The following is a 57671-nucleotide window of genomic DNA, read 5'->3' as shown; positions in this document are numbered from 1 at the left end:
ACACACACCACTGCGGGGCGAATTGGGGTGCTAGGTAGGGTTAGGCGGGTGCGAGCAAACCTTTGGATCATCCCCGGATCGCCTGCGTTGGCGCTCTCGCCTCACGACGACGCCTCGCAGCGCCTCCTGGCCGTCACCCGTGCGTTGGCGGAAACTGCAGGTAGCCACCCGATCGATATCGTCTGCTCACTCGACAAGCAGTGGCATACGGCGCACACCGGATCGTTTCGTGCCTGGGGCGGCCCGGACATCACGGTGCGTAGTGGGAACCACTTAGGAGAGCTGGTCGCGAGGTTTGCGCTGGGGGACCCGGAGGTTCGTGGGGTGCGGTCGCGTATCGACGAGCCCGATCCAGACGCCATCACCGTCGTTGTGGTCGACGGGCCTGCGGGGCTCACACCGCGCGCACCACTCGCGTTGGTTCCCGGCGCGCCGGAGACGCACGAGGCCATTGTGCGGTGGCTGGACGGTGGTGAAGCTGTGCTCGTCGATACGCAGGTGCTCGAACCGGAACTGTGGCGTGAACTCGCAGGACTTGAGCGCAAGGATGCACGGTTGATCGATGCCGATGACACACTGGGTGTCGGACGGTATGTAGCGGAGTGGAGCGTATGAACCCCATAGCAGTTGTAGGGCCCACCGCCAGCGGCAAGTCCGCGCTTGGCATTGCGCTTGCGCACGAGTTCGGCGGGGAAGTGGTCAACGTGGATTCGATGCAGCTCTACCGGGGTATGGACATCGGCACCGCGAAGTTGCCGGTGGAGGAGCGCGAAGGCATCACGCACCACCTGCTGGATATCTGGGATGTGACCAAGACCGCCTCCGTCGCGGAGTATCAGGCGCTTGCCGTGGCCACGGTTGAGGAGATCATGGCGCGCGGAAAGGTGCCGGTGCTGGTGGGTGGCTCGATGCTCTATGTGCAGTCGCTTATCGACGCCTGGTCGTTCCCACCCACCGACCCCGCCGTGCGCGCCCGCTATGAAGCGCGCCTGCAGGAGATCGGCATTGATGCCCTGCACGCAGAACTCGCCGAGGTTGACCCGGAGGCAGCCAGCATCATCGAGGATAAAGACCCGCGCCGCACCGTGCGTGCCCTCGAAGTCATCGAATTGACCGGCAAACCGTTCAAAGCGTCCCAGCCACCGAAGAACGCGCCACCGCGTTGGGGCACGCGCATCCTTGGCCTGCGCACGAATGCCGAGTGGCTCAACCCCCGCATCGAGCTGCGCACCCGCATGATGTTCGAACAAGGGCTTATCGACGAAACCCGCGCCCTGGTCACAGACGGCCTCGTCCGCAATTCCACCGCCGGTCGCGCTATCGGCTACGCGCAGGTCCTCGCCATGTTCGACGGGGAACTCACCGAAGAACAAGCACTCGAACAGACCATCACTGGTACTCGCCGGTACGTGCGCCGGCAACGCTCCTGGTTTAACCGCGACCCGCGCACGGTGTGGCTCAACGCTGCCGATTCAAACGTGGTGGATCTCGCGTTAGACTCGCTGGCGTGAAGTTCCTGAAAGCACATGCCACCGAAAACGATTTCGTCGTCCTGATCGACGTCGACGACCAACTCGACATCACCCCTGAGCAGGTCGCCTTCCTCTGCGACCGTCGCGCTGGCGTCGGCGGCGACGGCCTGCTGCGTGTCGTCCGACGTGACGGTATGTGGTTCATGGACTACCGCAACGCCGACGGCTCCATCGCCGAGATGTGCGGCAACGGCATCCGTGCCTTCTCCCATGTGCTCGTCGCCGAAGGGCTTGAAGATGCCCGCGAGTTCGACGTGGACACCCGCGCCGGGGTGAAGCACATCCGCGTGCTTGAAGCTGATGACGCCAACGCCGTCGTCTCCGTCGGTATGGGCCCGGTGGAGGTCACCGGTGTATCCACCGCGGCAATGGGGGACAACCAGTTTGCTGGCATCGGCGTGGACGTGGGCAACCCGCACCTCGCCTGCGTGATTCCGGGTCTCACACCTGAAGGGCTTGCGGAGATGAACTTTGTTGCCCCGACCTTTGACCCGGAGTTCTTCCCTGAAGGTGTCAACGTCGAGGTGCTCACCGAACTTCGCGACGGCGAGGCCCACATGCGTGTCTGGGAGCGCGGCGTCGGGGAGACCCGCTCCTGTGGGACCGGCACGGTTGCTGCAGCGCAGGCAGTGCTTGCAGACGCCGGAATTGAAAACGGTGCCGTCACCATCAACGTCCCCGGTGGCGCCGTCAAGGTCGAGCTCAACGACGGTGTAGCCACCATGACCGGCCCGGCCACCATCGTGTTCCGAGGAGAGCTGGTCAGCACACTTTAGCGGAAAGTTTTTGTAAACCACGTGTGTGGGGGATTTTCCTGCCTTACAATGCACCTGTCATTGTGACCCCACCCCCCTGACAGGAGTTTCCTATGCAACGCAAAGTTATCGCCTCGGCCGTCGCGCTTGGCCTTTCGGCATCCCTGCTCACCGTCCCTGCTGCATACGCAGCTGAGATCGGACCTCGCACCACCAACAACACGTGTTCGGTCAAGTTGGACCAGGCGGAAAAGGACTACCTGGCAAAACTGAACAAAAACTATACCGAAAAGAAGGTTTTCGAAGTTTTTGAAAAGGGTATTGAAGGCGCCTACCCGGAAATCAAGGGGTGGGCAGACTCTACGCTGAAGTCCGCAACAGTGCAGTCAGCGCTAAAGAAGATTGAGGCCCAGCGCACGGACGATCTCACTGCTGCTGAGGAGGAAGCCTTTGAAGCAGCCTACGACAAGTTGATGTCCTATAACCAGGACAACTACGTCGGCTACTTTTATGGCTACGCACGGCTGATGGAGAGCTACCCACGCGTTGCAAAGGAGCTCGTGTACAACGGCGATATCCCCGCGACGTCACCGCTTTCATTCACTGAAGTGGTAGCAAGCAATGAGGCTTTGCCGACTACCGATGTTGCATCGTTTGCCGCAGAGCAGCTGGGTATTCCGACGGGTCGCATTGAGGCCTTCAAGAAGGCCGCCAACAAGACGGCGCACGTTAAGACCGGCAATGCAGTTCAGAAAGAATACAATCCTGCGGTTGAGAAGGCAATGGCTGCCTGCGCTCAGGGTGGCAACGCTACCGTTGCGTTCCCAACGAAGGGTTGGGCTTCGAACCCCTTCAATACTCCTGAGGAAAACGTTGGGGCAATCGTCGGCATCGTTCTCGGCACTCTCGCTGCCGTTGGCCTGCTGTTTGCGGGCGTAGTTGCGCTTGCTCCGCAGTTTGGCATCGCGCTGCCGTTTAACCTGCCGCAGTTGCCGTTCTAAAACCGCAACTTTAAACCGTTACGCCGGGCCGATCTCTTTTGCGGCCCGGCGTGCGTCGTCCCAGGCCTCCTGAAGTTCGAAGGCGCGCTCGTCAGCGACCATCAGGATGCGTTCCAACTGGGTTTTGTCGGTGCCGGGGGATTCGAGATAACCGTCAACGCGCTCGATGAAGCGACGCGCGGAGGAGGCCCGGAGCAGAAATTCGTTGATCTGGGGGACTGAGTTATCTGGGTTTGCCAGCGCGGGGTAGTGCAGTGTCCGGTCTGCGATATCGGCGGCTGATGCGCCGTTTTGGAGCTTCTCGTATGCATCGAGAATTTCGAGGATGTCGTCGCGCGCGTACTGCAGTGACGAGCGCATTGCTGCCACTTCGGGGTCAGGCTGCAGATGTCGGCTGATGAAGAATGCACAAACAATCAGTAGGGCAGACACGAGCAGACCGGGTAGTTTCAGCGTCAAGACAAGCACTACTGAGGCGGCGAGTACGAGCGCGCCGAGTAGTGCTCGCGAGAGGTCTTTGTCCGGTGAACTCATGGTTCAAGCCCTACGGGATTAATGGCCGCCGCAACCGCAGGATCCGCCGCAACCGCCGCAGCCGCCACCGGTCGGAGTGGGGATGGAGCCGGCCATCACTGCGGTGCCTGCGATGACGGAGTCGCGGGACGGCAGGTCGCCGTCGGGCAGGCATACGTCGAACGGGAACGCGGCGTCGACGGAGACGTGGATGAAGCGCTGGCCGGTCAGTTCGGAGGTGCGGTATTCCGCATCCAGTACGCGGCCGGAGAATTCGGCGCGTGCGTCCGGGGTAGCGGCGGCACCGGATGCGACTGCTTCGGCGCCCGGGGAGGTTACCGTGCCAACGACCGCTCCCGGGTGCAGGGCCAGGTAGGCATCGGTTGAGGTGTAGCGCTCCGTTGTCAGCGCGAGTGCGGTCACGGAGAGTTCTTGCCATTGGAGCGTGGGCTCGTCGACAAGCAGCGGCCCCTGGGCAAGATTCACGGTCAGGGATGCCATCGCGTTGCCGCGTGGGTCCACCACATCGGCGAGCGCAACTACGTCGTTGATTGGGGTGACGTGCGCGTAGGTGCGGGTCACGGAATCGAATCCTGCAAAGGTAGCGAACGGCTCAACTGCCAAAATGTTGAGCTGGGCGCCTGAGGGGTCGGCGTATTGGATCAGCTGGCCGCCGCGCACTTCACCAGTAACCGCGAGACGGTCGGTGGCAATGGCGGCTTCCACAGCGTCCTGCCACTTGTCAAAGTTCAGGCCGATTGCGGCGAGGTCGTTGCTGATTGCTGTGCTCATGACGCTCGATCCTAGTCGCAGACGCACTTGGGGAAGAATCTCGGGCCTATTGGCGTTTGATGGGGTAGATATGAATAGGACGTTTCAAGCTCCATTAAAGGATGTAATGACTGAACCCCACCTTGACCGTTTCGGCGGTAACCGTGAGCGCTTTTTGCGTGACGACGACACCACGCCCGAGCAGCGCGCCCACGACGAACTTCTCCGTGAGGCTTTTCGGCACAACACCGTTCCCGACGAATCCGCACCGACGGTAGGCGCGCTCGACCTGGAGGAGCGCAACGCGTTTCGTTCCGTGACCGGGTCGACCGAGATCCGTTCGCAGGACCAAAAAGACATCACCGAGGTGGAGTACCGCAAACTCCGCATCGAACAGGTCTTGCTCGTTGGCGCGTGGACCGAAGGCACCCTTGCGGAGATTGAGGCCCGCATGTGGGAGCTTTCAGCACTGGCAGAAACAGCCGGCGCTGAAGTCGTCGACATGCTGTACCAAAAGCGTGACAAGCCTGATCCGGGTACGTATATCGGCTCCGGCAAGGTTGCAGAGTTGCGTGAGATTGTGCTGTCTACCGGCGTTGATACGGTGATTTTTGACGGTGAACTCTCGCCGTCGCAAATGATCGCGCTGGAGGAAGCACTCAAGATCAAGGTGATCGACCGTACGATGCTGATTCTCGATATCTTCGCCCAGCACGCGAAGAGCAAAGAGGGTAAAGCACAGGTCAGCCTTGCACAGATGGAGTACCTCTACAGCCGTACGCGTGGTTGGGGCGGCAATCTGTCGCGTCAGGCGGGCGGTCGTGCCGGCTCCAACGGCGGTGTAGGCCTGCGTGGACCTGGTGAGACGCGTATTGAGGCCGACCGTCGCCGTCTGCGCACTGAGATGGCGAAGTTGCGCCACCAGCTGCGCGATATGGAGACTGCCCGCGAGGTCAAACGTGCGCAGCGCCAACGCTCCACGATTCCAAAGATTGCGATTGCGGGCTATACCAACGCCGGTAAGTCTTCGTTGATCAACGCGATGACAGGCGCGGGTGTGTTGGTGGAGGACGCACTGTTTGCAACGCTGGACCCATCGACGCGCAAGGCCAAGTTGGCCGATGGGCGCAACGTAGTGCTGACCGACACTGTCGGGTTTGTGCGCCACCTGCCTACCCAGCTGGTTGAAGCGTTTAAGTCCACGCTCGAAGAGGTCAGCGGCGCCGACCTTGTCCTGCACGTCGTGGACGGTTCGGATCCGTTCCCACTGAAGCAGATCGAAGCAGTCAATGCGGTCCTTGCAGAGGTCACACGCGACTCGGGCGAGGAGATGCCGCCGGAGATCGTTGTGGTGAACAAGATCGACGACGCTGACCCGATCGTGCTCGCCGAACTTCGCCACGCCTTTGAAAAAACCGGCCGCACCGCGGTGTTTGTGTCCGCGCTGACGGGGGAGGGAATCGACGAGCTAGAGGCGCGCATCGAGCAGCACCTCAACTCCATCGACGCGCACGTGACCATGGTCGTGCCCTACACCCGCGGTGATGTGGTAAGCCGCGTGCACGAGGAGGGCACAGTGCGCTCCGAGGAGTACGAGGCAGAGGGCACGCGTATCGACGTCCGCCTGCCACGTGTCCTCGCCGACCAGTATGCGGAGTTCGTCGTCTCCTAAGCCTGGCGGTTCGGGTTGGCGTTGACCCCGGTGTTAGCGCCAGTAAGGGTCGAACGCCTTGTAGGTTTCGGCCCCGGTGAGCATCTCGGCGGCGCTTTCGTCTACGACAACCTTCGCGGCGTTGTGCAGCTGCAGTGCCGATGCCGGGCACGATGCGGACAGAGGCCCCTCGACGAGTGCTTGTACCGCGTTAGCCTTCGCCGGGCCAGTGGCGATAAGCACCAGGTGGCGTGCCTCAAGGATGGTGCCGATGCCCTGTGTCAGGGCTTGGCGCGGGACCTCGTCGGCAGAATCGAAGAAGCGTGCATTGTCCTCGATCGTGCGTGGATGCAGGTCGATGAGACGGGTACGGGAGCGCAGCGAACTCGTCGGCTCGTTGAACGCAATGTGTCCGTTTGCGCCAATGCCGAGAATTTGGATATCTACACCGCCCGCGTGGCGGATGGCGTGGTCGTAGGAGGTAGCTGCTGCCTGGGGGTTGGCGGCCTCGCCGTCGGGAGACGCAACGGACGAATCCGGAATGTCGATAGAGCCGGTGAACTCGCGGCGGATCGTCGAGTAGTAAGACTGCTCGTGGTCACGAGGGATGCCGTAGTACTCGTCCAGCAAGAAGGCCTTGCAGTTGGCGAAGCTCAAGCCTTCTTCGCGGTGTCGGCGGATGAGCTCTTTATAGGTTGGGTTGGGTGAGGATCCGGTCGCAAGACCGATGGTGGCGCCTTGTCGTGCGAACGGCTCGATGCAATCGGCGGCGTATGTGCCGACTTCCTCGGGGGTGCGTCGAATGATGATGTCCATGAGGAGCAACTTACCCGCTCGAACTGCTGCGGCTGCGATTAGCTATGCAAAGCGCGCGAGGGCCATAATGAAGACTCGTGACGAACTCAATTGGTTGGACCCTGCATGGCGACGGACGCCATGTGAAACCCGGGGCGGTTGTCGCTCCCGACGAACGACTGTCGTGGTCGCGCACCATCGGCATCGGCATGCAGCATGTGGTGGCTATGTTTGGCGCAACACTGCTGGTGCCCACGCTCACTGGCTTCCCAGTAAACACCACGTTGCTGTTTTCCGGACTTGGCACGATTATCTTCCTGCTGATCACCCGGAACCAGTTGCCGAGCTACCTCGGCTCTTCTTTTGCCTTCATCGCCCCGCTGACCGCGTCTCAGCAGTATGGCATTGGATCGCAACTCGGTGGTGTGCTGCTGACGGGTGTGGCGCTCATCCTTGTCGGCGTGATAGTGCAAAAAGCCGGCAAACGCGTCATTGACGCCGTAATGCCCCCTGTAGTCACAGGTGCCATTGTGGCGCTAATCGGCTTTAACCTCGCACCGACTGCGGTCAGTAACGTACAAACCCAGCCTGCTGTTGCAGGCGTGACCTTGCTGACCATCGTGCTGGTCACGGTTGCAACGCGCGGGATGCTTTCTCGACTGTCCATCCTGATTGGTGTGCTGGTGGGTTGGCTCTTCGCAGCACTCACCGGCGGTTTGAGCGAGGACGCGCTGGCCACAATCGGTGACGCCGCCTGGGTTGGCCTGCCGCAGTTCCACACTCCGGAGTTCCACCTTTCTGCCGTGCTAGTGACACTTCCGGTGCTTGTTGTGCTCATTGCTGAAAACGTCGGACACGTCAAGGCGGTCGCCGAGATGACCCACCGCAACCTGGACCACATGCAGGGCCGGGCACTGATCGGCGATGGCATCGCCACGACCCTGGCGGGTGGCTTCGGCGGCTCCGGCACCACTACTTACGCCGAAAACATCGGAGTCATGGCCGCGACCAAGGTGTATTCCACCGCTGCGTACTGGGTGGCTGCCACCTTCGCGATCATCCTCGCGTTCATCCCGAAGTTCGGCGCCGTCATCTTCACCATTCCCGCCGGCGTGCTCGGTGGCGCGTGCTTGGTGCTCTACGGCCTGATCGGCATGCTTGGCGTGCGTATCTGGCAGGACAACAAGGTCGACTTCACTGACCCGGCGAACCTCACCGCAGCTGCCGTCGCGCTGATTGTCGGCATCGGCAACCTCACCTTCGAGGTCGGGCAGGTCACCCTGGAAGGCATCGCCCTCGGCTCCGTTGGCACCATCGTTATCTATCCGATGATGCGGTGGGCTTACGACCATATTGGTGAAGGCCAGTTCCGCTAACCTCACCCATCAAAAAGACTACGCCTGGGCAACCACAGTGGTTGCCCAGGCGTAGTCGTCGCTAAGCAAGAAGCTTTTACTCGTCGTCGAGATTTTTCGCGATCAGTGCGGCGATCTTCTCAACCGCCTCGGCATTATCAGAGGTGACGATGACCTCATCGCCGTGCTCTGCACCCATCGCCATGATCATGAGCGAGGACGCAGCATCAGTCTCATCGTCCTCGTCGCCGCCGACCAGGGTAAGCAGGATCTCGTCATCGTACTCACCAGCAGCGTCCGCAATCACCGTCGCCGGACGAGCGTGCAGACCAACCGTGGAACCGACCTTGACCGTCTTCGAAGCCATAATGCAACTTTCCTTTCACGCGGCTTTTCAAGAATGCGTTTTGCAGTCGAGTGTACGCCCTTGTGCTTAAGCCGACACGAGTTCTTCCTCGCGTTTCGCAGCCTCTCGGATCTCATCGTTAGGCCACCACTGTTTGAGCGCCACAACAGCGAGCGTCGCCACCGCGACACCGGCAGCCAACGCCACGAGCATGCCCCACCACGGGTGGTAGGCGATGATCACAAACACGCCACCGTGCGGTGCCTGTGCACCCACACCAAGGGCCATCGAGACCGCACCTGCGGTTGCACCGCCAAGCATCATCGAAGGGATCACACGGAACGGATCTGCAGCTGCGAACGGGATCGCACCTTCAGATACGAAGGACAGGCCCAGCAGCCAGGCAGATTTGCCGTTCTCCTGCTCAGCCGGGGTAAACAGCGAGGAACGCAGGAAGGTGGCGATAGACAGCGCGATCGGCGGCACCATGCCCGAGATCATCACCGCAGCCATGATTTCGTACGCACCCTGGGTACCCGCAGACAAGCCAGCGGTGCCGAACAGGTAAGCAGCCTTGTTCACCGGACCACCCAGGTCGAAGCACATCATCAAGCCGATAATCACGCCAAGCATCACGGCAGACGAACCGGACATGGACTCCAGCCACGCGGTGAGTCCTTCCATGACAGCGCCGAGCGGACGGCCCAGCAGCAGGAACATCAGTACGCCGATGAACAGCGATGTCAGCAGCGGGATGATCACCACCGGCATGAGCGAGCTCAGCCAGCGCGGAACCTTCCACGTCTGAATCCAGTGCGCAATCACACCTGCGAGCAAACCGGTGATCAGGCCACCGATGAAGCCAGCGCCGACCATCACGGAGATTGCGCCGCCGACGAAGCCAGGCGCGATACCCGGGCGCCCAGCGAGTCCGTAGCCGATGTAGCCGGACAGTGCCGGCACGACGAATTGCATAGCCATCTGCCCAGTGGCGAAGAGCACTGCGCCGAGGTAGAGCAACCAGCCGGAGCGGCTGAACGCAATGAGTTCGCCGTCCACAGTGATCTGATTGCCAGGCAGGTTGGTCGGGGAGTGCTCGGTGACCAGTGCCTGCCAGCCATTCGCCATGTCCGCGCCGCCGAAGAGGAATCCGAGGGCCAACAGCAGGCCACCGGCGGCGACGAACGGCACCATGTAGGAAACGCCGGTCATGATCGCTTGTTGGATGCGCTTGGGCCAGCTCTGTGTCGCGGCAGACGCGGTGTCGTCACTATCTGCCTTCGACGCTGCAGCTACTCGAGGTGCGTTTGGGTCCTTCGATGCGGCGATCGCCTCATCGATCATCGCGTCAGGTTCGTTGACACCACGCTTGACTGGACTGTCGACCACGGGCTTACCCGCGAAGCGACTCTTTCCGCGAACAGCGACATCATGGGCGAAAATCACCACATCAGCGGAATCGATAAACGCCTGGTCGAGCGGATCCCCACCGGAGGAGCCTTGCGGCTCGACACGAAGATCAACATTGTCGCGCTTGCTAGCTGCTTGCGTCAGTGCATCCGCTGCCATGTAGGTGTGCGCAATGCCGGTCGCACACGATGTGACCGCTGCAATACGAATTGGCGCATTGCTTTGCGACGACACCACCGCATCGGCCTTCTTCTTCGGTTCAGCCTTCTTCGGTTCAGCCTTCTTCGGTTCAGCATTGACCACGCCGTGCACAAGATCCACAATCTCCTGCTCAGACGCGGCGGAGCGGAGGTTATCAACGAAATCGCCGCGGACAAGTGCGCGGGCGAGCTTCGAGAGAATCTCTAAGTGTGCCTTGCCGCCGCCTTCAGGTGCTGCAATGAGAAACACCAGCTCGGCGTCACCGTCGGGGCCGTTGAAGTCAACAGGGTTGGACAGCCGGGCAAACGCAAGCGTGGGTTCGGTGACAGCGGCACTACGGCAGTGCGGGATAGCGACCCGTCCGTTCACGCCGGTACCGGCCTTAGCCTCGCGCGCGACGGCTGCCTCAGCCACCGCTGCGGCATCAGTCGCACGGCCAGAATCTGCGATACGTGCAGCGAGCTGGCCAATGACATCGGAGGGAGAAATGCCAAGGTCAGCATCAAGCGTGACAAGTTTTGGCGTGATGAGAGGTTGATTCACGTTGTCTTCTTTCATGCAGTTATACGGGGAACACGTGAGTGCGTTCAAGGTCGATATCGGAAGGAGAGGGGATGCCAGTGCCCGGCAGCGACGCCGCAGCCGAGCCGTACGCCACTGCACGGCGGAGGCACTCGGCTGGTTCATCCCCGGCGATCCGTGCCATCAGGTAGCCAGCCAACGAACTATCACCAGCGCCGACGGTTGAGAGCACCGTGACTGGAGGTGGGGTCGCCGCCCACGCACCAGCGCGAGTAACTAAGCATGCACCGGCGCCGCCTAAGGTGACCAGTACTTCGTTGACCCCGTGGTCAATCAGTTTCTGTGCTGCCGAAACGATGGCGGCGTAGTCGCCCTCGGAAGCGCTGCGCTCCAATGCGCTGCCGTCGCCACCGGTGAGCTGCGCGAGCTCAAACGCGTTTGGCTTCAACACGTCCGGCGCGCTCGTATCGAGTCGCTCACCAATTGCCTGCAGCGGTGCATCGGAAGTATCCACTGCGACCAGCGCGCCAGCATTAACCCGACGGATGCGCTCCACAAGATCTGCGTACCAGTCAGTTGGGACACCAGGGGGAAGCGATCCTGCAAGAACGACGGCTTCAGCGTCTGCGACGACTGAATCTATAGCTGATTCAACGGCCGCCTTTTCGTCGTCGCAAAGCCTCGCTCCTGGTTCGTTGATCTTTGTCGTTGTTGCGTCATCTTCAACGATCGCAGTATTGGTTCGCACCGATGCCGCGATAGCAACGGGGCGAAACTGCACCGGCAGTTCACGGATGACGTCCGCAAACGGATCGGAGGGGGCACAGGGGGCAATCGCGATGGTTCGAATGCCCGCTTTGGCACACGCGTGCGCGACATTGACCCCTTTTCCACCCGCCTCTTTTCGGGTCTGGGAAATCCGCGCAACCTCACCGCGTTTAAGCACGGGGACGTTTACCGTCACATCCATGCTGGGGTTTGGGGTGAGGGTGACTACCCGCACCGTGTTCTTTGTGCTGCTCACACAACCAGTGTGTCCGATTGTATCCGTTTTTGCAACGAATCCCACACAATCGGAATTAGTGTGTGCTGGATGTCACCGGCGCAAGAACGACCTCAATATCATTGCGCTCGAGATCTTCGAGGAATGTCTCAGGTGCACCACTATCGGTAATGACGATGTCGATGGCATCGAGGGGTGCGAAACTGACAAGGTAATCGTTGCCGATCTTCGATGAATCACACAAGACCACGACCTTCTGGGCATTTGTGACCATGGCCGATTTCACGGCTGCTTCCTGAGAATCGGCGGTAGATAGGCCGTGGTCAATCGTCAGTGCATTGGTACCAATGAATGCGACATCGGCGCGGAGCAATGCCAACGTTCGAAGTGCAGTCGCACCAACTACCGCTTGCGTAATTGCACGAACTGACCCTCCAAGAAGCTGTACGCCATCAAGGCCTGCGGAGGAAAGATCCAGGGCGATTGGCAGCGAATTTGTCACGATAGAGCAGTCTTGAGCGCGGGTGCCCTCGCAAAGCAACTGTGCAAAGTAACTGGTTGTAGAGCCAGAATCCAGAAAAATCGCGGCGTTGTCGTGGCGGGGGAGAAAATCCAGTGCAGCTTTCGCGATCGCGGTCTTCGCATCAGATGCCGCACGAGACCGGGCATCGAGCGGGAGTTCAGAGGTGAGAAAGGCTTGGTTTGCAACAGCACCACCATGTACGCGGTGCACAATCCCATCGGCGTGAAGTGCGGTGAGGTCGCGGCGGATCGTTTCGGCAGTGACATCGAACTTCTCCGCGAGTTCAGCGACGCTCACCCTGCCTTCCACAGCAGTAAGTGACGCAATCTGGCGTTTGCGCTCCTCGGCGTACATCGCACTCCTCAAACGTTTTGGTCGGAGTACTCAGTATTTCAGACATTCATGCCCGGATGTCTGTGATTGTGTTTGTTTTGCCCCTAAAGGAGGGCAAATTCCCGCTAAAGGGTGCGGAAAACGGAAATAACACGCCCCATGATCTCTGCGTTATCGCCCTTGATTGGGGCAAACGCATCATTGTGGGGAAGGAGCCACACACCGGTGGAATCGCGGTGGAACTCTTTGACTGTCGCCTCGCCGTCAAGCAATGCAGCGACGAACTCGCCTTCCTCGGCAACAGGCTGCGAACGTACAACAACCCAGTCGCCGTTGAGGATGCCGGCATCGCGCATGGACTCTCCAACAACCTGAAGCATAAAAACGTCGCCATCACCGAGTAGGTCGCTAGGAAGTGGGTAATAGGTGTCGACGTTTTCTTCGGCCAGGATAGGTGCACCAGCTGCTATTTGTCCCAAAACTGGAACGAAACGCGCGGGAGTCGCGTCCTCGGGTGTGTCCTGCTGGGGGGTTTTGCGCTTCGGTTTGGTTGTCTGTTGCAGGTGGCGCAGATCCACGGCACGCGGCTTATTGGGGTCGCGGCGCAGGAAGCCCTTCTTCTCCAGTTCCTTGAGCTGGTATGCCACGGATGAGGTTGATTGCAGCCCGGTAGCATCGCCGATCTCACGGATGCTTGGCGGGTAGCCGCGGAGCACAACGGCGTCTTGGATGACCTGAAGGATTCGACGTTGCCTGTCTGAAAGTGTGCTCATGTCGAGATTGCCTGCGTCAGATTTTTTCTTTGCCACCGCTCTTCCTCTTTCCGCGTGTCTCTGTTTCTAGGTCTGTAGGCATAGAACCTACCAGAGAGGGCAAGTTTGTTCGATATTTTCCACTTTGGGCTAGACAGTGTTTGCTCGCTTTGCTATAAATCGAACATGTAAGCGGAATCGAACATACAAACGATTACATATTCGAACATGTCGAGTGCATTCGTACAGTGGTGCACGAGATTGAAGGAGAGTGAAATGTCGGTAACGATTAATCCAGCAGTGAACAGTGGGTATGGGAGCGATTGCGGTGTATCTCGGACGCCTCGGTTAGCGCAGCCGGTCGAGGTGTGGGACCTTAATCCAGGACGAGATCGTAGCGGTGTTTATAGCGGTGTTCGAACGCTTGACGTTATTGATCGAAAAGGTGAGCGTACAGAGAACCTAGGTTATGGACGTCGGGAATATGTATCTGAGGGATTCGAATCTCACCGCGAGGGCAAGGAAGGTTTCGTCTTAGCAGCGTTGCTGACTGGAGCGCTTTTAGCCGGCTCTGCGTTTGGTGGAGTGTTTAGTGATGCAGACCAGGTGCCGGGATCGTCCCAGCCGGTTTTCATCGCAGACTCTGAGGCGGTCCGCTAGAGGGGTATTCTGAGCCCTATGTATTGCCCCTTCTGTCATAACGAACAGACCAGAGTCGCTGACTCCAGACTTGTCGAAGCAGGCTCTGCAATTCGCCGTCGCCGTGAATGTACAGAATGCGGTGGTCGATTCACCACTGTTGAAAACGCGGTACTCACCGTCGTCAAACGTAATGGAGTAAGTGAGCCGTTCGACCGCGACAAGCTCATCGTTGGTGTGCGGCGTGCATGTCAAGGTCGGGACGTTTCCGACGATGCACTGAAGCGCCTCGCACAAGAAGTCGAAGAAATCGTGCGTGCGCAGGGCAGCTCGCAGGTTCCTGCTCACGAGATTGGTTTGGCAGTACTCGAGCCACTTCGTGCGCTTGACGAGGTTGCATACCTGCGCTTCGCATCTGTGTATAAGTCGTTTGAAAGTGCCGACGATTTCGAGTCGGAAATCAGGCTTATGCGTCGGCGCGACCGCGAAGAATATCGCTAGCGCAGCGCATCAATTTTCTTCTCAATCCGGCGCTGGCTGACCGGTCGGGGAGTGCCAAGTCGCTGCGCGAACAAACTGACCCGCAACTCCTCAATGAGCCAAAGAATATCCTTGTAGGCCCGCGTCTTCGACCGTTGTGCGGGAAGTCGCTTCATATGATCAGCAAGGTAGCGTTTCACCCCATCGACAACTGCCTGGCGGTCAGCATCTCGGTCCGGGTCCAGACGCATATCCTCCAGCCGGATCCGCATCGCATCGATATAGCGCGGCAAATGCTGTAAGTGCTGCACCCCATGAACCGTTATTGCGTGACGGGGGAGGTAGAAGACGAGCTGCGAACGCATGTCATCAATCGCAGGCCCCTCCCACTGATCGAGCTCCACCGAAATGTCGGCGTACGCGGCAAGCGCTGGAGCAGTGTTGACCACAGCACGCCTTACACCACCCGAGACCTGTGGCTTAATCTCGGCGAGAAGGGCGTCGAACTCCTCCGGAGTGCGCACCGGGCCTCCGTGCGACATCATCAGATCACGAATCACTGCTACACGAGCATCCTCGACCAGGCCATTTGCTCCGCCGTGGGGATAGCGGTCAACAGCGACCTTGTGGCGCAGCGGTAGGCCCTTGGTCATCTGCTGCGCATTAACGCTGATTTCGCGCAACAGCAACGTCAGTGTCGCAGTGACCATCGACGCGTCGGCAGCAGCCTTCGTCGGGTGCACCGTGACCTTGACACCGTCTTTTGTAGCTTCGAGTGCTGGGTAAGCATCAACCTCGTTACCGTCGATTGTTGTGGTCACAGTCTCCGGTACAGCGCCGAGCGAGTCCGACGTCCACTTTTTTACAGACTCAGACTCCGATTGGCGTCCAGCTTTGGATACAGACGACTTAATCTTGCCCGCCTGACGGCGTTTTAACGCTGCGAGATCCTTGTCGTGGTCGACGATCTTGCCGCGGCGGTCGATTGCCGCATAGGTAACCTGCAAGTGCGGTGGCAACGCCTGGGGGTTGAAATCCGTGGCGTTAATACCGCGGCCACCAACGCTTCGAAGCGCATCGGCGAGCGCTTCAGTAAACGGGATGTCCGTGTTGACGTCCTCGGGCATTACCTCGAGTGCACGCTGCGCAAAGTCGGGGGCGGGGACGACGGTTTTACGTAACGCCTTCGGTAGGGTGCGGATCATCTCGGCAGCGAGTTCAGAGCGCAAGCCTGGGACGAGCCAATCGAAGCCGTCAGGGTCAAGGTTTGCCAGGAGTGGCACGGGTACCTCGACAGTGACTCCATCAAACGGGTCGCCCGGTTCGAACTTGTAGCGCAGTGCGTATTCCACGGAGCCCTGGCGCTTGGCCTCGGGAAAGGCGGTCGCAGAGGCGTCAACGTTGTCGTCGTCAAGCAATGCGTTCGGATCGAAGTCCAAATAATGCTTGTCTTTCGCACGCTGTTTCTTCCACCACGAATCAAAGTGGCGAGCGGTGGTGACATTGTCGGGCAGGCGAGCGTCGTAAAAGTCGAACAACGTATCTTCGTCGACGACAAGGCCGCGGCGGCGAACCTTTTCCTCGACCTCGGCTGCTTCCGCAAGCAACGCTTCATTGTGGTCGATGAACTTATGGTGACGGTTCCAATCGCCCTCCAGCAGCGCGTGGCGGATGAACATTGTGCGCGCAGCGGCAGGATCCACCCGGTGGTAGGGAACAAGCCGATCACGCACGATGGTCACGCCGTAAAGCATGGATTTTTCGTGGACCATCGCTGCGGAACGCTTACGCGACCACACAGGTTCCGAATAGGAGTGTTTGAGCAGGTCGCCGGCGGCACGCTCAACCCAAACAGGTTCGATCTTGGCTACGTCACGAGCCCAGAGCCGTGACGTTTCGACGAGTTCAGCGGCCATGAGAAACTCCGGAGGCCGCTTAGCCAGCGACGAGCCGGGAAAGACCATAAACCGTGTCCCGCGCGCTCCCTGAAACTCTTTGGAATTGCCGTCACGCGCGCCGATATTGGAGAGCAAACCAGTCAAGAGCGACTGGTGGACTGCAGCTGCATCGCGCTCACCTGCGACACTATCGGCGGGAGACCAGCCGAGCTGTCGCTCCACGTCGCGCAATTGGCGGACAAGATCGCGCCACTCACGGATGCGCATGTAGTGGAGGAACTCGCGCTTCATACGCTTACGGAATGCGTTGCCGGACAGCTCGTCGCGGGAATCACCGATGTAATCCCACAGTTTCAGCGATGACAGGAAGTCGGACTCTTTGTCCTTGAAGCGGGCGTGTGCTTGGTCGGCCTGGGCCTGGTACTCCAAGGGGCGTTCTCGAACATCCTGGATGGTCATGGCTGCGACGATGACAGTGACGTCATCAAGCACGCCGAGGCGATTGGACTCCACCAGCATGCGGGCCATCTTGGGGTCCACAGGAATGCGGGAAATATCGCGGCCAACGTTGGTGAGGGTCGGTGCGCCACCACGTTCTTTTTGCGAGATCGCCCCCAATTCGTGCAGCAGCATAAGTCCGTCGCGGACCGCCTTATGGTCAGGCGCCTGGATGAAGGGGAACTCATTGATATCCCCAAGCCGCAACGAGATCATCTGCAAGATGACTGACGCCAAGTTTGTGCGCAGAATCTCCGGGTCAGTGAACTCTGGGCGCGCTTCGAAGTTCTCCTCCGAATACAGGCGGATGGCAATGCCGTCGGCGGTACGGCCCGATCGGCCCGAACGCTGGTTCGCGGAAGCCTGGGAGATTTCCTCGATAGGCAGACGTTGGACCTTGGTGCGTGTCGAATACCTCGAGATACGCGCCAGGCCAGTGTCCACCACATAGTGGATGCCCGGCACGGTCAGAGACGTTTCGGCGATGTTTGTCGACAACACAATGCGACGACCCGAGTGTGGGGAGAACACACGGTGCTGCTCCGCGTTGGAGAGGCGACCGAACAGCGGAACAACCTCAACGCCACGCCAGTGCTGCTTCTCAATCGCCTCCATGCAGTCACGGATGTCGCGCTCTGAAGAGAAGAAACACAGAATGTCGCCGTTGCCCTCACCCATAAGTTCTTTGCAGGCGGCGACGACACCGTCGATCATGTCGGTGTCAATCTCCTTGATGGAGCCGTCTTTTTTCTGAATCTGCTCAACCAGTGGTCGGTAGCGGATTTCGACTGGGTAAGTACGCCCGGAGACCTCGATAATCGGAGCTGGGTTGCCCTCGGCGTCGGCGAAGTGGCTGGCAAATGCCTCCGGGTCAATGGTCGCAGATGTGACAATCACCTTGAGGTCCGGCCGCTTGGGCAGCAGTCGCTTGAGGTAGCCCAGCAGGAAGTCGATGTTGAGTGAGCGCTCGTGGGCCTCGTCGATAATGATCGTGTCGTACGCGTTGAGGAAGCGATCGCGCTGCATCTCTGTGAGCAAGATGCCGTCCGTCATCAGCTTGACCGCAGTAGACGGGGATACTTTGTCGTCGAAACGAATGGCGTAGCCGACAGATTCACCGATGTCCTGGCCGAGCTCGTCGGCGATGCGCTCCGCAACGGTGCGAGCGGCGAGTCTGCGCGGCTGCGTGTGTCCAATCAGTCCACGCCGGCCACGCCCCATCTCCAGCAGCATCTTTGGAATCTGGGTGGTCTTGCCCGATCCCGTCTCGCCGGCGATAACAACGACCTGGTTGTCGCGCACCAGTTCCATGATGTCGTCGCGGCGCGCAGACACCGGCAGGTTTTCCGGGTAAGTAATTTCAGGGATCAGAGCATCGCGCTTCTCGACGACACCCCGTGCCCTCTCAATATCCTTCCCAATCGCCCGCAGCGCATCCGGCGCGCTCGCATTTTTGAGTCGCCTACGGAACCGTCGAACATCCGCAATCGGTATAGCATCGAGCGCATCGTAGAGCTGCGGCTTCGGCGGGGCGGGGGAGGAGGAAGAATGATCAGTCATAGCCAGAGGCAGAGCTTAGCGCGGAAGCAGGGATTTACCTGATTCCAGGGCCCGCTCATACGAAGCCTTCACGAGTTGCCCTAACTGCTCGAACTCCGCAACACGCTGCGAGGACGCGCGGTAGACCAAGCTCACCGTGCGTTGCGCCTGTACGCCGTTTGCAAACGTTGCGGAAGCGACTCCGGGGCGAGAGCACTCAGTGCCTACCGCGGAGGCCGGAATCAACGTTGACCCCAGCCCTGCTACGACCAACTGGACGATCGTGGTCAGTGACGATGCGCGTGTCACAGCATGCTTGCGCGCGCCGGGAGTTGCCTCAGCGATCTTGCACAGCTCCACAATCTGATCCCGGAGACAGTGGCCGTCATCCAGTAGTAAAAGGTTGAGGTCCTTCAGGCTGTCCAGCCCCAGATCGGTGCGGCCGGCAAGTGGATCGTCCGGATTGGTCACTGCCACAAACGGCTCGTCGTAAAGCGGCAATTGCTCCAAACCTGGTGCGTGCGTCGGAGTGGCAAGCACTGCCAGATCGAGTTGCCCGTCGCGCAACATTTTTAACAGTTGATCCGTTTGGTTTTCTACGATGCGCGGTTCCAAATCCGGGTAGTTTTCCTCGATCCCAATAAGCACTCCCGGAAGGAGATACGGCGCAATTGTAGGGATGATGCCAATGTTCAGTGGGCCGGCGAGCTCGCCGAGCGCTCCGCGCGACTGGGCAAGAAAAGCATCGGCAGCGTCGAGGGTTGCCTTCGCATATGGCAACAGCGCTTCACCGGTGGGGGTGACGATCACGCGCCGGGTGGAACGCTCGATAAGTTGCAGGCCAAGACCATTTTCAAGCGACGCCAAAGCCTGTGACAGGGAAGGCTGGGAGATGCCAAGTTTCGCTGCTGCGCTCACAAAGTGTTTCTGTTCTGCAACCGTGACAAAGGTACGGATCTGTGCGAGTGTCGGTTTATACTCTCGATTGCTCATACTTATGAATCCTACACCGGCTAATAGGTTTTTGGTTGCAACCTTCTGCGAACTGTGTCATACTGTTTTACGTCCGAAACACATTCGTTTGACCAGATTCTTTTGGAGGATCATCATGCCGATCATGACCGTTGGAGAGCGTTTTCCGGAGTTCGACCTTCTCGCACTGAAGGGTGGCAACCTGAAGGAAGCTAACGCTGCTTCCCCGGACGACTACTTCGAGCGCGTCTCCCTGGATAAGTACGAGGGCAAGTGGAAGGTCATCTTCTTCTACCCGAAGGACTTCACCTTCGTTTGCCCGACCGAGATCGCCGCATTCGGCAAGCTCAACGAGGAGTTCGAGGACCGCGACACCCAGGTGCTCGGCGGCTCCATCGATAACGAGTTCTCGCACTTCAACTGGCGTGCAACCCACGAGGAACTGCTGGACATCCCGTTCCCGATGTTCTCGGACATCCGCCACGACCTGATCCGCGCCCTCGGTGTTGAGAACGCTGACGGTGTCGCAGACCGTGCAACCTTCATCATCGACCCGGACGGCATCATCCAGTTCGTGTCCGTCACCCCGGACGCTGTTGGCCGTAACGTCGACGAGGTCCTGCGTGTCCTCGACGCTCTGCAGTCTGAAGAGGTCTGCGCCTGCGATTGGCAGAAGAACGACCCGACCAAGAACATCGACAAGATGGCTGTGGTCCAGGAGTCCCTGAAGTAGCACCCGAACTTTAGTTTCCGTGCCGCCCCGCGCTCCTTAACGCTGGAGTGGCGGGGCGTTCCCATACCAACCGAAAGGATCAACGTATGTCTATCGATAACCTGCGCAACGCACTTCCCGAGTACGCCAAGGACCAGAAGCTCAACCTTGGTTCGCTGACCCGCTCGACCGAGCTGAATGAGCAGCAACTGTGGGGCACGCTCGTCGCCTCGGCGGCCGCGACCCGCAACGCAACCGTCATCTCCGAGATCACCGACGAGGCCAAGGAGCACCTCTCCGAGGAGGCCATCGACGCAGCCTTCGGTGCGGCCACTGTCATGGCGATGAACAACGTCGCGTACCGCGCTAAGGGCTGGCTTGGTGACGACTACGCCAACGTGAAGTTCGGCCTTCGCATGAACATCATCTCCAAGCCGGGGGTAGAAAAGGCTGACTTCGAGCTGTGGTCGCTCGCCGTTTCCACCATCAATGGTTGCGAGCACTGCGCCGTCGCCCACGCCAACACCGTCCGCGAGGAAGGCCTGACCAAGGAGCAGGTCTGGGAGTCCATCAAGGTTGCCGGTGTTGTCCAGGCTGTTGCCCAGACGATCACTATCGAAGACGCACGCTAAGCCACTAGCGCGTATCGACGATTAAACGCCGCTGGCCCCGAACCTTTCTGTTCGGGGCCAGCGGCGTTTCGTCGTTAGGCAGAGCGCTCTACATGGGGCTGAGCACCTTGGTGGTCAGGGAGAACAGGTCCTTCGGATCATCCGGATCGGCGACCAACTCAATATAGGTCTGGAAGTCGGTGCCAGCAGTCGAGTCGCGCAGGTAGCGCAGGGCGGAGAAGTCCTCGATTGCGAAGCCGACCGAGTCGAACAGTGTGATCTCCTCATCGCTAGAGCGGCCCGGGACCTTGCCTGCGATGACCTTCCACAGTTCGACGACCTCGAAGTCCTCGCCCTTGTTTTGGATCTCGCCCTCGATGCGGGTCTGGGGAGGGAATTCGACGAACACGGTGGCGTCGTCAAGAATGCGCGGATCAAGCTCCGTCTTGCCCGGGCAGTCACCACCCACACCATTGATGTGCACACCAGGGCGAACCAGGGAGTAATCCAGGATGGTGTTTTGCGCCTTGTCGGCGGTGCAGGTCGTAATGATGTCTGCGCCTTCGAGCGCATCCTCAACGCTGTCGGCGATGTAGACCTCGATGCCGAGCGGCTCGATATTGCGGCGGAACTTCTCCATCGCGTCCGGGTCGATGTCGAAGATGCGGACCTTCTCGATACCCAATGCCGCACGGAACCCGAGCGCCTGGAACTCTGACTGGGAACCGGAGCCAATCATCGCCATGACTTCAGAGTCCTTGCGCGCGAGGTACTTTGCCGCCATTGCGGAGGTTGCAGCAGTACGAAGTGCGGTGAGCAAGGTCATCTCGGCTTCAAACGTAGGGTAGCCGTTGTCTACGTCAGCCAGGAAACCGAAAGCGGTCACAGTCTGGAAGCCACGAGCCGGGTTCGACGGGTGGCCGTTGACGTACTTGAATCCGTATTCGATTGAGTCGGAGGTGGGCATCAGTTCAATGACACCGATAGGGGTGTGGCTGGCCACGCGCGGAATCTTGTCAAATTCCTCCCAGCGGACGAAGTCCTTTTCGATGTATTCGAGGATGCCGGCGATGATCTTCTCCACACCGTGGTGGTCGATCCAGCGGCACATGTTGGTGACGTCGACAAGTTGAGTCATACGGAAACTTCCTTTCAAAGTAAGAGGGGATTAATGGGTAACGATTGGGGGATCAATGTCGGGTGCTTGTTCACCAGTGACGTGCTCGTAGTTCACGTGCGAACGCGAGATGAATTCAACGCGATCGCGGACCTTGAACCAGCCGAATGCAAGCGCCGGCCACATCAGCAGCGACACAATCAGTGTCCAGGTGCCAATTGGGTAGTCGAAGGCCATGAGCACGACAACCAGCCCAAGGAACAGCAGCGAGACAATATCGGTGAACGGCGAGAATGGTGCGCGGTAATCCGGACGGGTGTACTTGCCCTGCCGGGCCAGCCGCACAAAGCGCATGTGCGACAGGGAAATTGCCGCCCAGGACGCCATCGTGCCAAGTGCCGCGATATTCAACACAACCTCGAACGCTGCCTCCGGCACGAAGTAGTTGAGCACAACGCCGAACAGGGCGACGCCGGTGGTCATCAGAATGCCACCGTAGGGCACACCACCCTTGGTGACCTTGCCTGCCCACTGCGGTGCGGAACCGGCCTTGGACAGCGAGTACATGATGCGGCCCGTGGAGTAGAGGCCGGCGTTCAGGGAGGACAACGCAGCGGTGATGACCACCAACTGAGTGATAGGACCGGCGTACGGCACGCCGATGGAGTTGAAGAAAGTCACAAACGGTGACTCGTCACCGGAGTACTGGGTGTACGGCAGCAGCATGCACAGCAGGAGCACGGAGCCGAAGTAGAACACCAGCAGGCGGAAGACAACAGCATTAATCGCCTTCGGGATGTCCTTACGGGGGTTCTTTGCCTCACCAGAGGTCGTGCCCAGCAGCTCGATACCTGCGTAAGCGAACACGACGCCTTGGATCACGATCAGTGCCGGCAGTACGCCGTTCGGGAACCAGCCACCGTGATCGGAGATGAGCGTCAGGCCAGTCAGATCACCACTCGGATTGCCGAAGATGACCATGAAGATGCCGACCGCGAGGAACGTGAGCAGGAACGCCACCTTGATCAGGGAGAACCAGAACTCCATCTCGCCAAAGAACTTCACCGAGACGAGATTCATCCCCGTCACAAGAGCGATGATCGCAAGTGCGATGACCCACTGCGGAATGTCGTTAATCCAACCGTAGAACTGGCCGAACCAGCGGATGTAGATCGCAAGCGCTGTCGCGTCAGCAACGGCGGTCGCTGCCCAGTTGAACCAGTACAACCAGCCCGAGACGTATGCGGCCTTCTCGCCAAAGAACTCGCGAGTGTAGGACACGAACGAACCCGAGGTTGGACGGTGGACAATGAGCTCACCCAGACTCCGCAGGATGAGGTATCCGATGAAACCGCAGAGCAGGTACATCAGGGCTAGCGACGGTCCGGCGGCCTCAAGGCGCGAACCTGCGCCAAGGAACAGACCGGTACCGATCGCCGAGCCAATTGCGATCATGTTGATCTGACGGGTGGACAGCCCTTTCTGCAAGCCGGCATCTTCGTCAGGAATGACGCCAGCTTTAGGACGAGTTGATGCTTCCGATGGTGGTGGTTTCGTAGTCATCGGGTTCTCCCAGGGTTGTGTCGGTTAGTGGGGGACTAGTTCCTGATGCCGGCCGGGTCGTGGATGACGCCGAAACGGTGCAGGGTTGCGGAGATGGCCTGCTCCAGTAGGTACGGGAGCAACTCACGTCGACCGTCGATGAGCGCCGGGCTATCAAAAACGGCGGTGGTGATGTCGCCGTAGATGTCTGCTGGGGCATCACCGATAACGCGGATGCGCGACGGGGTGCCTTCCACACGGTTCGCATCGACCGTGATCGCAGCAGCCTCCAGATCCGAGGCGATTTCCGCAGGAGCAACGACACGGATCTCGGAGCCGGTGATCGCTGCTGCGAGCAGCTGGCGGTAGACATCGCGCAAGCGGTAGTTCTCACCGACGTAGATCACGACCGGCTCGAGCGTGTTGCGGTAACGGAAGATGTTCGCCTCCGAGCGAAGACCAGAGTGGTCGTGACCACGACCGAACTCGCGGTCCCATGCGCGCTGGTCGTACTCAGCAGCACGGGAGAGCCAGCCGTAATCCTCTGCATCGACGTTCGGGCGGAACACCTCCAGCAGCTCCTGGATATCGGCGGAGATGCTCACGCCCGGCGACGGAGCCACACCATCACGGTCACGCCACGTGCCCATCTGTGCCACATAGTTCGGGCCACCAGCCTTCGCGCCTGGGCCGACCGAGGACTTCTTCCAGCCACCGAACGGCTGACGCTGCACGATTGCACCGGTGATACCGCGATTGACGTAGACGTTGCCAGCTTCCACACGGTCGAGCCAGGTATTGATCTCATCGCCGTCAAGGGTGTGAATACCCGCAGTCAAGCCGTAGCCGGTGGAGTTCTGCCACTCAATAGCCTCATCGAGGTCCTTGGCGTGCATGATGCCCAGGACCGGTCCGAAGCACTCGTTCTGGTGGTACCAGGAGCCAGGCTTAACGTTGTCGCGGATACCGGGGCTCCAGAACTTGCCTTCATCATCGAGCTTCTTCGGCTGGAGCAACCACTTCTCGCCCGGTTCGAGCTTGGTCAAACCGCGCTGCAGCTTCTCGCCCGGAGCTTCAATCAAGCCGTTCATCGTGGTGGAGAGCTCGGTGCCTGGGCCGACCACGAGAGTGGAAGCAGCGTCAAGGAGCTGGCCACGAATACGCTCAGACTCGGCCGCGGAGCCGACGAGAATTGCCAACGACGCAGCGGAGCATTTCTGGCCGGAGTGGCCGAACGCCGACAGGTACAGGTCGTTGATCGCCAGATCCGGGTCGGCGGACGGCGTGATGATGATGGCGTTCTTGCCCGAGGTCTCAGCCATGACGTTAAGTTGCGGGTTCCACGACTTAAACAGCTGGGCGGTCTCAGATGCGCCGGTGAGGATGATGGCATCCACGGCGTCGTCGGTAAGCAGTGCCTTGCCCGCCTCACCTTCGTCAGCGCGAACGTACTGCACCGTATCCGGGTCGATGCCCTTCTCTGCGAAGATTGCCTGGATACAATCCGCGATCAGCTTGGCACACTGCGTTACCTGCGGTGCCGGCTTCAGAATCACAGCAGAGCCTGCCGCCAACGCCGCCATGACACCACCGGTCGGAATAGCGACCGGGAAGTTCCACGGCGGAACAACCACCGTGAGCTTGTTCGGTTCGAACTCTGCCTCAATGTCGTCGAGGTGACGGGCGCTATCTGCGTAGTAATCGCAGAAGTCGATAGCCTCGGAGATCTCCGGGTCAGACTGGTCGACAGTCTTGCCAGCCTCGTGCGCAGCAACGGAGATGAACTCGCCACGACGGCGCGCGATCTCGTCACCAATTGCCTCGAGCACTTCTGCACGCTCGTTCGCGGACAGCGCGCCCCACGCCTTCTGCGCCTCGAGTGCGCGTGCAATGTTGTCACGGATAGCGGACGGATCAGTGATCTCCTCACCGGTGTCGATCGACGGCGGAGTGCTCAGGTGCTTGATCGCCCAAGCACGGTTAGCCTCAAGGGCAGGATCCGTATCCGGCTCGTTGAAGAATCGGCCGGTCGTAGCGGAAGCATGTGCGACGTGGCGCTCAGTTTCCGTATTACGGTCTTGCGTGCGGTTCGGGCCATTGTGCACGTCCCAACGGTTGCCCACAGCCCAGCGGAAGACGTTCTCTTGCTCCTTAATCGGATCACGGTCCTCAGTCTTCGGAGCGAACAGGGCATGCAGGAAGTTCTGCGGGGCAGCGTTCTCTTCGAGACGACGCACCAGGTAGCTCACCGCCACGTCGAAGTCTTCGCGGCCGACAACCGGGGTGTACAGGATCTGGTCGCCGTACACCTCGCGCACGATCTCTTGCTGCGCAGGGGACATGCCCTGCAGCATCTCAGAGTCGATCATCGCGGTGACACCGCGGCGCTGTGCCAGCTCGTATGCCAACGCAGACGTGAACAGGTTGTGCGAAGCGATACCGATAGAAACCGCATCTGCAAACTCAGGGCGCAGGATGAAATCCAGCAGGCGGTAGTAGTTTGCGTCCACCTCATCCTTGGTCAGGTACGGAGCCTGCTCCCAACCCTTGACTTCAGCGTGGTGGCGTTCCATGGACAGGTTCGCACCCTTGACCAGACGGATCTTGATCTTGGAGCCACCGTCGGCCACACGCTTCTGGGCGAAGTCGGCCAGGTACTCGAGTGCACCAAGCGTGTCCGGCAAGTACGCCTGAAGCACAATGCCGCCCTGGTAGTCCTTGAACTCCTCCTCGCTGAGCAGCTGCGTGAACACGTCCAGCGTGAGATGCAGGTCGTGGTACTCCTCCATGTCCATGTTGATGAACACCTGAGGGCTACGGTCGCGCGCAGCGCGGTACAGCGGGCGGATGCGGTCCTTGACCAATCGAACGCATTCGTCGTAATCCCAGTGGTTGAGCTGCGACACCATCGACGATGCCTTGACGGACACATAGGTAACGCGTGGGTTCTTGATCAAATTGAGGGTGCGTTCTGCACGATCTGTTGCTTCCTTCTCGCCGAGGACGGCCTCACCGAGCAGGTTCAAGTTGAGCTGCTCACCACGCTTCTGTGCGTTGTCGAGAAGCTTGTTCAGTGCGTCACTTTCGGCATCGAGAACCAGGTGGCCAACGAGCTGGCGGAGACGGGCACGTGCCGCAGGAACAACTACGTTTGGCAGGAATGGGCCGACGAAAGCACCAATTCCGACGAGTAGGGAGTTGATCTGGCCGAGGAATCGGGCGTCGACACCGCGCGTGATCGCCCGCAGTGCGTGTGCTGCGACACGGTTGCTTTCCGGGCGCATGACGCGGTCAACGAAGTCCATGGTGAAGCGGACACCGTTTTCGTCGCGAAGCAACTCAGCGAGCTGCTGGGTGGAGGCGTCGTCGGCGTCTGCTTCGGCGGTAGCTTCCATCCAGTGGTAGGCGCGAGCAACAGCTGCCTCGATTACTGCCTCGAGGTCATCGCTATTCGACGGCGCGATCTGGTTGGTGCTCAGTTGTGGCATTTGTGTTCCTTATCACTCATAACTGACCAATGTGACAGGAATTAAGATAAGGCACAACTGCGATTTTCAATGCAATTAGATGCCGTCGCACGAGTCGTGCGAGGAAACCTGCAGCGCACAGCGTTGACGGGTGGGGAAAACGGGGGATAAAAATAACCCCGCCACATGCATAGTGCAGTGACGGGGTTTGAAACGTTGGTGCGTTACAGGCCACCGAACGGGCCGCGCAGCGGGTCGAACGGCTTGATCGTCTCGTCGATCTCGCCGGTCACAATCTGCTTTGCCAGCATCTTGCCGGACAGCGGGCCCAGGATGATGCCCCACATGCCGTGACCACCGTTGGTGTACACGTTTGGCACCTTCGTCGCGCCAACCAGTGGGAGACCGTCCGGAGTGACCGGGCGGGAACCGACCCACTCGTCCTGGCGATCTTCCCAGTCGATGCCACGGAAGAACGGCTTCGTCGAGTGAATCATCGAGGTAATACGGCCTGGCTGGAACGGCTCATCCGGGCCGCGGAACTCCATCGTGCCTGCGATGCGGAAGCGACCCTGGTACGGGGTGCAGGCGATCTTTGGATCCGGCAGATACACCGGGCAGGTAGCAGGCTCAGCTGTCTCAACCGAGAAGGAGTAGCCGCGACCAGCCTGAATCATCGTGTTCACACCAAGCTGTTTAGCCAAGGACGGAAGCCACGCACCGGTTGCCAAAACAACGTTGTCGGCCTGCAGCCACTCCCCGGTGGAAAGCTTCACGGCTGGCTTGCGGGTGGAGGTGACCTCTACGACCTCAACACCCGTCGTGATCTTGCCACCGCGCTCGATAATCGAATCTGCAATGGCCCGGCAGTACGGACCCGGCTCGATGAAGCGCTGACCGCCCATGCGGTAGGTTGCGCCGACCTTCTCGGTCAGCATCGGGGCGTCAGTGCGGGCGTCGTCAAGCGTGATCTGCTCGAAAGGAATATCTTGGCCGTGACGCTGAGCGCCTTCGACTTCCTTGAGGAAGCCGGCGGCTTTGCCCTCGTTTTCGAAACCGATGATGAACGGACCCTCATGTGTGGAGGCCTTCACACCACCTGCTTCGAGCTCGTCGAAAGCAGCGAGGGAAGCAATATCTGCCTTAGTGAGGCGAGCCATGGTCTTGTCCCATGCGCGTCCCGTCGCGTGTGCCATGAAGTTGGCGCAGAAGCGCCACAGCTTCGGGTCGAAACGCACCGGCACATCCAAAGCAGCGTGCTTATCAAACAGTGCGGTCGGGCCGTATGCCCACAGGCTCGAGTTGGACAGCGGGATCGTCTTGCCCGGTGCCAACCAGCCGGCGTTGCCCCAGGAAGAACCGGCCGCAACATCGATGCGTTCGAGAACTTCCACCTCATGGCCATATTCCTGCAGATGCCATGCGGTTGACAGACCGGTCATGCCGGCGCCGACAACAATTGTGCGCGTCACGTTGTGCTCCTTGTCACGCTAGAACCAAAGTTTGCCCCACACAATCTAGCCGGGGTGGATGTGTTTTGGGGCAAATTAGAACTTTCCGTTTCATGCGAGCACTTCTACTGCCCCCGAACCTCCAACGAGGAGACCCGAACCTCACCCGCTTCATCGGATGCGTCGAGATCCACCACACCGTGAATCTGGAACGCGTTGTCGCCTTCGGGGTCGTTAATAATCTGGGTGACCTGCCAGGATCTGCCGGATTGATCACCGATGTGGAAGAATTCAGGACCGCGTGCGTCTGGGCCAAGATCGACATCGTCGTACTCGTCGAAGTAGTCGTCCATCGCCCCCGGCCAATCCACCCGCTCGTCTGTTTCTAGGTAGTCGAGCATCTCGGCCAACTCATCTTCTTTCTCATAAGCGAACAGTTCGACCATTCGGAAGAAGTAGTTGCGGACCATGATTGTGAACGCACGACGGTTGGCGGTCAGTGCGGATGGGTCTTGTACACCAAACGCCAGCTCTCGGTCGATGGTTTCCTGGCTGACAGGTTCGTCTTCTCCGGTCATGTGCGCCCATTCGTCGATGAGCGACGAGTCCACCTGACGAATCATCTCGCCGAGCCATACGACGATGTCCTCGAGCTCGTCGTTCATGTAGGCATCGGGGATGGAGTAGGAGAGCGTGCGCCAAGCATCGGTGAGGTAGCGAAGCACCACACCTTCGGAGCGCGCCAGCCCATATGTGGAAATGAGATCGGAGAACGTCATTGCGTGCTCGATCATGTCCCGCACCACAGACTTCGGCGACGGCTCGAACTCCTTCGCCCACGGGTTGCCCTGGGTGAAGGTATCGAACGCTTCGTCCAACTCGTCGGCCAATGGCTTCGGATAGGTGACATCCTCAATAATCGCCATGCGCTCGGTGTAGTCAACACCTTCAGCCTTTAGCGCAGCAATTTCTTCTCCACGAGCGGCTTTCTCTTGCGCTTGGAGGAGTTGCCTCGGGTCGTCGAGGATCGCTTCAAATGCTGAGATGACATCAAGGGTGTATGTATCCGATTCCGGATCCAGCAGGGTAAGAAACGCCAGTGCGAACGGAGCGAGAGGTTGATTTAGCGCAAAGTCGCGGTCGAGCTCCTGCGTCAGCGTGTATGGGCGAAACGCGGGAGAGTCCGGAGTACGTTCCACCACTCCAGCGTTAATCAGCCCACGGAATAGCTCCACTGCGGTGAGGATGTCCCTGTTCTGTTTCGCACGGTTGTCGTGGTTGTCGCGCAGTAACTTGCGCATGTGCTCGTAGCCGTCACCAGGGCGTGCCACCACGTTGAGCAGCATCGAGTTGCTCACCTTGAACTGGCTTGTCAGCTCTTCGGGTTCAGCGACCTTCAGACGTTCAAAAGTGTTCTCAGACCAGGAAACTTCACCGTCGCGGGCAGATTTCTTCCGTATCTTCTTGAGTTTCTTAGGATCATCACCCGCCTTGCGGCGCAGCTTTACGTTTTCTATCTCGTGTTCGGGCGCTTCCACCACTACAGTGCCTTCGGTGTCGTAGCCTGCGCGACCTGCGCGGCCTGCGATTTGGTGGAATTCACGCGACTTCAAGATGCGCTGGCGAGTTCCGTCGTATTTGGCCAACCCAGTGATGAGCACTGTACGAATCGGCACGTTAATCCCCACACCGAGCGTGTCTGTACCGCAGATGACTTTCAGTAAGCCGGTTTGGGAAAGCCGTTCGACAAGGCGACGGTACTTCGGCAACATGCCTGCGTGGTGGATTCCGATGCCACGACGCACAAGTTTGGACAGCGTCTTGCCAAACGTGGTGGTAAAGCGGAAATTGCCAATCTCTTCAGCGATCCGCTGCTTTTCCTCATCCGTAATGATTTTCATGCTGGTCAGCGCCTGCGCTCGTTCGGTGGCTTCGCGCTGAGAGAAATGCACAACGTAGATCGGTGCCTTGCCGTCGGCGAGCAGCTCCTCAATCGTCTCGTGCACCGGCGTGAACACATAGTGGAAATCCAGCGGAACGGGACGCTCAGCGCCGCCCACATAAGTGGTGGTGCGCCCGGTGCGTTTCGTCAGGTCCTCCTCGAGCCACGCAGTATCGCCTAGTGTCGCCGACATCAGCAGAAACTGTGCCTTTGGCAACTCGAGGAGCGGAACCTGCCAGGCCCATCCGCGCTCCGGCTCGGAGTAGTAGTGGAACTCGTCCATGACGACTTGGTCGATTCGCGCATGCTCGCCTTCTCGCAGTGCGATATTTGCGACGATCTCCGCTGTGGCTGCAATGATTGGCGCATTGGAGTTCACCGTTGCGTCACCGGTCATCATGCCGACGTTTTCAGCGCCGAAAATCTCGCACAGCGCGAAAAACTTCTCGCTTACCAGTGCCTTAATCGGCGCCGTATAAAACGATCGTTGTCCACGGGCGAGGGCAATGAAATGCGCTGCGTTGGCGACCATGGACTTCCCGGAACCAGTCGGGGTGGCCAAGATAACGTTGTCGCCGGCGAGCAAGGCTAGCGAAGCCTCCTCTTGAGCAGGGTAGAGGCTGATACCGCGGGACTCGGTCCACGAGGTAAACGAGTCCCACACCACGTCCTCGAAGAGGGACTCAGGTGCTTCGGCAATGTCGGAGAGCATATCAGTGAGCGTCACGCTCACCACCGTAGCTGACCGCCCCGACATCCCATCAGCATTTAGGATGTTGCGCCGGTGTCACCTTCGCTGTCGTCGTCACTGTCGCCGTCACCTTCTTCAGCGTCGGGGTCGATGAAGTAGTAGTCACGCAAGCGCCGATCAGTGTTCTCATCGTGAGGCAGGCTGCGCTGTTGACCACGGTTGCGGTCACGGTCCTCTATGGCGGTGAGGTAGTTCTCAAAAGCCTCGCTAATTTCCTCACCAGACGGCATCTGCGCCTCGCCAGGCATCATGGCCTGCGGATGGTGGCGACGGTATTCCTCCATCTCCTGGTCATAGTGTTCCTCCAATGCTTGGACCACATGGGTGATCTCAGCGGAGTTCGTCGTTTGTTCTGCAAGTTGCTGGGAGACCCGCTTCATGTCGCCTTCCAACGAACCAAGCGGGAAGGTCAACGTGGTGGAATCCTCTACCGACTGCAAGAGCTGGAAAGTTGCGTGCGGGTACGGAGAAGCAGCGACATAGTGCGGGACGTGCGCTGTGTAGCCTGCGACATTTCGCCCACGCTTGTGGAGTTCGCGCTCAATGAGAATTGCGGCGGAGCCAGGAACGCTCACCATACCGTCGAAGGTGTACATCGAGCCGACGAGGTCGGTGTCGTTGCCGTGTGCTGATACCACAAGGGGGCGAGTGTGTGGCGCGCCCATAGGGGCAGCGTAGAGGCAGATCGTTTTATCCACGTTGAAACGCTCGACGAGGTCGGCGACTGCATTGCTAAACGCTTCCCAGCGAAGATCCGGTTCAGGCCCGGACAGGAGCAAGAAAGACTTGCCCTTGCTGTCGCGCAGGACCCGCATATCGAGTTGCAGGTCTGCAACGTCTGCGATTTCAGCATGGGCGAGTGTCACCGTTGGGCGTCGTGAGCGGTAGTCGATGAGCTCGTCGTTGCTAAACGTCGCCACCGTATGGGTCTCTAGCGCGGCCTTAAGATGGTCGGCTGCAGACTCAACTGCGTGACCTGCGTCGGCGTAGCCGTGCATGGCAATAATCAGCGCCGGGCCCGATTGGGAGGTGCTGTCCACGGTGGGCGAGGGGTACTCAAGCTCGTACATCTGCTGATCGTAAGTCACGGTTGTAGATCTCCTGAAATGGTATCGCTGATTCCCCCACCACAACGACGGAAGCGAGCAAAACATTCCCCGTTATGTTTTTGGATGGAACCGAACACTGTTTCAGTGCGTCTGATATTTATGACAGACACTCAACCACAAGGAACTCATTCATCGGATGGTGCTGGCGCGGCGCACCACGACACCTACACATTGCAATCGCCCGCGCACTTGATTGCATCACTTCCTGGAACTCTCGGTTACTTTCCAACTGAAACTGTTTCGCTGATCACCTTGCAAGCGCGTCCGGGGGAACCTGACATCTTGGATGTTGGGCCGTACTTATGCTCTGATTTGGGCAGCACAGAGCAGCTTCGCAACATGCTTGAGCAACTGCCAATAACGCAACGTGTGGCGACGTTTGGCGTGATCATTAGCCGAGTCCCTGATTCGGAGATGGTCAAACAGGCCGTTAAGGAGTTGCGAGACAGTTATCAGGGGATTGTGCCACTGGTCGACGCGTGCTGGTTAGTTTCGGAAGTCGCTGATGGCACCCCGTACCGCCTCGCGTTCTCCAACGAGACGGAGAACGCACAGATCTGGGGGTGGGAGGACACATTCGCTTCGGGTACGGTCGCTTCAGTGATCGCGTCGCCGGCGATGCGGCCGTACATCGATAACGGCTTGCTGCCGGAGCTCGATCGCGCGGATACGTTCGAGCACTTCGACCCGCTATTGCTCAGCGATGCTGTGCGTTGCGACGAGGTCGCGCCCGCTGCGTATCGACGAGGCCTTGACCTAATGGATCTGGTCTCAGTGGCACCTGCTCTTGCGCGCCGGGACGTCGAGCGGGCCTGCGAGCTCTTCGTCTCAACGCCAGCGGATTCGATCATTGACGGGGATGGATACGTTGAACTGAGCGATGTGTTTCAGTCGGATGACGAAGTCGAACTTATCGCCGCGATGCTGAGCAGAAGCCGGTTGCGCGACTGCTTAATCGTCGACGCGCTTGCATACCCGTTCGGGGCATCCGCGGTGATGTTGTGTATCGCGAGGAACTTCACCGGAGCCATTCGGGCCAACGCGTTGTGTCTTTGGGCGATGGTTGCCCTTTCCCAACGCTTGTACGCATGGGCGGGCACTGCGTTGCGGTGCGCAGACGAGGAAGTTCCAGGTCATGCGCTGTCGAATCTGCTGCTGCAAGTGATGCTGGCGGGCAAGGCAGAAGAGATTCTTGAAGTGAGCAGTCGAGCATGCAGAGACACGTGGCTCGAATTCGGAGGTTAACGCGCCGAGTGCGAACGGCTTCCCAGTTCGCGGGTGAACGCCCATGCGTCCTCGACGATTCGGCGTAGATCTGTGCGGGTGGGGTTCCAACCAAGCTCACTTTTGATCTTTTCGGACGACGCGATGAGCACAGCCGGATCGCCTGCACGGCGAGGAGCTACCTCAGCTGGGATGGGATGGCCGGTGACTTCGCGACACATCTCCACAACTTCTCGCACCGAATAGCCAGCACCGGAACCAAGGTTATAGATCTTGTGTTGGCCAGGCGTGTTGTTTTCCAAAGCGAGCATGTGGGCGTCGGCGAGGTCGCGGATGTGAATGTAGTCGCGCACGCAAGTACCGTCGTTTGTTGGCCAGTCATCGCCGTACATCATGATCTTGTCGCGGTAGCCCATGGCAACCTGCAACACAATGGGGATGAGGTGGGTTTCAGTGATGTGGTTTTCACCAACACCGTTGTGTGCGCCGGCGACGTTGAAGTAGCGCAGACTCGTTGCGCCGAGGCCGTACGCATTGGCGTAGGACGTGATTGCGTGGTCAATCGCTAGCTTGGAGGCGCCATAGGGATTCGTTGGACGTGTTGGCGCATCTTCGGTAATCGGCACGGTGTCTGGTTCACCGTAGGTGGCAGCGGTCGAGGAAAACACCAGGGATTTCACGTCGTGCTTGCGCATTGCGTCGAGCAACGCGAGTGATACTCCGACATTGCCATGCCAGTACTTGGCGGGATCCTCCATCGACTCGCCGACAAGCGAGCGTGCAGCGAAATGCAGTACGCCATCGACGTCACCGTCAGCCAGTACGTCGTCGATAACATCGACAATGTTTCCCTCAACGAGCACAGCCTGCTCAGGGACAGCGTAGCGGTTTCCAGTGCTGAAATCGTCGATAACGGTGACGTCGTGGCCTGCTTCAAGCAGTGCTTGCGCGCACACACTTCCGACGTATCCTGCGCCGCCTGTGACTACAAGTTTCATGGGGTTTCTCCTCGAAGCGTTAGTTGAGCGGTTCGACGCGCAGCGCGTGTGCTAGCTCAGATGGAAGTACAACAGTTTCTCCGTTGGCGGTCTTGACTTCCAGCGCCCCGTCTTCAAATGGAGTCAACGTCACTTCTTGGCCGACGAAGTGACCGATGCCTGCAAGGGAGACACCGTCTGTCAACGGGACCTGAAGAATTTCCGAAATCTGCACAACACGCGCTCTGGTCGGTTCCTGGATTCGAAGATCGGTCGCTCGAGTTCCGCGTGTCTCGGGCACCCCCTGTGGTGCTCCCAGCTCTTCCAGTGCGGGGATCGGGTTACCAAATGGGGAGTGGGTGGGGTTATCCAACACTGCGACAAGGCGACGTTCGACCTCTTCGCTCATGACGTGTTCCCAGCGACATGCCTCGTCGTGCACTTTCTCAATATCAAGGCGCAGCACGTCGGTCAGAAGACGTTCCGCGAGACGGTGTTTGCGCATCACCGCGGTTGCGAGTGCGCGCCCTTCCTCAGTGAGGGAGAGGGAACGGTCTTGCTCAACAACGATAAGTCCGTCGCGCTCCATGCGTGCCACAGTTTGCGACACGGTGGGGCCAGACTGCTCAAGCCGTTCAGCGATGCGAGCGCGAAGGGGAGTGATGCCCTCTTCTTCCAGCTCGTAGACCGTTCGCAAGTACATTTCTGTGGTGTCGACGAGGTCACGCACGGTTGTTGGTTCCTTCCACTCGACGAGGCAGCAGCTGTTGCTGCTATAACGAACGTTCGACAAATACTGTAGCCCAGCGATAGTGACCTAAGTCCCATCACTGGGCGTAGTTGTTGTTTTTCCTAATGGCTACATTGCGTAATCGCGAAGACGGTCTGCACGTTCGCCCACACGAAGCTTCGCCATGACTTCGCGTTCGATCTGACGTACGCGTTCCCGGGATAGTCCGTACTGTCGGCCAATCTGGTCCAAGGTGCGCGGCACACCGTCAGTCAGTCCATAGCGCATGCGGATGACATCCTGTTCGCGCTGCTCAAGGCCGTTAATGATGTCTTGAATGTCGTCATGGCGCAGCGTAGTCACGACGGCGTCTTCGGCGTCGGTGGCTTCCGCGTCCTCGATGAAGTCACCCAAAGGCGCCTCTTCATCTGCACCGACCGGCATATCCAAGCTGACGGGGTCGCGGGATTGGCGCAGCAGCATTTCGATCTTGGACTCTTCGATGCCGGACTCTTCGGACAGTTCCTCGTTCGTCGGCTCACGGCCGAGAGATTGATACATTTCGCGACGAATACGTGAGAGCTTGTTGACCTGTTCGACAAGGTGCACAGGGAGGCGGATTGTGCGGGACTGGTCAGCCATACCTCGCGTGATTGCTTGGCGGATCCACCAGGTGGCGTAGGTGGAAAACTTAAAGCCCTTGGCGTAGTCAAACTTTTCCATCGCACGAATAAGGCCGAGGTTGCCTTCTTGGATGAGGTCCAACAGTGGCATTCCGCGGCCGGTGTAGCGCTTCGCAAGCGATACGACCAGGCGCAGGTTCGCCTCGAGGAGGTGCGCGCGCGCCTTGCGGCCTTGCTTAGCGAGGATTGTCAGGTCGCGCTTTTTTGCCCGGGTGAGTTTCACCTCCGGATCGTCGAGAAGATGCTGAGCGTAGAGGCCAACTTCGATCTGTTGGGCAAGCTCGACCTCTTCTTCAGCGTTGAGTAGGGCGGTTTTGCCGATGCCGTTGAGATAAACGCGTACAAGGTCTGCGGATGGGTTGTCGTTGGTCTGATTACGTCGGCTACCGCGGTCGACGTTCTCTTCTTTTTCTGTGGCACGATCCGGCTGGGTCATGTGACAACGCCTCCTCGGACTGGGGTGAAACACTTCATGTTGCATCGGTGCAATCTGATAGACCAACGGTCCGAGGTGAAGAGGTGTTCCCGCGGGCACCATTTATATTCACTGAGCGTTACGTTTCTACCAACACGGTGAACGGCCCTTCGTTGACACTCTGGACTTGCATGTTGGCGCCGAATCGCCCTTCTTCGACATGAATTCCGCGTTCACGCAGTGCCGACGCGATCTTTGCGATGATTGGCTCCGCAACTTCGCCAGGGGCAGCGTCTCCCCACGATGGGCGGCGACCCTTGGCAGTGCGGCCTAAAAGCGTGAACTGGCTGACTAAAAGCACCGGAGCATTGACGTCTTCAACGGACTTTTCCCCGTCGAGAATGCGCAGTTCTGCAATTTTGCGGGCCATCTTTTGCCAGGCTTCTTCGTCGTCTTCGCGGCCAACGCCGACAAGGGCGAGGATTCCGCCTGTCTCAGCGCAATTGATAGCGCCGACAACGTCGCCGTCGACGGTGACGGAAGCCTCGGAAACGCGGGTCAGGACGGCTTTCACAGGATATTCCTCTGTTTTCTGATCAGATAGCGGCGATTTCTGCGGGTAGGACAACGCCATGACGGACAAGATCAACTATGGCTGCCGAGCTGGATTGCTCAAGTTCATGTAGTGCAGCCTCGTCGTTAATACCGTTGGCAGCAGCGTAGAGCCCAGTGACGTCGCGAAGCGCAAGGCCTTGCGGGTGCAGCCCACGAATAACGGAGAGCACCCCAGCATCCACGGTATGGGTAAACCGTGGCCCGTCCGTGCGAGTCACACGGATGACCTCGGGTGCGAAGCCGATACCGGTTTCGGTGTCGGCCAAACTGACCTCCTCAAGCGCGACCCCTGGGCGCAGCATGTATTGGGCATCAAGAACTTCGGCGAAGGATTTTCCACGCAGCCAATCGCTACGCAGGAAGTATTCTTCAACCTCCGGTGCTAAGCGGTCAGTGAAATGCTGGGATAGTTCCTCAGCGGTGACCTCAGTTGAGGCATCGCCGATATCTTCCAAGACGATCCACCCGAACCCGATTCCAGTGACGTTATTTTGCGCAAAGTGCTCCAGCCACCGTTCGGTGCGTTCGATGCCTTCAGTAGAGCGGGGGTCGATGGATTCGTCGCGAAGCCACGTGGAGATGTACATCCCTGGATCCACAACATCGCGCTGCAGCACCCAGGCGTTCACTCCTGTGCTGGGCAACCACGACGCCACTCGAGACTGCCAGGACGCATCCTTGCTGTGCACCCAGGAACCCAGGATGAAAGCACGGCCACCTTCGGCAAGATGTTCTACTGCGCCGGAGACAACGAGCTCGGAGGCCGCATCAAGATCCAAGCCTGAATCGCGGTAGACATGGCCCACCTCGGGTAGTCCGACAACAAATGGGGGGTTGGCCACAATGCGGTCGAACCGTTCGCCCGCAACAGGTTCAAACCAACTTCCTTGCCTCAGTTCCACATTGTCTACACCGTTGGCAGCAAACGTCGCTCGAGCTAAGTCCAGCGCTCGACCGTGAACATCTGTCGCGACAACTCTCTTAGCAACGTGGGCCTGTGCAAGTGCCTGCACCCCCGAACCCGTTCCCAAATCCAATACAGATGACACCGGTGTCTGAGGCGCAGCCGAAAGCAGTGATAAGGAAGCGGCGCCAACGCCGAGAACATGATCGTGTCCTGGGACGATGTCGGTCATCGACGCGTCGAGATCGGAAAAGACAAAGCGCTCCTTATCTGCGATCACATGCGGGCGCACATCGAGTGCGATGTGAAGTTCGGCATTGTCGGTTGCAGGGGCGACCACGCAGTCGTCGATAAGCAGCTGCACAAGCTCTTGCGACAGCACATCACTGAGTTCCGCTGCGGTGCATGGCTCGCGCAAGATAAAAAACCGGATCAACCGCGACAAACGGAACCCATCCTGGCACGCGTGGCGCACTACTCCAGGCTCACCGCGAAACATCGCCTGCGTCGCGGCTGGCCCAAGGTGCTCAGCAATCCCTGCGGACGTAAAACCGGCCTTTGCCAATGCTTGGGCAAGAGTTTTCGCTGTCTCCGGGCTTACCGTTACTGAATCACTCATCGTTGTCTCCTGTTGCATCATCCCCACCGTCGTCGTGATCGATGATATCGGGCACGTTTGCCGTGCTTGACGACGAACTCTCGAGCGCCGTACGACGAGAATTCTCCAACCGAATCTCCTCACGCACTACCGCAGGCTTGTACACGTTTTTTGAGCGTGCATCCCGCTTCTCGCCCTGTGCGTTGCCCAACACCACCGCAATCCAAGGCAGCGGTACCGAGACGACGAACAATATTGCCGCCAGCACCCACCAGCTCATCCACGCAGCCCAGATCGCGGCGAGGATGAACGGTAGGCGAAGCCCCTGCAAAATGGCGTACTGCTTCTCACGAGACTGCCGGTTTTGTTCAGGACTCGTCACCGCGTCTGTGATCAAAGCGCGGGCCATGCGACGACGCCGACGCGAGTGAGGCACAGAGGAGTCGACGACATCCTCGGCTTGAGCGTCAACCGTCTGATCGTCCTGGCTCAAACTAGAGAACAACCCGTCACGGGCTCGGTCCCGCGGATCAGAATCGGGGGAAACGTTCTCATTGGTGCTCATATGCGTCGAGGTTAGCCCTCCGGCTTAACCTCTCGCTCAATTTGGGGCATGATAGAGCGCGTGAACACGACGACGAAGACACTTGAACGCCCGGATTTGCGGGAAGATACCTCGTCGACAACCGACGACGGAACCCCGAAGTTTTTCCACTACGTCAAAAAAGACCAAATTGTCGACTCTGCGATTTCCGGCAAAATGGTCGTCGCCCTGTGTGGCGAAACCTTCCCGGTGAAAAAACAAGCAAAGCCCGGCTCTCCGGTGTGCCCGGACTGCGAGCGGATCTATAAGGGGCTGCGCCGCAAGTGACAGCCGCGTCTTCTGGGCCTTCGCTGCGCAAATGGCAGCAGGAGGCCCTCGATTCGTTTCTGAGTACCAAGCCACGCGACTTCATGGCTGTGGCAACGCCCGGCGCAGGTAAGACCACCTTCGCGCTCACGCTTGCCTCGACCCTGCTCGCTGACCGCACCGTCCAGCGCATTATCGTCGTCGTACCAACCGAGCACCTCAAGCACCAGTGGTCGGACGCCGCCAAGCGGTTCGGAATGTCGTTGGACCCAAACTTCACCAACTCTTCGGCAGTCAACGCCGCCTACGACGGCATCGTCGTCACGTATGCGCAAGTAGGTATGCACCCCTTCAAACACCATGCTGTCGCTTCAGCACGACGCACGCTGGTGATTCTCGACGAGATCCACCACGCAGGTGACTCCAAGAGCTGGGGTGATGGTGTCTACGAGGCATACAACGACGTCGAACACCGACTCGCTCTGACCGGTACACCATTTCGTTCCGACGACTCCCAGATCCCTTTCGTGCGCTACGTCGAAGACGGCGCCGGCCACCTCGTCTCAGAATCGGACTACACCTACGGCTATTCCCACGCACTGGCCGATGGCGTCGTCCGACCCGTGGTGTTCCTTGCATACTCCGGCGAAGCACAATGGAAGGACTCAGCAGGGGAGGAGTACTCAGCTCGCCTCGGCGAACCACTGAACGCCGAACAAACCGCACGTGCATGGAAGACCGCACTGGACCCGAAAGGTGACTGGGTCGCAGCCGTCCTTAATGCTGCACACACCCGCCTGATGAAAGTCCGCGCAAACATGCCAGACGCTGGCGGACTAGTCATCGCCACCAACAAAACCACCGCCCGCGCATACGCGAAGATCCTGGAAAAACTTTCCAACACCCCAGTCACGCTCGTTCTTTCCGACGAACCAGGCGCCTCCGATCGAATCGACGAATTCTCAGCATCTCGCGACGAATGGATGGTCGCTGTCCGCATGGTGTCCGAAGGCGTCGACGTGCCGCGCCTATCCGTCGGCGTCTACGCAACCTCAGCATCCACACCATTGTTCTTCGCCCAGGCCATCGGACGCTTCGTCCGTTCCCGCATGCCCGGCGAATCGGCCTCCGTCTTCCTGCCCTCCGTCCCAGTGCTGCTGCGCCTGGCTGAGGAAATGGAGGTTTCACGCGACCACGTCCTAGGCAAACCTCACCGCGAATCCGGCTGGTCCGACGAACTGCTCGAGCAGGCCAACCGCACCCAAAACGAACCCGACGAAACCTCCGGATACGAAACCATCGGAGCATCGGCGGAGCTCGACTCGCTGATCTTCGACGGATCCACCTACGGCACCCCAACAGTCGCCGGCTCTGCAGAGGAACAAGACTTCCTCGGACTGCCCGGCCTCCTCGACGCCGAGCAAGTACGCACCCTGCTGGCCAAACGTCAGGCCGACCAACTCGACGCACGCGATGCTGAAGAAAAAGCGCGCCGGGCAGAGGAACGACGCGCTCGTGAACGAGCAGAGCTCCTCGGGGAGCCGCAGAAGGTAACACAGCCGGTGGAGGACACGCCCCAAAGCGCAACTGCAGCTGACGAACTCCCTCAGCTACGCAGCGAACTCAACGCGCGCGTATCCATCGTCGCCAGCAAAACTGGTCGCCCACACGGTGCGATCCACACCGAGGTACGAAAGGCCTGCGGAGGTCCACCGACTGCACTGTGTAGCGCGGAACAGCTCCGAGAGCGCATCGCATACCTTCGTGACTGGTGACACCGAAGTCGGTACAGTGGGCGGGCACATTACGTAAAACGAGGAGAAACGAATGACTGACCGCTACAACCCCAACGGTTACCCGAACGACCCGAACGGCCACCCTGAGGGAGTCTCGCCCTATAACCAGCCGCAGCCGGAAGGCTACGACACAGCGAACAACTACGCGGGCTATGAGGCACCAGCGGGCTATGACACGGCCCAGAGCCCCTCCGCTTACGGCGCGCCCTACGGCACAGCGCCGGTAGGGGAGCAGAAACCTAATGGCGTTGCAATGGCAGCCTTGATTTTCGGCATTCTCTCGATCCCTGCCATGTTCACGTTGTTCGGTGCCATCATTCTTGGTGTCATCGCGGTGATCCTCGGCATCGTTGGTATCCGTAAATCGAAGAACATCGTGGGGCCGGGTTCCCGCAAAGGCATGGCGGTGACCGGCCTGGTCCTAGGCGCTTTCGCAATGATCGCAACTGCGGTGATGATCTTCTGGGGTGTGTACTTTGCCAAGGACATCATCGGCGATTGTGAACAGTACCAATCGGACAACGCTGCATACCAGAAGTGCATCGAAGATGGCTTCAATGAAAAGATAAATGAAATGGAAGGGTCCTCGAACTAAAGACCGCGGTGATACTCGCCGTAAACGAGTAGCACCGAGTAAAGCGCAAGCTCAGCGCCCCGGCAGATACATGATCTGGCCGGGGCGCTGAGCTTTGTCGCGTGAAAATTTAGTCCAGGTAGTCGCGCAACACCTGGGAGCGCGACGGGTGACGCAACTTCGACATCGTCTTCGACTCGATCTGGCGGATACGCTCACGCGTGACGCCGTAGACCTGACCAATCTCATCTAAGGTGCGCGGCATGCCATCGCTCAAGCCAAAGCGCAGGCGAACGACGCCAGCCTCACGTTCGGTGAGCGTGTGCAGAACGTCTTGCAGCTGATCCTGTAGAAGCGTGAAGGACACGGCATCCACGGCAACGACTGCCTCGGAGTCTTCGATGAAGTCGCCGAGCTGGCTATCGCCCTCGTCACCAATCGTCTGGTCGAGCGAAATCGGCTCACGAGCGTACTGCTGGATCTCGAGGACCTTCTCCTCGGTGATATCCATTTCCTTTGCCAGTTCGAGCGGCGTTGGCTCGCGACCGAGGTCCTGCAGCAGCTCACGCTGAATGCGGCCAAGCTTGTTGATGACCTCGACCATGTGCACCGGAATACGAATGGTGCGGGCCTGGTCTGCCATAGCACGCGTAATTGCCTGGCGGATCCACCACGTGGCATAGGTGGAGAACTTGTAGCCCTTGGAATAGTCGAACTTCTCAACGGCACGGATGAGGCCAAGGTTTCCTTCCTGAATCAGATCCAGGAATGCCATCCCGCGACCGGTGTAACGCTTGGCCAGCGACACGACGAGACGCAAGTTCGCCTCGAGCAGATGGTTCTTTGCCTTACGGCCATCACGAGCTACCGCGCGGAGATCACGCTTTACCGCAGGCGTGAGCTTTGCATCCTTGTCGCCTTCTGCAGCAGCACGTGCCATCTCGTCGAGACGGTGCTGTGCGTAGAGTCCTGCCTCGATGCGCTTCGCAAGAGAGACCTCTTGCTCTGCATCAAGAAGTGCAACCTTGCCGATTTGCTTGAGGTAGGCACGAACAGAGTCCGCGGATGCGGTCAGCTGAGCATCCTTGCGTGCTTGGCGTAGAGCGGCGGATTCTTCAATGTCCCAGACAGAAGAACCGTCGTCCTCTTCTTCCTCGTCATCTTCGTCTTCGGTCTCGTCGGCGTCGTCCATGGCACCGTCGAGATCTTCGTCGAACGCGTCGTCCTCATCGTCGCCCATGTCCGGGTCGTAATCTTCGGCATCTGTCGGATCCAAGGACTCGTCGTCCGCGCTTGTTGCCTCGAGATCCTCGGTCTCGGCTTCGTCCGCCTTCGCTGCAGCGGTTTGAGCAGCCTTTGTGGTGCGCTTCGCCGCAGACTTACGGACAGTTTTCTTCGCGGACTTCTTTACCGTCTTCTTGGCTGTCTTTTTCGCGGTTTTCTTCGCAGTCTTTTTAGCAGTCTTTTTCGCGGTTTTCTTCACTGCTTTTTTGGCTGCTTTCTTCACCGTCTTCTTGGCAGGCTTCGAGTCGGTACCGGAACCGTTGCTCTCGCCACCGTTTGACGGATCCACAGGCTCGCCATGAACGGTGTTGTTGCTTGAAGCTTCGCTGGCTACCACGTACGCCCTTTCGACTCATCAGACTATCTCGGGGCCGGGACCTCGCAAGAGGTTCGGCCCACAACCACTGCGATGTGCACTTCATCGTTGTGAAGTGCAGTTGGTGCAGTGTTTGCTACCACTGGAAAACCAGGGTACGCAAGCACATAAAAATTTTCAGAACGCCCATCCTAGCAAGCAGGTGAACGTTCCATTTTTATGTGCCTACTGCACGTATGGGCGCGTAGCCCGAATATGCAGAATGTCAACACCCTACAGGATTTACCTATGAGGTGAGCCAGCGACATGACCGGCACCGGCCTTGGCAGCGCCCACGATGCCTGCTCGATTCAGTAACTTGGCCACAACTACTGGAGTGTTGACGTTCAGCAGTGGAACCCACTGGTCACTGTTTTCCGAAACACCGCCGCCAACGATGATGACATCCGGGTTGAGGAGTCGTTCGTATTCGCAAAGAACAGTTTCCACGCGCTTGGCCCAATCGTCGTAAGAAAGGCCTTCCCTCGTGCGCACGGCGGATGACGCAAGGTGTTCGGCCTCCGTGTCGTCGATAAGCAGATGCCCGAGCTCGCTATTGGCAAAGAGCTGACCGTTAGCTAGAAGCGCTGAGCCGATACCCGTGCCAAACGTCAGAAACAAGGCAGAGCCGCGCTGTGCTTCGGGGCATCCGAAAGACACCTCCGCAAGCCCGGCTGCGTCGGCATCGTTGAGCACAGTGACATCGTGGTGCCCCAGCACGGTAGAGAAGAGCTCAACCACATCCGTGCCCACCCAAGTCGGGTCAATATTCGCCGCAGTGCGAGCAATGTTGCGGACAATCACGCTCGGAAGCGCAATCCCAACCGGGCCTGACCATGCTGCTTGACGCGTTAACTGCGCGACCGCCTCTGCAATAGCGTCAGGGGTCGCCGGTTGTGGCGTAGCCACCTCAAGTCTTTCACCGTGAAATTCGCCACTGTGAAGGTCGACAACCGCAGCCTTCAGGGAGGAGCCTCCAACGTCAACTCCAAAGCCGAACCGGGGAGAGGACTGGATCGTGCGTGGTGCGTGTGACTCGGCTTGTGGATGAGGTGAGGTCATGAGCGCAGTGTACAAAGTTGCACCCTTGTGCGGATGGTGTGGAAAAAATTGTTTTCTACCAGCAAAGATGACAGAAGCATGGACGTGCTTTAGTATTCCGCTCAAATATCGCGTGTAGAGGCGCGATCAAGCACGACGTTGAGCTGGAGGAACATCAAGCATGGCCACCGATTACGATGCGCCGCGCCGCCGCATGGACGACGACATCGAAACCGACTCCCTCGAAGGCCTGAAGGCAGCAGAGGTTGCAGGCAGCAGCATGGACGATGATGGGGAAATCGTCGAGCCTGTCGAGCCCCCGACGCAGGACCTCTCGGGTGAGGAACTCAATGTTGAGGTCAAGCCACGCCAGGAAGACGAATTCACCTGCGCGTCCTGCTTCTTGGTGCAAAAGAACAAGCGCCTCGCCTATGTCGAGGACGACGGCTCCAAGATCTGCCTCGACTGCGAGTAATTAGTGTCAGGCGGCGCAAGCCGTTATCCGCTCCTCGTGGGGATTAGGAGCGGTCCTTAAGGCCCGGAACGAATGCATCAAGCACGGCTTCCGGGTCTTTTGCTGAAATAAGCCAATACGGCGTCGGATCCTCAGGGTCATCGAGCACGAGAAGAACATGCTCGGGCACCCACGACCGCGTGATGAGGAACGCTGCCGGATCGAGTTGCCTACCCAAAGCATTCTGGCGGGCGGAAGCCGGCACAACCGTCGCGCGGTCCACGACCGTACTGGGCAAGTTCGCATCCCCGGCGAGCAACCAGCGGGTCCCGTCAGGGTCCTGCTCAACGGTTAGGGTGTAGCGCGACAGCCATACTAAAAACCAGACCGCCAACGCGCCTGCGACAACAAAGCCGCCGACAAACCACCACATGTTGCGGTTCAGTGCGAGCTCGCCTGCGAGGAGCAGCGTCAGGCCTGCAACTGCAGCCCACCAGTACCAAGGCACCCATTGGCGCTCGGTATACAGCACTTTCGGTGCATCCGGAGCGGAAGTGTCGGAAGGATTCACTGGGTTCGTAGTCACCCCTCATACCTTAGGCATTGATATCGGAGGAACCCAGCTGCCGTATGGTTGGCAGCGTGGAAGAGCAACAATCAATCGCGCGTATCGACGACACCATCGGCCCAATCGCAGTTAAGCGACTTGACCCTGTTTTGCCCTTGCCTCACCGGGCTCACCCGGAAGATGCCGGAGCTGACCTTTACTCCGCAGAGGATGTGACGCTCCAGCCAGGTGAGCGAGCGCTTATTGGCACAGGAATTGCGATTGCGCTTCCTGTAGGCACAGTGGGATTGATTCACCCGCGTTCCGGGCTCGCAGCAAAGCAGGGCTTGAGCATTGTAAATACTCCCGGAACCGTCGATGCAGGGTACCGGGGCGAGCTCAAGGTGTGCCTCATTAACACCGACCGGTCTGAGCCGATTGTCATCACACGTGGAATGCGTATCGCACAACTCGTCGTGCAACGTGTGGAACTGGCAAGCTTTCAAGAAGTAGACGAGCTCGATGAGACGGTCCGAGGCGCTGGCGGCTACGGATCGACTGGCACGAACTAACTCTGTGTCGCTCTGGGGGCTACAGTCTTTAGCGACGAAAACGTACTGAGAATTTAGAGGAGGTACCTGCAATGGCAATCTGGCCGTTCAGGAGGAAGAAGAAAGCCGAAACAACCCCGGAACCGCAGAAGGTTGTAGAGGAGTCAACCGCGGCACCGGCAGCGTCCGAGGCTGAGGCGCCCGAATCGGTTGCTGATACCCAGTCGGCATCTGCTACGGCAGATGCGCAGGTAGAGGCGCCGGAGCTTCGTGTGGCAGAAGGCGTGCAGGTCCTTACAGATTATGACCCGATCAATGGCTCCACGGGTCCGTTCGATGGCGATAACGTCAACATTGATGACTTTGACTTTTCGGACTTCTCCCAGGCCACGCTGAACCTCGGATCCATCCGGATTCCACTGCCGAAGGAATCTCAGGTCCAGGTGGAGATGGGCGAGCAGGGCCCCAAGATGGTTCACATCGTCACCCGCTTCGGCCGCCTGACCCCGGTGGCGTTCGCTGCTCCGCGAACCGGTGGTTTGTGGGAGGAATCTTCCGAAGAGATCATCGAAGGTATGCGTTCTGAGGGTATGCCCGTCGAAGTTGAGCAGGGACCCTGGGGTCAAGAGATCGTCGGAACCGGTACTAACGGCGTCATTCGAATCATCGGTGTGGAGGGGCCGCGCTGGCTCTACCGCGTGACACTTGCTGCTCCGTCCGGTTCGGAAGACCAGCTTGCGCAACTTGGTCGTGAAACGGTCGCGCGCTCGTTTGTTTACCGTGGCGACGACCCGATTCTTGCTGGAAACTCTCTCCCCGTTGTGCTTCCTGAGCAGCTGGCAAAGCAGGTGCAAGAGGCTGTGGAGGCGCGTGCTCAGCAGGCTCAGGGCGCTCAGGAAGCCCCCGCGGAGGGTAACCCGAACGTGCTGAGCGACGCGTTGCAGAAGATCATCGCTCAAAATGTCGAAGGCCAAAAGCAGCTCCGCGAATTCCGTGAGGCGCAGCGCGCTCAGCGCCAAGCCGGACGCGGTAAGTCCGAGTAGCTGTGACTGACGAGATTACTGTCGGCCTCGTGCTCAAGTTGTCTGTGAGGGCAATGGCACACGGGGGAGAAGGCATCGCCGACGCCCCAGACGGGCGCGTCGTTTTCATCGCGGGAGCAATTCCCGGCGACACGGTTGAAGCGCAGCTGGCCCGTGTGAAAAAACGCTGGGCACGTGCAGAGCTTGTCAAAGTAGTGGATCCATCGCCTCACCGGGTCGGATCGGCTTGTCCTGCGGCAGCAGCAGGTGCGGGGTGCTGCGACTTCGCGCACATTGACCCGGCGGTGCAGGTCTCGCTCAAACGCGACGTTCTTCTTGGCCAACTCGGTGCGCTTGCGAGCAAGAGTGGTGTTGTCGATGCGGATGTCGTCGAGAAGCAATTGCGGGTTGTGGAGCTTGATCCCAGAACTGGTTGGCGCACCCGTGTCCGCATGGGCGTCGACCCGCAAGGACGAGCCGGAATGCGTGCACTGAAATCGACAGACGTTGTCGGTGGTGTCGTGTGTAGTCAGGTCGCGCCGCAAGTACTCGACGGCATCATTGGCGACGACGCGGCTCGATACACGCCCGGCAGTGAGATTGTGGCGGTCGTGGATGCCCGCGGGAAACGTCACGTTGTGGAAACACAGTCGGCGCAGCGTGGCCGACGCGTTGAGCGTATTCACAAGGTGCTTGAAGGCCCGGGGTTGGTCACCGAGGTGGTAGACGGTCACGAGTTTTCCTTTCCCCCTACAGCATTTTGGCAAGCGCACCTCAACGCGGCGCAAACCTATAGCGACCTCATTAAAGAATGGGGAAGCGACAACTACACGCACCGTAACGGATGGGATCTGTACGGAGGCGTCGGTGCATTTGTGCCTGCGATCAATGAGGCAATCGGCGGCGGCAGGATCGACAGTGTTGATTACTCCGCTTCGGCGACGGCGAACCCACAGCCAGTGGAAGACGAGTTTGATGTGCATCGCCACAATGCGAAGGTGGAAGTTGGAATCAGCGAGCTTCCGGCTCCGGGACTTGTTGTCTTAGATCCGCCCCGGTCAGGGGCAGGGCGTGATGTCGTCGACAAGATTGCGCAAGCGGCTCCAGAACGCATCATTCACATCGGTTGTGATCCAGCAACCTTTGCGCGCGACCTCGCAGGCTTTGGCGCGCACGGATTTAGAGTCGAGCGCATCGCTCTTATCGATGCTTTTCCCAATACTCACCATTTTGAGGTCATGGCATCACTTGTGCCTGACCACAATGGTGGTGCGGAGGAATAGGGTCAACCAATTTCGGAGTGTAAGCTGACCAGAACCGATTCCGCACTACGCAACGTGCGGAAACCATACGGGAACACTGCAGATGCGGACCGCATCGCGGCGAAAAACCTGAAGGAGAGCGACAGGATAGTGGGACTGCTCGAGCATATTGAGACACCGGCAGACGTGCAGAAGCTCGCGCCGAGCCAGCTCAACGCGCTCGCGGACGAGATCCGGCAGCTGCTCATCCAGAAAGTGTCAGCAACCGGAGGACACCTCGGACCGAACCTCGGCGTTGTTGAGCTGACACTGGCGCTGCATTACGTTTTCGATTCCCCGAACGACCCAATCATCTTTGACACGTCGCATCAGTCGTATGTGCACAAGATTTTGACTGGACGTGCGAACCAGTTCGATTCCTTGCGCAAGAAGGGCGGTCTTTCTGGGTACACGTCGCGATCTGAATCAGAACACGACTGGACCGAATCTTCCCACGCCAGCGCCTCGCTGTCCTATGCGGACGGTCTTGCCAAAGCGAAGGAACTCACCGGTAATTCGGACGATCACGTCATCGCAGTTGTCGGTGACGGAGCGCTCACAGGTGGCATGTGTTGGGAAGCACTCAACAACATCGCGGCCGGAAACCGCAACGTTGTCATCGTGGTTAACGACAACGGCCGTTCGTACTCTCCGACGATTGGCGGGCTGGCCAATAACCTGACCAAGCTCCGTGACCAGCTAGCCGCTATTCGGATCCAGCCTGGCTACGACGAGGTCATGGAGTCTGGGAAAAAGACCCTCAAATCTATGGGGTGGGTCGGAGAGAAGACCTTTGATGCATTGCATGCGCTCAAGGAGGGCGTGAAGTATCAGGTTCTTCCAACCGAAATGTTCCCGGACCTTGGTATGAAATATGTCGGTCCAGTCGAGGGGCATGATCTCAAGGCACTGCTCAACGCCTTTAAGTATGCCAAGCGCTACGAGGGGCCGTTGATCGTGCATGTTGTCACTGAGAAAGGCCACGGTTTCGCCCCGGCAGTCAATGACGTAGCCGACCAGATGCACTCTACCGGCGTGATCGACCCTGTAACAGGAAAAGCACTGGCCACCTCTAAGCCAGGTTGGACCGCAGCTTTCACCGAAGAGCTGCTTCGCGCAGGGCACGAACGCGATGACATTGTCGCGATCACCGCGGCAATGGCGGGGCCAACCGGTCTGCAGCCATTTGGTGAGCAGTTTCCAGACAGGTTCTTCGATGTGGGGATTGCGGAACAGCACGCAGTGACGTCTGCCGCTGGTATGGCACTCGGTGGATTGCACCCGGTTGTGGCGATTTACTCGACCTTCCTCAATCGTGCTTTTGACCAGTTGCTTATGGATGCAGGTTTGCTCCACCAGCCGGTTACGTTAGTGCTGGACCGTGCGGGCGTAACTGGCTCCGACGGCGCAAGCCATAACGGTGTTTGGGATATGGCGATCGCATCGATTGTTCCGGGTGTCCGTATCGCCGCACCTCGAGATACTCAGTCGTTGCGCGAAGAGTTCAGGGAGGCCCTTCTTGTCGACGACGCCCCGACGATCGTACGGTTCCCGAAGGGCTCTGCCGGCCCGACGATCCCGGCACTGCGAAACGTCGGCGGTGTAGATATCCTCGCCGAACCCACAGGTGATAGCAGCGATTCAGAAATCGACGTGCTACTCGTTGCCGTCGGCGCATTTGGTCAGGCCGCGCTCGAGATTGCAGATGCGCTTGTCGACGACGGTATCCGCGTAACTGTTGTCGATCCCCGTTGGATCATTCCCGTCAACGCCGCGCTGTGTGACCTGGCTGTCGAAGCTGACATGGTTGTGGTCTATGAAGACGGCATCATTCGAGGCGGCGTCGGATCTGCTATCGCTGAGGCGTTTTCGGCAGCAGAGGTGGACACACCGCTACGCCAACTCGCGTTTCCGGATGTGTTCCCCCTGCACGGGTCCCGCGACGAAATCCTCCAGGAGTACGGACTCGATGCGGAGTCTGCCACCCTGCAGATTAGAGAGTGGGCACAGCGACTCGCTGACAGCGAGTAAGGCGCTATTGAGCGCGCTTCCTGCGACGGCGACGTGCTGCAGCTCGTCCAGATGACGGGGTTTTGCCCTGCGGGATTCTTGCTGCTTTCGCTTCAGCTTGGGCCCGCGCGAGCAGCGGTGCTGTAAGGGCGATCTGCCATGGGCGTGCCCCAGCACGCTTCAGTTGCATAGCAGCAGCGTCAGTACTCCATACGGCGTCGGAGTCTGGGGCAGTCCACATAACTTGTCGCAGCACTGCAGAAGAGAGCAGCATATCTGGACGGATGTTTTGTTGCGTCGCCACTTCAGAGACGTACTTTCGCGCCGACTGCAATGCGTGCCAGGAACGTGGGTAGTCGCGTTCCCACACAATTTTTGCGGGAGGGTCAGTCGGTGCAGGCTGCGCGGGGGTTGGCCATTGTTCGGGGTTCTCAGCGAGCGCCTGTTCGACGAGACTAAACCAGAATTTGGCTTTCGTTGTGTTGAGCGAGCGGTAGCGCAGGCAGTTTCGCAGTTCCCATGGGGAAGATGGCACAGTACGAGCGATGGTGACGATTGATTCGCTCGAGAGCATGTGACCGGGAGAGATGTCTTCTTTTCGGCAATGTTCGTCGCGGGCGGTCCACAGCGTTTTAGCGAGCTGCAGGCTCCTGGCGGAGCGTAGCCCTGACACTCCCTTCATGTCACGCCATGTCTCATTAAAGGGTGCGTTGTCCGGTCCGAGCTCGTTGACAATCCGCTCAAACTCCTGCTCGGCGAACGAAAGCTTGCCTTCGTTGTCCAATTGCTCGGCGAGAGCCTCTGCGAGATCGTGGAGGTGTGCCACATCTAGCGCTGCGTATTCTTGCCACGTCGGTGGCAGAGGTGTGGTGGACCAGTCCTCGTGGCCGTGACCTTTCTTAAGTTCTACTCCTACGAAGTGCTGCACCATCGCCGCCAAATTTGGCCTATTAAACCCTGCGAAGCGGGATGCGAGTTCTGTGTCAAAGATTGTGCCTGGGTAGAGACCGAGCATTGCGAGCGACTTAAGATCATCGACGGCAGCGTGGATAATCCAGTCCTCACCGTTGATGACGGGAGCGAGGGCATCATGAAGCGCGTCTCGGTTGCCTTCCGGGGCGAACAGGTACGTATCGGTATCTCGTCGATAAATCTGCACGAGAAACGCTCGGTCGTCATAACGAAATGACGCTGCGCGCTCGGTATCGATGGCGTAAGCGCCTCGACCTTCTGCCAATGCCGCCGCTGCGCGAGAGAATTGCTCGGGAGTTTCTACGAGGTGGTACTGCACCTGGGATGTCATGTTGCGTAAGTATGCCCTAGCGTGCGTTGAGCTGTGTCACACCCTCTGGTGGAAGCCCGGCAACATGGGCCAAAACCTTGGAAAAAGCCTCGACGTGGCTCTTCAAGTCGATCCCCTCAGCAGTCCAGGAGGCGCGCATCTCCAACTGGTATGCGCGGGGAGGTCCGCCGATCTCACCGAAGCGTACTGATGCGGTCGACGTAACCGTGCCGCCAAGATTAGTGAACCCAGCACTGGTCTCCGCGAGCGATTCATTGAGCCACTGCCAAGCGACGTCAGGTAGCAACGGGTCTGACGCCACAGCATCATCCATGTCCGCTTGGATATAGGCCACCAGCCGCATGGTGCCCTCCCAGGCCTCCTCGGCGGCAGGGGAGTGCAGGAGGATTAGTCGGCCGAAAGCATCGCCTTCTGAATCGACCGGGATGTTGTCACCGTCCTCGTTCGGGTGGACTACTTCGAGCCCCACAGCATGGCTAAACGGTGCTGGTCGCTGCGGCGGTCGGATAGTCCCGAGGGAAATCTCAGGACGCAGCTGGGCTGCATGCATTGACTCGACGGCCTTAGAAAAATCCGCCGGCCAGTTCTCGTTTGCGCCTTCCCCGAGCGTATCCGCACTATGTGTGGAGGTCTGGGGGGTGGTGTCCGGATTCATCACACGCATAAAGGTATCGACCCGTTGCGTGTGGTGGGGGAGGCGCGCCGACATATCGTCGAGACGCAATGTGCGACAGCGTAGACTCATTACGACTTTAGTTTGATCTGCCGTATCGGCAGGGAAGGAGCGTCATCATGGCCAAGCTTGACTTTGCGAAACTCAACGCCACGCAGCGTTATCTGCAGTTTGCAGTGTTCCGTGCAATTCCCGGTGCTCTTGGGACGGAACGTACTCGTATCATCGAAGAAGCGCAGGCTTTCTTCCGCAAGCTTGAAGAAGAGGGCGTCGTTGTTGTTCGTGGCATCTACGACAACACCGGCATTCGTGCTGATGCAGACTTCATGATCTGGTGGCACGCAGAAGAGTTTTCCGACCTACAAAAGGCACTGGCTGATTTCCGACGTGAGACTGCGTTCGGTCAGCTCGTTGAGGTGAGCTGGCTTGGCAACGGTTTGCACCGTCCTGCAGAGTTCAACAAGTCCCACCTGCCGAGTTTCATTATGGGGGAGGAACCGGGTGACTGGATCACGGTCTACCCCTTCGTTCGCTCGTATGACTGGTACATCATGGACCCCCAGAAGCGTCGCCGAATTCTTTCTGAACACGGCCAAGCCGCCCGCGACTTTGCGGACGTGCGCGCGAACACCGTCGAGGCGTTTACGCTCGGCGACTACGAGTGGATGCTGGCATTTGAGGCGCCAACGCTCGAGCGCATTGAGGCCCTGATGAAGACGATGCGCTACACCGAGGCCCGCCTGCACGTGCGCGAGGAGGTTCCGTTCCAGACCGGACGTCGCGTCAGCGACATCGCGGAGATCATCAACATCCTGCCGTAGGCCGGATGAGCCCCTAGGCCTCTTCCAGCGTCAGGCTAATGGAGTTGATGCAGTAACGCAGGTCGGTGGGGGTGTCAAAACCCTCGCCGGCAAACACGTGGCCGAGATGAGAGCCACAGTTCGCGCAGAGCACTTCCGTACGGATCATTCCGTGAGAGCGGTCTTCGCGCTCAATAATCCGATCGCCCGCCAGTGGGGAAAAGAATGCTGGCCACCCGCAGTGTGCGTCGAACTTTTCTGAGGACCGAAACAGTTCCTCACCACATGCTCTACAGCGGTAGACACCTTCAGTGGTGGTGTTGGTGTATTCGCCCACACCGGGTGCCTCGGTGCCGGCCTCCCGCAGGACCCGAAACTCTTCAGGGCTAAGTTTTTCTCGCCACTGTGCTTCGGTGAAGTCCTTGTAATTTGGTTTGGATTCGCTCATTGTCGCGTCCTCTCCTTTTGTGGCGCCGATGTGATTTGAGTAGACCATACCCACGATGCCACCGCGACAATAAACACGGCCCATCCAAATGTGGGAAGAAAAGTGTTCAGCCACCGTCCAAGCAGTATCGCGTCAGGCGTAACCCAACTCAGTGGCGCGAGACATAAAACGGCGCCCAGCCACGTTGGCCAAGTGTGCAGGGGGCTGGCGCGGTGAAACACAGTAAACAGGGCGGGGAAGAGCATCATCGAGTAGTACGCCTGTCCGAGTGAGGACAGTAGGCATACGCCTGCGAGCAGGACGCCGGTGCTCAAGGTCAGCCAAAGCCATTCGTCGCTATAACGCCAGCGGGCTAAACCAATGATCGCCGCCGCAACAGCAGATGCAGCGACGACAAAGAGGATGGTGTGCGCCCAGGCAGGCATACCGAAATAGACGGCAAAACCTGCGAGCGAAGAGTTGGCATAGTCGCGTGTGATGCCTAGATACGGCACAACAACGTCGATGTAGTCGCGAGCACCTGGAGTCAGCGGCCAGGCAATGACGTTGAGGAATACAGGTACGGCGACACCGCAAGCAACTACCTTCCACCGCATTTTCATCAGTGGCAGTACGAGAAGCGGAGCGAACATTGGCTTGACGACGACCGCCAGCCCGAGCACGATACCCGCACCGACATCACGCCTAGCGAGAAACAACGCGATAAACGCAGTCAGGGCGAGAAGTAGTACACCGTTGATGTTCGAAAACACCAAGGTATTTGTCACGGCTTCCGTCACAAATGCAAGGGCTAATGCGATTGGAAGCACCGGGTGAGACATGCGGAAGCCCGCTAGCTGCGTAAGCCATGTGACTGCAGCAATAATGCAAAGCGCGTTGAACAGGATGAAAAATGGCCTCGCGCTTTCCATACTTGGAAGCATCCCAAGAGGAGAAAGTAGCAGCGTAGCACCCGGGTTATAGAGGTAGTGCGGGTCAACGTGCTCGTAAATCTCGTTGTACACAGGTACTCGGTCGACGAAGCGGCGTGCCGCCGACCAGACCGTAGTGAAGTCGTCGGTCACCGATCCGGTGCGTGCGAGGACAAAAAGCCTGTGCACGATCAAGATGACTGCCAGTGGCCAAGCCAAAGCACCTGCGCCTCGAAGCGTGGAGGTTGGTACCTCCGCGTGGGAACGCGTCGCGACGGGCGCTGGGGCGACCCAAAAATCATGGAGGCGAGTTTGCAACATCACGGGTGATACCGTACCGGCTCGATTAGCCTTTTCGGTCCCGCACCCTTCGGTAACGGCAAAACAGCAGGGAATCGGTTGTTGCTTTAACCGACTCGAGAACAAAGGGGATGTTGCGATCGTCGTCACTGTGCCCGAACAACCTCACTTCAGAAGGCTGCAGCACTGCGTGAGGGCTGATGGTGTAATGAAATACGTCTACCGCGTCTTCATTCAGCATCTGGGTGTTGAGCTGTGGACCTCCCTCGCAAACGATGCGGGACATACCGTGCATGTGCAGCGCTTCAATTGCTGTTCGCATGGAGTCATCTACGAGCGGGAGGATGCTGCCACCAGCCTCGGTGATGTCATGTGCGCGAGCAGCAACCTCAGGGGTATCGAGCATATCCTGGGGGACGGCGAATATCGGCGCTGCGAGACTATTGGAGAAGAGCTGCGAGGACGTATCAAAACCGAGGCTGCGGCTTAACACCACAATCGGAGGCGCGACAGACTGCCCGTTTTCCTTCCGTTGTTGCTGTTTCTCTGGCGAGACTCGCGCACCGAAGTAGTCTTCCTTTCGTACCGTTTCCGCACCAACGAGCACTGCATCAGACCACACGCGAAGGGCGTTGAGCAATGCGAAATCGGTCGCATTTCCCAAGCCGGCAGATGCTCCCTCGATTGCGGCAACCCCGGTGAGCGAAGCAATACCAATCAAGCGTGTCTCGCACTCCCCAGGTGGAAGAACCGGCCCAATCAATACCTGCGGGTCGATCGAGTCGGGAAGCTGGTCTGAGGTGTTGGGGGTAAGCATCGTCGTTAATTGTAAAGCGGTTTTGTTTCTGGCCTCGTGGTTTTGGAACGTGGTGGGTTGAAGCTGATCAGCTTCGGTGAAAGCGTGAGCTGATGCGTGCTCCCGTAAGCGCCAAACCAGCGCAGGTGAGCACGCCGAGCGCCATCGCAGCGGCTGGGTTTGGGCCGAGCACAACAAGTGGTGGAACGAGTCCACCGATAATGAATTGGAAGAACCCCATGACACCGGTTCCGGCTCCGGTACCGATGTCTCGCACTTCCTCGATAGCGAGAGCGGAAGCATTCGCCATGATGAATCCCGCCATCGCGGAGAGGATTGCGATAAAAGGAATCATTGCGGTGCTTGGACCCAAAATGGAAAATGCGAGGAGTATCGCACCCACTGTGAGATCAACTCCGAGTGCGACGGTAAGGAGCGCGCGCGGCTGGTGCCGCTTGAGCAGCCGCATGTTGAGCGTGTTGCTCAGTGGAATGAGCAACGCGATGCTCCCGAAGACGAGAGAGAATGTGGTTGGGCTCAGACCGAGCTGCAATTGGAGGACTAGGGGAGAAGCCGCGATGTAGGAAAAGAGCGTGCCAAAGCCCAAACCTGCAGCCACCATGTATCCAGTGAACGCGGGACGTTGTAGACAGCGCCCCATCCGCGGAAACATCTGGCGCAAGGTGCCACTTGTCCGCTTGTGGGAGGGCAGCGTCTCGGGAACGAGCCACAAAGCGACAACGAGCTGCGCAAGATTGACTGCAGCGATTGTCCAAAAAACGCCGCGCCAGGTGAATGCGGGAATGATGAGGCCACCAAGCACCGGGGCGATTGCAGGCATAAACCCGGAGATCGCCATGAGCGCTGAAAGTCCGCGCGCGGCTTGTTTTCCGTGAGCGATATCCGGGACGACAGCGCGAGCAACAACGATCGCGCATCCACCTGCGAGACCTTGGAAGAAGCGGGCGCAAATGAGAAATGCGATGGAATCGGCTAGCGCGCAAGCCACCGAGGCAACAAGGGCGACGGCGGAAGCCACAATAATGACAGGCTTTCGTCCAGTCCCGTCGGAAATCGCCCCAAACAAGAGATTGCCAAGGGCCATACCGAGCATGAACCCGGTAATGGTCATCTGGGCAAATGAGTGGGTCGTCGACAAACTCGTAGCTAGTTCTGGCATGCCCGGGAGGTACATGTCGATGCCCAGGGGACCAGAGGCGGTAAACAAAGCCAGCGCGGCAAGGAGGCCACCAGAAAGTTTCTGCACGCCGGTAGGATAGCCCCTTAGGATTTTGATGAAGCGATGCCTATTGAAGTCTCATGACCATTGCAGTGAGCGAGATCAGCAGAGGCAACAATCGGGGGAGCTGCACACGCAGATTCGCTAATAGGTTGGGAACAGGCATAGCGTGGTTATCATGCAGTTGCCAAAGTATGGCCCGGCGTGGGCTGGTGCCTTGATGGGCACTTCAATTGCCTCCACCTTGTCTGGTTTGCATGGCTTTCGTCTCTGCCAGATCGCGTTCGCCCTGTGTGCCGCTGTGTTGCTTGCGGTTTTTACGGTGGGCGCTCGACATGAGCCTCCTCGCCAACAGAATATGGCGGCGTGGGGCATGTACACGATGGGGCTACTGTCTTGCGGCTCGGCGTGGACCGCGCTGACCGGTAACGATGGATTCCAGTTGGCCAGTTGGTGGATCGGTGCACCGCTTTCCGCACTAGTGTGTTTGTGGCAGCTTTGGGCGTTTTGGAAGCGACCGAGCCTCTATGGAAAACCTGCGTTTCCCTGGGGCCTTGCGCTGGTCACGCCAATGGTGGCCGCAACGTCTGGAGGGCAGCTATCCGATGAGCATGGAGCGCTCTACCACTATGTCGGTGTGGTGTGTTTCTGGCTCACGTTGACAACGGCAATTCCGCTGTTTGCCTATTGCTTTTGGTCATTCATGCGCCACCGTTACCACCCAAGTGGCGCGGCCGCTGGTACAGCCTGGATCCCACTAGGCGTCGTCGGGCAATCGACGGCCGCATCTACCGTGCTTTTCGACGCCCACCTCTACGGCATTGTCATGTTCGTGATCGGAGTGCCGTGTTCCTTGTTTGCAATGTATTGCTTCTACCAGGCGGTAGTGGCAATTTCGCCCTACGGTCCGGGGTGGTGGGGTGCCACATTCCCGGTGGGAACGCTGTGCTTAGGCGCTTGGTACCAGGGGTGGTCCCAATTATCCTTTGCGCTGTTGATTCTGCTTCTTGTGCACTGGAGCATTTGCGCGGTACGTTTCGGGGCTTGGGGGTTAAGCGACAAAATGTGTGTCCGGAAT

Annotated in this window: 51 protein-coding genes; 20 read left to right on the top strand and 31 right to left on the bottom strand. The window is 58.9% G+C overall.

What is annotated here, in order from left to right; translation table 11 throughout:
- Nucleotides 1-48 precede the first annotated feature (48 nt).
- From HMPREF3171_RS06770 to HMPREF3171_RS06755, 4 genes are all read left to right on the top strand, one after another.
- Nucleotides 49-615 (top strand): hypothetical protein, encoded by a 567-nt coding sequence (locus HMPREF3171_RS06770; protein ID WP_070483820.1) that lies wholly within the window; start codon nucleotides 49-51, stop codon nucleotides 613-615.
- Nucleotides 612-1511, top strand: a complete 900-nt coding sequence (gene miaA, locus HMPREF3171_RS06765; protein WP_070483818.1) for a tRNA (adenosine(37)-N6)-dimethylallyltransferase MiaA — start codon at nucleotides 612-614, stop codon at nucleotides 1509-1511. Before HMPREF3171_RS06770 ends, miaA begins: the two co-directional genes overlap by 4 nt.
- The gene (gene dapF / locus HMPREF3171_RS06760) at nucleotides 1508-2308 is read left to right on the top strand and encodes a diaminopimelate epimerase (protein WP_070483816.1); all 801 of its coding nucleotides are present in this window, start codon (nucleotides 1508-1510) and stop codon (nucleotides 2306-2308) included. The genes miaA and dapF overlap by 4 nt, the downstream gene beginning before the upstream one ends.
- A 92-nt stretch (nucleotides 2309-2400) precedes the next feature.
- Entirely contained in the window at nucleotides 2401-3288 is an 888-nt protein-coding gene (locus HMPREF3171_RS06755; RefSeq protein ID WP_070483814.1) for a hypothetical protein, read from the top strand.
- 18 nt (nucleotides 3289-3306) lie between these two features.
- On the opposite strand, the gene HMPREF3171_RS06750 is transcribed toward HMPREF3171_RS06755, so the two are convergent.
- On the bottom strand, nucleotides 3307-3822 hold the full coding sequence (locus HMPREF3171_RS06750) for a hypothetical protein (protein ID WP_070483813.1): 516 nt from the start codon (nucleotides 3820-3822) through the stop codon (nucleotides 3307-3309).
- Nucleotides 3823-3840: 18 nt separating this feature from the next.
- The gene (locus HMPREF3171_RS06745) at nucleotides 3841-4593 is read right to left on the bottom strand and encodes a hypothetical protein (RefSeq protein ID WP_246815342.1); all 753 of its coding nucleotides are present in this window, start codon (nucleotides 4591-4593) and stop codon (nucleotides 3841-3843) included.
- A gap of 106 nt (nucleotides 4594-4699) precedes the next feature.
- Here HMPREF3171_RS06745 and hflX point away from each other — a divergent pair, with 106 nt between their 5' ends.
- Nucleotides 4700-6244, top strand: a complete 1545-nt coding sequence (gene hflX, locus HMPREF3171_RS06740) for a GTPase HflX (protein ID WP_083292005.1) — start codon at nucleotides 4700-4702, stop codon at nucleotides 6242-6244.
- Nucleotides 6245-6277: 33 nt separating this feature from the next.
- Here hflX and nagB read toward each other — a convergent pair whose 3' ends face one another.
- A complete protein-coding gene (gene nagB, locus HMPREF3171_RS06735; protein WP_070422335.1) occupies nucleotides 6278-7039 on the bottom strand; it encodes a glucosamine-6-phosphate deaminase in 762 nt (253 codons plus the stop codon).
- Nucleotides 7040-7116: 77 nt separating this feature from the next.
- On the opposite strand from nagB, the gene HMPREF3171_RS06730 reads away from it, so the two are divergent.
- Nucleotides 7117-8394, top strand: coding sequence for a uracil-xanthine permease family protein (locus tag HMPREF3171_RS06730; protein ID WP_070483811.1), 1278 nt, complete (start codon nucleotides 7117-7119; stop codon nucleotides 8392-8394).
- 76 nt (nucleotides 8395-8470) lie between these two features.
- Here HMPREF3171_RS06730 and HMPREF3171_RS06725 read toward each other — a convergent pair whose 3' ends face one another.
- The 5 genes from HMPREF3171_RS06725 to lexA all read right to left on the bottom strand — a co-directional run bounded on the left by HMPREF3171_RS06725 (nucleotide 8471) and on the right by lexA (nucleotide 13484).
- Nucleotides 8471-8740 (bottom strand): HPr family phosphocarrier protein, encoded by a 270-nt coding sequence (locus HMPREF3171_RS06725; protein ID WP_070422337.1) that lies wholly within the window; start codon nucleotides 8738-8740, stop codon nucleotides 8471-8473.
- 66 nt (nucleotides 8741-8806) lie between these two features.
- Nucleotides 8807-10873, bottom strand: a complete 2067-nt coding sequence (locus tag HMPREF3171_RS06720; protein ID WP_141743375.1) for a PTS fructose transporter subunit IIABC — start codon at nucleotides 10871-10873, stop codon at nucleotides 8807-8809.
- 19 nt (nucleotides 10874-10892) lie between these two features.
- Complete coding sequence (locus HMPREF3171_RS06715; RefSeq protein WP_256388298.1) at nucleotides 10893-11876, bottom strand: 1-phosphofructokinase family hexose kinase; 984 nt, start codon at nucleotides 11874-11876, stop codon at nucleotides 10893-10895.
- A 55-nt stretch (nucleotides 11877-11931) separates the two neighbouring features.
- Nucleotides 11932-12732, bottom strand: a complete 801-nt coding sequence (locus tag HMPREF3171_RS06710) for a DeoR/GlpR family DNA-binding transcription regulator (protein WP_070451043.1) — start codon at nucleotides 12730-12732, stop codon at nucleotides 11932-11934.
- 104 nt (nucleotides 12733-12836) lie between these two features.
- Nucleotides 12837-13484, bottom strand: coding sequence for a transcriptional repressor LexA (gene lexA, locus HMPREF3171_RS06705; RefSeq protein ID WP_083284773.1), 648 nt, complete (start codon nucleotides 13482-13484; stop codon nucleotides 12837-12839).
- A 657-nt stretch (nucleotides 13485-14141) separates the two neighbouring features.
- Between lexA and nrdR the strand changes: the two genes are divergently transcribed.
- The gene (gene nrdR / locus HMPREF3171_RS06700) at nucleotides 14142-14603 is read left to right on the top strand and encodes a transcriptional regulator NrdR (RefSeq protein ID WP_070422341.1); all 462 of its coding nucleotides are present in this window, start codon (nucleotides 14142-14144) and stop codon (nucleotides 14601-14603) included.
- Here nrdR and hrpA read toward each other — a convergent pair.
- The gene (gene hrpA / locus HMPREF3171_RS06695) at nucleotides 14600-18538 is read right to left on the bottom strand and encodes an ATP-dependent RNA helicase HrpA (protein ID WP_070483805.1); all 3939 of its coding nucleotides are present in this window, start codon (nucleotides 18536-18538) and stop codon (nucleotides 14600-14602) included. The two genes, nrdR and hrpA, sit on opposite strands and share 4 nt — an antisense overlap.
- A 15-nt stretch (nucleotides 18539-18553) precedes the next feature.
- A complete protein-coding gene (locus HMPREF3171_RS06690; RefSeq protein WP_070483803.1) occupies nucleotides 18554-19510 on the bottom strand; it encodes a hydrogen peroxide-inducible genes activator in 957 nt (318 codons plus the stop codon).
- 115 nt (nucleotides 19511-19625) lie between these two features.
- On the opposite strand from HMPREF3171_RS06690, the gene HMPREF3171_RS06685 reads away from it, so the two are divergent.
- Both HMPREF3171_RS06685 and HMPREF3171_RS06680 read left to right on the top strand, forming a co-directional pair.
- Nucleotides 19626-20222: a peroxiredoxin gene (locus HMPREF3171_RS06685; protein WP_070422344.1), complete on the top strand. Its 597-nt coding sequence runs from the start codon at nucleotides 19626-19628 to the stop codon at nucleotides 20220-20222.
- Between the two features lie 86 nt (nucleotides 20223-20308).
- On the top strand, nucleotides 20309-20833 hold the full coding sequence (locus tag HMPREF3171_RS06680; RefSeq protein ID WP_070483800.1) for an alkylhydroperoxidase, AhpD family: 525 nt from the start codon (nucleotides 20309-20311) through the stop codon (nucleotides 20831-20833).
- A gap of 88 nt (nucleotides 20834-20921) precedes the next feature.
- Here the strand turns inward: HMPREF3171_RS06680 and HMPREF3171_RS06675 are convergent, their stop codons facing one another.
- The 6 genes from HMPREF3171_RS06675 to HMPREF3171_RS06650 all read right to left on the bottom strand — a co-directional run bounded on the left by HMPREF3171_RS06675 (nucleotide 20922) and on the right by HMPREF3171_RS06650 (nucleotide 32152).
- Nucleotides 20922-21950, bottom strand: coding sequence for an ornithine cyclodeaminase (locus HMPREF3171_RS06675; protein ID WP_070422346.1), 1029 nt, complete (start codon nucleotides 21948-21950; stop codon nucleotides 20922-20924).
- Nucleotides 21951-21980: 30 nt separating this feature from the next.
- A complete protein-coding gene (locus HMPREF3171_RS06670) occupies nucleotides 21981-23492 on the bottom strand; it encodes an amino acid permease (protein ID WP_083279407.1) in 1512 nt (503 codons plus the stop codon).
- Nucleotides 23493-23527: 35 nt separating this feature from the next.
- Nucleotides 23528-26959, bottom strand: coding sequence for a bifunctional proline dehydrogenase/L-glutamate gamma-semialdehyde dehydrogenase (locus tag HMPREF3171_RS06665; protein ID WP_070483795.1), 3432 nt, complete (start codon nucleotides 26957-26959; stop codon nucleotides 23528-23530).
- 203 nt (nucleotides 26960-27162) lie between these two features.
- The gene (locus HMPREF3171_RS06660) at nucleotides 27163-28410 is read right to left on the bottom strand and encodes an NAD(P)/FAD-dependent oxidoreductase (RefSeq protein WP_083284800.1); all 1248 of its coding nucleotides are present in this window, start codon (nucleotides 28408-28410) and stop codon (nucleotides 27163-27165) included.
- Nucleotides 28411-28514: 104 nt separating this feature from the next.
- The gene (locus HMPREF3171_RS06655; RefSeq protein WP_070422404.1) at nucleotides 28515-31043 is read right to left on the bottom strand and encodes a DEAD/DEAH box helicase; all 2529 of its coding nucleotides are present in this window, start codon (nucleotides 31041-31043) and stop codon (nucleotides 28515-28517) included.
- Between the two features lie 56 nt (nucleotides 31044-31099).
- Nucleotides 31100-32152, bottom strand: a complete 1053-nt coding sequence (locus HMPREF3171_RS06650; RefSeq protein ID WP_070483793.1) for a PAC2 family protein — start codon at nucleotides 32150-32152, stop codon at nucleotides 31100-31102.
- A gap of 36 nt (nucleotides 32153-32188) precedes the next feature.
- On the opposite strand from HMPREF3171_RS06650, the gene HMPREF3171_RS06645 reads away from it, so the two are divergent.
- Nucleotides 32189-33436 carry a DUF4192 domain-containing protein gene (locus tag HMPREF3171_RS06645; protein ID WP_083292015.1) on the top strand — a complete coding sequence of 416 codons (1248 nt, stop codon included), beginning with the start codon at nucleotides 32189-32191 and terminating at the stop codon, nucleotides 33434-33436.
- On the opposite strand, the gene galE is transcribed toward HMPREF3171_RS06645, so the two are convergent.
- The 6 genes from galE to HMPREF3171_RS06615 form a co-directional block, all read right to left on the bottom strand.
- Nucleotides 33433-34413, bottom strand: coding sequence for a UDP-glucose 4-epimerase GalE (gene galE, locus HMPREF3171_RS06640; RefSeq protein ID WP_070422349.1), 981 nt, complete (start codon nucleotides 34411-34413; stop codon nucleotides 33433-33435). The two genes, HMPREF3171_RS06645 and galE, sit on opposite strands and share 4 nt — an antisense overlap.
- Nucleotides 34414-34432: 19 nt before the next feature.
- On the bottom strand, nucleotides 34433-35122 hold the full coding sequence (locus HMPREF3171_RS06635; RefSeq protein ID WP_070422350.1) for a metal-dependent transcriptional regulator: 690 nt from the start codon (nucleotides 35120-35122) through the stop codon (nucleotides 34433-34435).
- Between the two features lie 129 nt (nucleotides 35123-35251).
- Nucleotides 35252-36241 carry a sigma-70 family RNA polymerase sigma factor gene (locus tag HMPREF3171_RS06630; protein ID WP_070422351.1) on the bottom strand — a complete coding sequence of 330 codons (990 nt, stop codon included), beginning with the start codon at nucleotides 36239-36241 and terminating at the stop codon, nucleotides 35252-35254.
- Between the two features lie 118 nt (nucleotides 36242-36359).
- The gene (dtd, locus tag HMPREF3171_RS06625) at nucleotides 36360-36794 is read right to left on the bottom strand and encodes a D-aminoacyl-tRNA deacylase (protein WP_070422352.1); all 435 of its coding nucleotides are present in this window, start codon (nucleotides 36792-36794) and stop codon (nucleotides 36360-36362) included.
- Between the two features lie 22 nt (nucleotides 36795-36816).
- Entirely contained in the window at nucleotides 36817-38358 is a 1542-nt protein-coding gene (locus HMPREF3171_RS06620; RefSeq protein ID WP_070483791.1) for a DUF7782 domain-containing protein, read from the bottom strand.
- Nucleotides 38351-38902: a DUF3099 domain-containing protein gene (locus tag HMPREF3171_RS06615; protein WP_083279411.1), complete on the bottom strand. Its 552-nt coding sequence runs from the start codon at nucleotides 38900-38902 to the stop codon at nucleotides 38351-38353. The genes HMPREF3171_RS06620 and HMPREF3171_RS06615 overlap by 8 nt, the downstream gene beginning before the upstream one ends.
- 48 nt (nucleotides 38903-38950) lie before the next feature.
- Between HMPREF3171_RS06615 and HMPREF3171_RS06610 the strand changes: the two genes are divergently transcribed.
- From HMPREF3171_RS06610 to HMPREF3171_RS06600, 3 genes are read left to right on the top strand one after another with little or no spacing between them, the layout of a single operon-like run.
- Nucleotides 38951-39208: a DUF3039 domain-containing protein gene (locus HMPREF3171_RS06610; RefSeq protein ID WP_070422354.1), complete on the top strand. Its 258-nt coding sequence runs from the start codon at nucleotides 38951-38953 to the stop codon at nucleotides 39206-39208.
- Entirely contained in the window at nucleotides 39205-40962 is a 1758-nt protein-coding gene (locus tag HMPREF3171_RS06605) for a DEAD/DEAH box helicase (RefSeq protein WP_070483789.1), read from the top strand. Before HMPREF3171_RS06610 ends, HMPREF3171_RS06605 begins: the two co-directional genes overlap by 4 nt.
- Nucleotides 40963-41014: 52 nt before the next feature.
- Nucleotides 41015-41578, top strand: coding sequence for a DUF4190 domain-containing protein (locus HMPREF3171_RS06600; RefSeq protein WP_070451290.1), 564 nt, complete (start codon nucleotides 41015-41017; stop codon nucleotides 41576-41578).
- Between the two features lie 109 nt (nucleotides 41579-41687).
- Here HMPREF3171_RS06600 and HMPREF3171_RS06595 read toward each other — a convergent pair whose 3' ends face one another.
- A complete protein-coding gene (locus HMPREF3171_RS06595) occupies nucleotides 41688-43130 on the bottom strand; it encodes an RNA polymerase sigma factor (protein WP_070422357.1) in 1443 nt (480 codons plus the stop codon).
- 309 nt (nucleotides 43131-43439) lie between these two features.
- Nucleotides 43440-44258, bottom strand: coding sequence for a polyphosphate--glucose phosphotransferase (gene ppgK / locus HMPREF3171_RS06590; protein ID WP_070484100.1), 819 nt, complete (start codon nucleotides 44256-44258; stop codon nucleotides 43440-43442).
- Nucleotides 44259-44418: 160 nt separating this feature from the next.
- Here ppgK and HMPREF3171_RS06585 point away from each other — a divergent pair, with 160 nt between their 5' ends.
- Nucleotides 44419-44712 carry a DUF4193 domain-containing protein gene (locus tag HMPREF3171_RS06585; RefSeq protein WP_070422359.1) on the top strand — a complete coding sequence of 98 codons (294 nt, stop codon included), beginning with the start codon at nucleotides 44419-44421 and terminating at the stop codon, nucleotides 44710-44712.
- A gap of 43 nt (nucleotides 44713-44755) precedes the next feature.
- Here the strand turns inward: HMPREF3171_RS06585 and HMPREF3171_RS06580 are convergent, their stop codons facing one another.
- Entirely contained in the window at nucleotides 44756-45277 is a 522-nt protein-coding gene (locus HMPREF3171_RS06580) for a DUF3093 domain-containing protein (protein WP_070483787.1), read from the bottom strand.
- A gap of 56 nt (nucleotides 45278-45333) precedes the next feature.
- Here HMPREF3171_RS06580 and dut point away from each other — a divergent pair, with 56 nt between their 5' ends.
- The 4 genes from dut (at nucleotide 45334) to dxs (ending at nucleotide 50143) form a co-directional block, all read left to right on the top strand.
- Nucleotides 45334-45810, top strand: a complete 477-nt coding sequence (dut, locus tag HMPREF3171_RS06575; RefSeq protein ID WP_246815340.1) for a dUTP diphosphatase — start codon at nucleotides 45334-45336, stop codon at nucleotides 45808-45810.
- A gap of 71 nt (nucleotides 45811-45881) precedes the next feature.
- Entirely contained in the window at nucleotides 45882-46832 is a 951-nt protein-coding gene (locus HMPREF3171_RS11665) for a DUF3710 domain-containing protein (RefSeq protein ID WP_083292003.1), read from the top strand.
- Between the two features lie 2 nt (nucleotides 46833-46834).
- A complete protein-coding gene (locus HMPREF3171_RS06565; protein ID WP_083292002.1) occupies nucleotides 46835-48094 on the top strand; it encodes a class I SAM-dependent RNA methyltransferase in 1260 nt (419 codons plus the stop codon).
- A 129-nt stretch (nucleotides 48095-48223) separates the two neighbouring features.
- On the top strand, nucleotides 48224-50143 hold the full coding sequence (dxs, locus tag HMPREF3171_RS06560; protein WP_070451297.1) for a 1-deoxy-D-xylulose-5-phosphate synthase: 1920 nt from the start codon (nucleotides 48224-48226) through the stop codon (nucleotides 50141-50143).
- A 4-nt stretch (nucleotides 50144-50147) separates the two neighbouring features.
- Here the strand turns inward: dxs and HMPREF3171_RS06555 are convergent, their stop codons facing one another.
- Both HMPREF3171_RS06555 and HMPREF3171_RS06550 read right to left on the bottom strand, forming a co-directional pair.
- Nucleotides 50148-51425, bottom strand: coding sequence for an HRDC domain-containing protein (locus HMPREF3171_RS06555; RefSeq protein WP_070451299.1), 1278 nt, complete (start codon nucleotides 51423-51425; stop codon nucleotides 50148-50150).
- Between the two features lie 16 nt (nucleotides 51426-51441).
- Complete coding sequence (locus HMPREF3171_RS06550; protein WP_371325696.1) at nucleotides 51442-52080, bottom strand: DUF3000 domain-containing protein; 639 nt, start codon at nucleotides 52078-52080, stop codon at nucleotides 51442-51444.
- A gap of 134 nt (nucleotides 52081-52214) precedes the next feature.
- Here HMPREF3171_RS06550 and hemQ point away from each other — a divergent pair, with 134 nt between their 5' ends.
- On the top strand, nucleotides 52215-52919 hold the full coding sequence (gene hemQ, locus HMPREF3171_RS06545; RefSeq protein ID WP_180950015.1) for a hydrogen peroxide-dependent heme synthase: 705 nt from the start codon (nucleotides 52215-52217) through the stop codon (nucleotides 52917-52919).
- Nucleotides 52920-52932: 13 nt separating this feature from the next.
- Here hemQ and msrB read toward each other — a convergent pair whose 3' ends face one another.
- The 4 genes from msrB to HMPREF3171_RS06525 all read right to left on the bottom strand — a co-directional run bounded on the left by msrB (nucleotide 52933) and on the right by HMPREF3171_RS06525 (nucleotide 56620).
- Nucleotides 52933-53346, bottom strand: a complete 414-nt coding sequence (gene msrB / locus HMPREF3171_RS06540) for a peptide-methionine (R)-S-oxide reductase MsrB (protein WP_070483781.1) — start codon at nucleotides 53344-53346, stop codon at nucleotides 52933-52935.
- Complete coding sequence (locus HMPREF3171_RS06535) at nucleotides 53343-54578, bottom strand: glycosyltransferase family 87 protein (protein WP_070483778.1); 1236 nt, start codon at nucleotides 54576-54578, stop codon at nucleotides 53343-53345. The genes msrB and HMPREF3171_RS06535 overlap by 4 nt, the downstream gene beginning before the upstream one ends.
- A gap of 25 nt (nucleotides 54579-54603) precedes the next feature.
- Nucleotides 54604-55374 (bottom strand): pyrimidine reductase family protein, encoded by a 771-nt coding sequence (locus tag HMPREF3171_RS06530; protein ID WP_070483777.1) that lies wholly within the window; start codon nucleotides 55372-55374, stop codon nucleotides 54604-54606.
- Nucleotides 55375-55441: 67 nt separating this feature from the next.
- The gene (locus HMPREF3171_RS06525) at nucleotides 55442-56620 is read right to left on the bottom strand and encodes a multidrug effflux MFS transporter (RefSeq protein ID WP_070483776.1); all 1179 of its coding nucleotides are present in this window, start codon (nucleotides 56618-56620) and stop codon (nucleotides 55442-55444) included.
- A gap of 151 nt (nucleotides 56621-56771) precedes the next feature.
- Between HMPREF3171_RS06525 and HMPREF3171_RS06520 the strand changes: the two genes are divergently transcribed.
- Nucleotides 56772-57671 (top strand): SLAC1 family transporter (locus HMPREF3171_RS06520; protein WP_070484094.1); only part of this gene is annotated, 900 nt, incomplete at its 3' end.

Source organism: Corynebacterium sp. HMSC08F01 (genome assembly GCF_001807545.1).
Taxonomy (GTDB): Bacteria; Actinomycetota; Actinomycetes; order Mycobacteriales; family Mycobacteriaceae; genus Corynebacterium; species Corynebacterium coyleae.
The sequence above is the reverse complement of the archived record's forward strand: the minus strand, read 5'-3'. Positions and strand labels throughout refer to the sequence as shown.

Bases quoted from the DNA above. Each gene is read 5' to 3' on its own strand.
- miaA (WP_070483818.1), top strand. From the start codon at position 612: ATGAACCCCATAGCAGTTGTAGGGCCCACCGCCAGCGGCAAGTCCGCG.
- HMPREF3171_RS06755 (WP_070483814.1), top strand. From the start codon at position 2,401: ATGCAACGCAAAGTTATCGCCTCGGCCGTCGCGCTTGGCCTTTCGGCA.
- HMPREF3171_RS06750 (WP_070483813.1), bottom strand. From the start codon at position 3,822: ATGAGTTCACCGGACAAAGACCTCTCGCGAGCACTACTCGGCGCGCTC.
- HMPREF3171_RS06745 (WP_246815342.1), bottom strand. From the start codon at position 4,593: ATGAGCACAGCAATCAGCAACGACCTCGCCGCAATCGGCCTGAACTTT.
- hflX (WP_083292005.1), top strand. From the start codon at position 4,700: ATGACTGAACCCCACCTTGACCGTTTCGGCGGTAACCGTGAGCGCTTT.
- nagB (WP_070422335.1), bottom strand. From the start codon at position 7,039: ATGGACATCATCATTCGACGCACCCCCGAGGAAGTCGGCACATACGCC.
- HMPREF3171_RS06725 (WP_070422337.1), bottom strand. From the start codon at position 8,740: ATGGCTTCGAAGACGGTCAAGGTCGGTTCCACGGTTGGTCTGCACGCT.
- HMPREF3171_RS06710 (WP_070451043.1), bottom strand. From the start codon at position 12,732: ATGTACGCCGAGGAGCGCAAACGCCAGATTGCGTCACTTACTGCTGTG.
- lexA (WP_083284773.1), bottom strand. From the start codon at position 13,484: ATGAGCACACTTTCAGACAGGCAACGTCGAATCCTTCAGGTCATCCAA.
- nrdR (WP_070422341.1), top strand. From the start codon at position 14,142: ATGTATTGCCCCTTCTGTCATAACGAACAGACCAGAGTCGCTGACTCC.
- hrpA (WP_070483805.1), bottom strand. From the start codon at position 18,538: ATGACTGATCATTCTTCCTCCTCCCCCGCCCCGCCGAAGCCGCAGCTC.
- HMPREF3171_RS06690 (WP_070483803.1), bottom strand. From the start codon at position 19,510: ATGAGCAATCGAGAGTATAAACCGACACTCGCACAGATCCGTACCTTT.
- HMPREF3171_RS06685 (WP_070422344.1), top strand. From the start codon at position 19,626: ATGCCGATCATGACCGTTGGAGAGCGTTTTCCGGAGTTCGACCTTCTC.
- HMPREF3171_RS06680 (WP_070483800.1), top strand. From the start codon at position 20,309: ATGTCTATCGATAACCTGCGCAACGCACTTCCCGAGTACGCCAAGGAC.
- HMPREF3171_RS06675 (WP_070422346.1), bottom strand. From the start codon at position 21,950: ATGACTCAACTTGTCGACGTCACCAACATGTGCCGCTGGATCGACCAC.
- HMPREF3171_RS06670 (WP_083279407.1), bottom strand. From the start codon at position 23,492: ATGACTACGAAACCACCACCATCGGAAGCATCAACTCGTCCTAAAGCT.
- HMPREF3171_RS06665 (WP_070483795.1), bottom strand. From the start codon at position 26,959: ATGCCACAACTGAGCACCAACCAGATCGCGCCGTCGAATAGCGATGAC.
- HMPREF3171_RS06655 (WP_070422404.1), bottom strand. From the start codon at position 31,043: ATGCTCTCCGACATTGCCGAAGCACCTGAGTCCCTCTTCGAGGACGTG.
- HMPREF3171_RS06650 (WP_070483793.1), bottom strand. From the start codon at position 32,152: ATGTACGAGCTTGAGTACCCCTCGCCCACCGTGGACAGCACCTCCCAA.
- HMPREF3171_RS06645 (WP_083292015.1), top strand. From the start codon at position 32,189: ATGGTATCGCTGATTCCCCCACCACAACGACGGAAGCGAGCAAAACAT.
- galE (WP_070422349.1), bottom strand. From the start codon at position 34,413: ATGAAACTTGTAGTCACAGGCGGCGCAGGATACGTCGGAAGTGTGTGC.
- HMPREF3171_RS06630 (WP_070422351.1), bottom strand. From the start codon at position 36,241: ATGACCCAGCCGGATCGTGCCACAGAAAAAGAAGAGAACGTCGACCGC.
- HMPREF3171_RS06620 (WP_070483791.1), bottom strand. From the start codon at position 38,358: ATGAGTGATTCAGTAACGGTAAGCCCGGAGACAGCGAAAACTCTTGCC.
- HMPREF3171_RS06615 (WP_083279411.1), bottom strand. From the start codon at position 38,902: ATGAGCACCAATGAGAACGTTTCCCCCGATTCTGATCCGCGGGACCGA.
- HMPREF3171_RS06610 (WP_070422354.1), top strand. From the start codon at position 38,951: ATGATAGAGCGCGTGAACACGACGACGAAGACACTTGAACGCCCGGAT.
- HMPREF3171_RS06600 (WP_070451290.1), top strand. From the start codon at position 41,015: ATGACTGACCGCTACAACCCCAACGGTTACCCGAACGACCCGAACGGC.
- ppgK (WP_070484100.1), bottom strand. From the start codon at position 44,258: ATGACCTCACCTCATCCACAAGCCGAGTCACACGCACCACGCACGATC.
- HMPREF3171_RS06585 (WP_070422359.1), top strand. From the start codon at position 44,419: ATGGCCACCGATTACGATGCGCCGCGCCGCCGCATGGACGACGACATC.
- HMPREF3171_RS11665 (WP_083292003.1), top strand. From the start codon at position 45,882: ATGGCAATCTGGCCGTTCAGGAGGAAGAAGAAAGCCGAAACAACCCCG.
- HMPREF3171_RS06555 (WP_070451299.1), bottom strand. From the start codon at position 51,425: ATGACATCCCAGGTGCAGTACCACCTCGTAGAAACTCCCGAGCAATTC.
- HMPREF3171_RS06550 (WP_371325696.1), bottom strand. From the start codon at position 52,080: ATGAATCCGGACACCACCCCCCAGACCTCCACACATAGTGCGGATACG.
- msrB (WP_070483781.1), bottom strand. From the start codon at position 53,346: ATGAGCGAATCCAAACCAAATTACAAGGACTTCACCGAAGCACAGTGG.
- HMPREF3171_RS06535 (WP_070483778.1), bottom strand. From the start codon at position 54,578: ATGTTGCAAACTCGCCTCCATGATTTTTGGGTCGCCCCAGCGCCCGTC.
- HMPREF3171_RS06530 (WP_070483777.1), bottom strand. From the start codon at position 55,374: ATGCTTACCCCCAACACCTCAGACCAGCTTCCCGACTCGATCGACCCG.